At 68.4% G+C, this 49,540-nt stretch carries 82 protein-coding genes (2 of these 82 running past the window's edge); 7 read left to right on the forward strand and 75 right to left on the reverse strand.

Features of this window, described 5'->3' with window-relative positions; all coding sequences use genetic code 11:
- From ABD339_RS25015 to ABD339_RS25040, 6 genes are all read right to left on the reverse strand, one after another.
- Positions 1 to 51 carry the 5' end (the start) of a hypothetical protein gene (locus ABD339_RS25015; RefSeq protein WP_344568828.1) on the reverse strand. It extends 237 nt beyond the left edge of the window, so the window shows 51 of its 288 coding nt (coding positions 1–51); the start codon lies at positions 49 to 51; its stop codon lies off the left edge, out of view.
- A 2-nt stretch (positions 52 to 53) separates the two neighbouring features.
- Positions 54 to 1,232 (reverse strand): site-specific integrase, encoded by a 1,179-nt coding sequence (locus tag ABD339_RS25020; RefSeq protein WP_344568829.1) that lies wholly within the window; start codon positions 1,230 to 1,232, stop codon positions 54 to 56.
- On the reverse strand, positions 1,229 to 1,717 hold the full coding sequence (locus tag ABD339_RS25025) for a hypothetical protein (protein ID WP_344568831.1): 489 nt from the start codon (positions 1,715 to 1,717) through the stop codon (positions 1,229 to 1,231). The genes ABD339_RS25020 and ABD339_RS25025 overlap by 4 nt, the downstream gene beginning before the upstream one ends.
- Positions 1,714 to 2,082, reverse strand: a complete 369-nt coding sequence (locus ABD339_RS25030) for a hypothetical protein (RefSeq protein WP_344568833.1) — start codon at positions 2,080 to 2,082, stop codon at positions 1,714 to 1,716. Before ABD339_RS25030 ends, ABD339_RS25025 begins: the two co-directional genes overlap by 4 nt.
- 92 nt (positions 2,083 to 2,174) lie before the next feature.
- The gene (locus ABD339_RS25035; protein WP_344568835.1) at positions 2,175 to 2,495 is read right to left on the reverse strand and encodes a hypothetical protein; all 321 of its coding nucleotides are present in this window, start codon (positions 2,493 to 2,495) and stop codon (positions 2,175 to 2,177) included.
- Positions 2,496 to 2,603: 108 nt separating this feature from the next.
- Positions 2,604 to 2,804, reverse strand: coding sequence for a hypothetical protein (locus ABD339_RS25040; protein WP_344568836.1), 201 nt, complete (start codon positions 2,802 to 2,804; stop codon positions 2,604 to 2,606).
- A 93-nt stretch (positions 2,805 to 2,897) separates the two neighbouring features.
- Here ABD339_RS25040 and ABD339_RS25045 point away from each other — a divergent pair, with 93 nt between their 5' ends.
- The 3 genes from ABD339_RS25045 (at position 2,898) to ABD339_RS25055 (ending at position 4,313) form a co-directional block, all read left to right on the forward strand.
- Positions 2,898 to 3,122, forward strand: coding sequence for a prevent-host-death family protein (locus ABD339_RS25045; protein WP_344568837.1), 225 nt, complete (start codon positions 2,898 to 2,900; stop codon positions 3,120 to 3,122).
- Between the two features lie 247 nt (positions 3,123 to 3,369).
- Positions 3,370 to 3,861, forward strand: coding sequence for a hypothetical protein (locus ABD339_RS25050; protein WP_344568838.1), 492 nt, complete (start codon positions 3,370 to 3,372; stop codon positions 3,859 to 3,861).
- Between the two features lie 113 nt (positions 3,862 to 3,974).
- Positions 3,975 to 4,313, forward strand: coding sequence for a hypothetical protein (locus ABD339_RS25055; protein ID WP_344568839.1), 339 nt, complete (start codon positions 3,975 to 3,977; stop codon positions 4,311 to 4,313).
- A 42-nt stretch (positions 4,314 to 4,355) separates the two neighbouring features.
- On the opposite strand, the gene ABD339_RS25060 is transcribed toward ABD339_RS25055, so the two are convergent.
- The 52 genes from ABD339_RS25060 to ABD339_RS25315 all read right to left on the reverse strand — a co-directional run bounded on the left by ABD339_RS25060 (position 4,356) and on the right by ABD339_RS25315 (position 38,355).
- The gene (locus ABD339_RS25060) at positions 4,356 to 4,553 is read right to left on the reverse strand and encodes a hypothetical protein (protein WP_344568840.1); all 198 of its coding nucleotides are present in this window, start codon (positions 4,551 to 4,553) and stop codon (positions 4,356 to 4,358) included.
- Positions 4,554 to 4,561: 8 nt separating this feature from the next.
- Positions 4,562 to 5,239 carry a collagen-like domain-containing protein gene (locus tag ABD339_RS25065; protein ID WP_344568841.1) on the reverse strand — a complete coding sequence of 226 codons (678 nt, stop codon included), beginning with the start codon at positions 5,237 to 5,239 and terminating at the stop codon, positions 4,562 to 4,564.
- Positions 5,236 to 5,532, reverse strand: a complete 297-nt coding sequence (locus ABD339_RS25070) for a hypothetical protein (protein WP_344568842.1) — start codon at positions 5,530 to 5,532, stop codon at positions 5,236 to 5,238. The genes ABD339_RS25065 and ABD339_RS25070 overlap by 4 nt, the downstream gene beginning before the upstream one ends.
- A gap of 15 nt (positions 5,533 to 5,547) precedes the next feature.
- Complete coding sequence (locus tag ABD339_RS25075; protein ID WP_344568844.1) at positions 5,548 to 5,799, reverse strand: hypothetical protein; 252 nt, start codon at positions 5,797 to 5,799, stop codon at positions 5,548 to 5,550.
- Positions 5,800 to 5,845: 46 nt separating this feature from the next.
- Positions 5,846 to 6,685: a GH25 family lysozyme gene (locus ABD339_RS25080; protein WP_344568846.1), complete on the reverse strand. Its 840-nt coding sequence runs from the start codon at positions 6,683 to 6,685 to the stop codon at positions 5,846 to 5,848.
- 61 nt (positions 6,686 to 6,746) lie between these two features.
- The gene (locus tag ABD339_RS25085) at positions 6,747 to 7,379 is read right to left on the reverse strand and encodes a hypothetical protein (protein ID WP_344568847.1); all 633 of its coding nucleotides are present in this window, start codon (positions 7,377 to 7,379) and stop codon (positions 6,747 to 6,749) included.
- 9 nt (positions 7,380 to 7,388) lie between these two features.
- The gene (locus ABD339_RS25090; protein ID WP_344568848.1) at positions 7,389 to 8,138 is read right to left on the reverse strand and encodes a hypothetical protein; all 750 of its coding nucleotides are present in this window, start codon (positions 8,136 to 8,138) and stop codon (positions 7,389 to 7,391) included.
- Positions 8,135 to 9,232: a DUF5047 domain-containing protein gene (locus ABD339_RS25095; protein WP_344568849.1), complete on the reverse strand. Its 1,098-nt coding sequence runs from the start codon at positions 9,230 to 9,232 to the stop codon at positions 8,135 to 8,137. Before ABD339_RS25095 ends, ABD339_RS25090 begins: the two co-directional genes overlap by 4 nt.
- Positions 9,232 to 11,487 carry a hypothetical protein gene (locus tag ABD339_RS25100; protein ID WP_344568851.1) on the reverse strand — a complete coding sequence of 752 codons (2,256 nt, stop codon included), beginning with the start codon at positions 11,485 to 11,487 and terminating at the stop codon, positions 9,232 to 9,234. The genes ABD339_RS25095 and ABD339_RS25100 overlap by 1 nt, the downstream gene beginning before the upstream one ends.
- Before the next feature lie 3 nt (positions 11,488 to 11,490).
- The gene (locus ABD339_RS25105; RefSeq protein WP_344568853.1) at positions 11,491 to 15,684 is read right to left on the reverse strand and encodes an aggregation-promoting factor C-terminal-like domain-containing protein; all 4,194 of its coding nucleotides are present in this window, start codon (positions 15,682 to 15,684) and stop codon (positions 11,491 to 11,493) included.
- Positions 15,685 to 15,852: 168 nt separating this feature from the next.
- Positions 15,853 to 16,326 (reverse strand): hypothetical protein, encoded by a 474-nt coding sequence (locus ABD339_RS25110; RefSeq protein WP_344568855.1) that lies wholly within the window; start codon positions 16,324 to 16,326, stop codon positions 15,853 to 15,855.
- Entirely contained in the window at positions 16,269 to 16,607 is a 339-nt protein-coding gene (locus ABD339_RS25115; protein WP_344568857.1) for a hypothetical protein, read from the reverse strand. The genes ABD339_RS25110 and ABD339_RS25115 overlap by 58 nt, the downstream gene beginning before the upstream one ends.
- Before the next feature lie 74 nt (positions 16,608 to 16,681).
- Positions 16,682 to 17,242, reverse strand: a complete 561-nt coding sequence (locus ABD339_RS25120; RefSeq protein ID WP_344568859.1) for a phage tail tube protein — start codon at positions 17,240 to 17,242, stop codon at positions 16,682 to 16,684.
- An 82-nt stretch (positions 17,243 to 17,324) separates the two neighbouring features.
- Positions 17,325 to 17,726, reverse strand: coding sequence for a hypothetical protein (locus ABD339_RS25125; protein ID WP_344568861.1), 402 nt, complete (start codon positions 17,724 to 17,726; stop codon positions 17,325 to 17,327).
- Positions 17,723 to 17,947: a hypothetical protein gene (locus ABD339_RS25130; RefSeq protein WP_344568863.1), complete on the reverse strand. Its 225-nt coding sequence runs from the start codon at positions 17,945 to 17,947 to the stop codon at positions 17,723 to 17,725. The genes ABD339_RS25125 and ABD339_RS25130 overlap by 4 nt, the downstream gene beginning before the upstream one ends.
- Before the next feature lie 9 nt (positions 17,948 to 17,956).
- A complete protein-coding gene (locus ABD339_RS25135) occupies positions 17,957 to 18,328 on the reverse strand; it encodes a hypothetical protein (RefSeq protein WP_344568865.1) in 372 nt (123 codons plus the stop codon).
- Entirely contained in the window at positions 18,328 to 18,684 is a 357-nt protein-coding gene (locus tag ABD339_RS25140) for a hypothetical protein (RefSeq protein ID WP_344568867.1), read from the reverse strand. Before ABD339_RS25140 ends, ABD339_RS25135 begins: the two co-directional genes overlap by 1 nt.
- Entirely contained in the window at positions 18,681 to 19,232 is a 552-nt protein-coding gene (locus ABD339_RS25145; RefSeq protein WP_344568869.1) for a mobile element protein, read from the reverse strand. Before ABD339_RS25145 ends, ABD339_RS25140 begins: the two co-directional genes overlap by 4 nt.
- Positions 19,219 to 19,464: a hypothetical protein gene (locus ABD339_RS25150; protein ID WP_344568871.1), complete on the reverse strand. Its 246-nt coding sequence runs from the start codon at positions 19,462 to 19,464 to the stop codon at positions 19,219 to 19,221. The genes ABD339_RS25145 and ABD339_RS25150 overlap by 14 nt, the downstream gene beginning before the upstream one ends.
- Before the next feature lie 86 nt (positions 19,465 to 19,550).
- Complete coding sequence (locus tag ABD339_RS25155; RefSeq protein WP_344568873.1) at positions 19,551 to 19,763, reverse strand: hypothetical protein; 213 nt, start codon at positions 19,761 to 19,763, stop codon at positions 19,551 to 19,553.
- Positions 19,764 to 19,776: 13 nt separating this feature from the next.
- Entirely contained in the window at positions 19,777 to 21,093 is a 1,317-nt protein-coding gene (locus tag ABD339_RS25160; protein ID WP_344568875.1) for a phage major capsid protein, read from the reverse strand.
- A gap of 9 nt (positions 21,094 to 21,102) precedes the next feature.
- Positions 21,103 to 21,924, reverse strand: a complete 822-nt coding sequence (locus tag ABD339_RS25165) for an HK97 family phage prohead protease (RefSeq protein WP_344568877.1) — start codon at positions 21,922 to 21,924, stop codon at positions 21,103 to 21,105.
- Between the two features lie 2 nt (positions 21,925 to 21,926).
- Positions 21,927 to 23,876 carry a phage portal protein gene (locus tag ABD339_RS25170; RefSeq protein ID WP_344568879.1) on the reverse strand — a complete coding sequence of 650 codons (1,950 nt, stop codon included), beginning with the start codon at positions 23,874 to 23,876 and terminating at the stop codon, positions 21,927 to 21,929.
- 1 nt (position 23,877) lies between these two features.
- Entirely contained in the window at positions 23,878 to 24,069 is a 192-nt protein-coding gene (locus ABD339_RS25175; RefSeq protein WP_344568881.1) for a hypothetical protein, read from the reverse strand.
- A gap of 31 nt (positions 24,070 to 24,100) precedes the next feature.
- On the reverse strand, positions 24,101 to 25,786 hold the full coding sequence (locus ABD339_RS25180) for a terminase large subunit (RefSeq protein ID WP_344568883.1): 1,686 nt from the start codon (positions 25,784 to 25,786) through the stop codon (positions 24,101 to 24,103).
- A gap of 10 nt (positions 25,787 to 25,796) precedes the next feature.
- A complete protein-coding gene (locus ABD339_RS25185; protein WP_344568885.1) occupies positions 25,797 to 26,252 on the reverse strand; it encodes a phage terminase small subunit P27 family in 456 nt (151 codons plus the stop codon).
- A gap of 90 nt (positions 26,253 to 26,342) precedes the next feature.
- The gene (locus ABD339_RS25190) at positions 26,343 to 26,579 is read right to left on the reverse strand and encodes an HNH endonuclease (RefSeq protein WP_344568887.1); all 237 of its coding nucleotides are present in this window, start codon (positions 26,577 to 26,579) and stop codon (positions 26,343 to 26,345) included.
- A 128-nt stretch (positions 26,580 to 26,707) separates the two neighbouring features.
- Positions 26,708 to 27,034, reverse strand: a complete 327-nt coding sequence (locus tag ABD339_RS25195; protein WP_344568888.1) for a hypothetical protein — start codon at positions 27,032 to 27,034, stop codon at positions 26,708 to 26,710.
- Between the two features lie 47 nt (positions 27,035 to 27,081).
- Entirely contained in the window at positions 27,082 to 27,339 is a 258-nt protein-coding gene (locus tag ABD339_RS25200; protein WP_344568889.1) for a hypothetical protein, read from the reverse strand.
- A gap of 154 nt (positions 27,340 to 27,493) precedes the next feature.
- Complete coding sequence (locus ABD339_RS25205) at positions 27,494 to 27,724, reverse strand: helix-turn-helix domain-containing protein (protein WP_344568890.1); 231 nt, start codon at positions 27,722 to 27,724, stop codon at positions 27,494 to 27,496.
- A gap of 168 nt (positions 27,725 to 27,892) precedes the next feature.
- Entirely contained in the window at positions 27,893 to 28,504 is a 612-nt protein-coding gene (locus tag ABD339_RS25210; RefSeq protein ID WP_344568892.1) for a hypothetical protein, read from the reverse strand.
- Positions 28,505 to 28,636: 132 nt separating this feature from the next.
- Positions 28,637 to 28,993, reverse strand: a complete 357-nt coding sequence (locus ABD339_RS25215; protein ID WP_344568894.1) for a hypothetical protein — start codon at positions 28,991 to 28,993, stop codon at positions 28,637 to 28,639.
- Positions 28,990 to 29,397, reverse strand: coding sequence for a hypothetical protein (locus tag ABD339_RS25220; RefSeq protein WP_344568896.1), 408 nt, complete (start codon positions 29,395 to 29,397; stop codon positions 28,990 to 28,992). Before ABD339_RS25220 ends, ABD339_RS25215 begins: the two co-directional genes overlap by 4 nt.
- A gap of 9 nt (positions 29,398 to 29,406) precedes the next feature.
- Positions 29,407 to 29,832 (reverse strand): NUDIX domain-containing protein, encoded by a 426-nt coding sequence (locus ABD339_RS25225; RefSeq protein ID WP_344568898.1) that lies wholly within the window; start codon positions 29,830 to 29,832, stop codon positions 29,407 to 29,409.
- Between the two features lie 9 nt (positions 29,833 to 29,841).
- Positions 29,842 to 30,303, reverse strand: coding sequence for a hypothetical protein (locus ABD339_RS25230; protein ID WP_344568899.1), 462 nt, complete (start codon positions 30,301 to 30,303; stop codon positions 29,842 to 29,844).
- Complete coding sequence (locus ABD339_RS25235) at positions 30,300 to 30,500, reverse strand: DUF4236 domain-containing protein (protein WP_344568901.1); 201 nt, start codon at positions 30,498 to 30,500, stop codon at positions 30,300 to 30,302. The genes ABD339_RS25230 and ABD339_RS25235 overlap by 4 nt, the downstream gene beginning before the upstream one ends.
- Complete coding sequence (locus ABD339_RS25240; RefSeq protein WP_344568903.1) at positions 30,500 to 30,763, reverse strand: hypothetical protein; 264 nt, start codon at positions 30,761 to 30,763, stop codon at positions 30,500 to 30,502. The genes ABD339_RS25235 and ABD339_RS25240 overlap by 1 nt, the downstream gene beginning before the upstream one ends.
- Positions 30,764 to 30,962: 199 nt before the next feature.
- Positions 30,963 to 32,966 (reverse strand): plasmid transfer protein TraB, encoded by a 2,004-nt coding sequence (gene traB, locus ABD339_RS25245; RefSeq protein ID WP_344568905.1) that lies wholly within the window; start codon positions 32,964 to 32,966, stop codon positions 30,963 to 30,965.
- A 59-nt stretch (positions 32,967 to 33,025) separates the two neighbouring features.
- Positions 33,026 to 33,172 carry a hypothetical protein gene (locus ABD339_RS25250; protein ID WP_344568906.1) on the reverse strand — a complete coding sequence of 49 codons (147 nt, stop codon included), beginning with the start codon at positions 33,170 to 33,172 and terminating at the stop codon, positions 33,026 to 33,028.
- Between the two features lies 1 nt (position 33,173).
- Positions 33,174 to 33,698, reverse strand: a complete 525-nt coding sequence (gene traA, locus ABD339_RS25255; protein ID WP_344568908.1) for a plasmid transfer protein TraA — start codon at positions 33,696 to 33,698, stop codon at positions 33,174 to 33,176.
- Between the two features lie 26 nt (positions 33,699 to 33,724).
- On the reverse strand, positions 33,725 to 34,735 hold the full coding sequence (locus ABD339_RS25260; RefSeq protein WP_344568910.1) for a hypothetical protein: 1,011 nt from the start codon (positions 34,733 to 34,735) through the stop codon (positions 33,725 to 33,727).
- A gap of 10 nt (positions 34,736 to 34,745) precedes the next feature.
- On the reverse strand, positions 34,746 to 34,928 hold the full coding sequence (locus tag ABD339_RS25265; RefSeq protein WP_344568912.1) for a hypothetical protein: 183 nt from the start codon (positions 34,926 to 34,928) through the stop codon (positions 34,746 to 34,748).
- Positions 34,929 to 34,991: 63 nt separating this feature from the next.
- Entirely contained in the window at positions 34,992 to 35,183 is a 192-nt protein-coding gene (locus ABD339_RS25270; RefSeq protein WP_344568913.1) for a hypothetical protein, read from the reverse strand.
- Positions 35,183 to 35,392 (reverse strand): hypothetical protein, encoded by a 210-nt coding sequence (locus ABD339_RS25275; protein WP_344568914.1) that lies wholly within the window; start codon positions 35,390 to 35,392, stop codon positions 35,183 to 35,185. The genes ABD339_RS25270 and ABD339_RS25275 overlap by 1 nt, the downstream gene beginning before the upstream one ends.
- Positions 35,393 to 35,686: 294 nt before the next feature.
- Positions 35,687 to 36,082, reverse strand: a complete 396-nt coding sequence (locus tag ABD339_RS25280; protein ID WP_344568916.1) for a RapZ C-terminal domain-containing protein — start codon at positions 36,080 to 36,082, stop codon at positions 35,687 to 35,689.
- Entirely contained in the window at positions 36,070 to 36,264 is a 195-nt protein-coding gene (locus tag ABD339_RS25285) for a hypothetical protein (RefSeq protein WP_344568917.1), read from the reverse strand. The genes ABD339_RS25280 and ABD339_RS25285 overlap by 13 nt, the downstream gene beginning before the upstream one ends.
- Positions 36,261 to 36,704 (reverse strand): Pycsar system effector family protein, encoded by a 444-nt coding sequence (locus tag ABD339_RS25290; protein WP_344568921.1) that lies wholly within the window; start codon positions 36,702 to 36,704, stop codon positions 36,261 to 36,263. Before ABD339_RS25290 ends, ABD339_RS25285 begins: the two co-directional genes overlap by 4 nt.
- Entirely contained in the window at positions 36,704 to 36,940 is a 237-nt protein-coding gene (locus ABD339_RS25295) for a hypothetical protein (protein WP_344568923.1), read from the reverse strand. Before ABD339_RS25295 ends, ABD339_RS25290 begins: the two co-directional genes overlap by 1 nt.
- Positions 36,940 to 37,173 (reverse strand): hypothetical protein, encoded by a 234-nt coding sequence (locus tag ABD339_RS25300; RefSeq protein ID WP_344568925.1) that lies wholly within the window; start codon positions 37,171 to 37,173, stop codon positions 36,940 to 36,942. The genes ABD339_RS25295 and ABD339_RS25300 overlap by 1 nt, the downstream gene beginning before the upstream one ends.
- The gene (locus tag ABD339_RS25305) at positions 37,170 to 37,721 is read right to left on the reverse strand and encodes a hypothetical protein (protein WP_344568927.1); all 552 of its coding nucleotides are present in this window, start codon (positions 37,719 to 37,721) and stop codon (positions 37,170 to 37,172) included. The genes ABD339_RS25300 and ABD339_RS25305 overlap by 4 nt, the downstream gene beginning before the upstream one ends.
- A gap of 11 nt (positions 37,722 to 37,732) precedes the next feature.
- Positions 37,733 to 38,044, reverse strand: a complete 312-nt coding sequence (locus tag ABD339_RS25310) for a hypothetical protein (protein WP_344568929.1) — start codon at positions 38,042 to 38,044, stop codon at positions 37,733 to 37,735.
- A gap of 68 nt (positions 38,045 to 38,112) precedes the next feature.
- Positions 38,113 to 38,355 carry a helix-turn-helix domain-containing protein gene (locus tag ABD339_RS25315; RefSeq protein WP_344568931.1) on the reverse strand — a complete coding sequence of 81 codons (243 nt, stop codon included), beginning with the start codon at positions 38,353 to 38,355 and terminating at the stop codon, positions 38,113 to 38,115.
- A 151-nt stretch (positions 38,356 to 38,506) separates the two neighbouring features.
- On the opposite strand from ABD339_RS25315, the gene ABD339_RS25320 reads away from it, so the two are divergent.
- From ABD339_RS25320 to ABD339_RS25335, 4 genes are all read left to right on the forward strand, one after another.
- On the forward strand, positions 38,507 to 39,046 hold the full coding sequence (locus tag ABD339_RS25320) for a GntR family transcriptional regulator (protein WP_344568933.1): 540 nt from the start codon (positions 38,507 to 38,509) through the stop codon (positions 39,044 to 39,046).
- Between the two features lies 1 nt (position 39,047).
- Positions 39,048 to 39,824, forward strand: coding sequence for a GntR family transcriptional regulator (locus ABD339_RS25325; protein WP_425576085.1), 777 nt, complete (start codon positions 39,048 to 39,050; stop codon positions 39,822 to 39,824).
- A 286-nt stretch (positions 39,825 to 40,110) separates the two neighbouring features.
- Positions 40,111 to 40,704 (forward strand): HNH endonuclease signature motif containing protein, encoded by a 594-nt coding sequence (locus ABD339_RS25330; RefSeq protein ID WP_344568935.1) that lies wholly within the window; start codon positions 40,111 to 40,113, stop codon positions 40,702 to 40,704.
- Positions 40,705 to 40,847: 143 nt separating this feature from the next.
- Entirely contained in the window at positions 40,848 to 41,246 is a 399-nt protein-coding gene (locus ABD339_RS25335) for a DUF6907 domain-containing protein (RefSeq protein WP_425576086.1), read from the forward strand.
- A 57-nt stretch (positions 41,247 to 41,303) separates the two neighbouring features.
- Here the strand turns inward: ABD339_RS25335 and ABD339_RS25340 are convergent, their stop codons facing one another.
- The 17 genes from ABD339_RS25340 to dnaB form a co-directional block, all read right to left on the reverse strand.
- Entirely contained in the window at positions 41,304 to 41,558 is a 255-nt protein-coding gene (locus ABD339_RS25340) for a hypothetical protein (protein ID WP_344568939.1), read from the reverse strand.
- Between the two features lie 18 nt (positions 41,559 to 41,576).
- Positions 41,577 to 41,861: a hypothetical protein gene (locus ABD339_RS25345; protein WP_344568941.1), complete on the reverse strand. Its 285-nt coding sequence runs from the start codon at positions 41,859 to 41,861 to the stop codon at positions 41,577 to 41,579.
- A gap of 135 nt (positions 41,862 to 41,996) precedes the next feature.
- Positions 41,997 to 42,176, reverse strand: coding sequence for a hypothetical protein (locus tag ABD339_RS25350; protein WP_344568943.1), 180 nt, complete (start codon positions 42,174 to 42,176; stop codon positions 41,997 to 41,999).
- Between the two features lie 50 nt (positions 42,177 to 42,226).
- A complete protein-coding gene (locus ABD339_RS25355; protein WP_344568945.1) occupies positions 42,227 to 42,415 on the reverse strand; it encodes a hypothetical protein in 189 nt (62 codons plus the stop codon).
- Positions 42,412 to 42,888 (reverse strand): hypothetical protein, encoded by a 477-nt coding sequence (locus ABD339_RS25360; protein ID WP_344568947.1) that lies wholly within the window; start codon positions 42,886 to 42,888, stop codon positions 42,412 to 42,414. The genes ABD339_RS25355 and ABD339_RS25360 overlap by 4 nt, the downstream gene beginning before the upstream one ends.
- On the reverse strand, positions 42,885 to 43,508 hold the full coding sequence (locus tag ABD339_RS25365) for a hypothetical protein (protein WP_344568949.1): 624 nt from the start codon (positions 43,506 to 43,508) through the stop codon (positions 42,885 to 42,887). The genes ABD339_RS25360 and ABD339_RS25365 overlap by 4 nt, the downstream gene beginning before the upstream one ends.
- A 67-nt stretch (positions 43,509 to 43,575) precedes the next feature.
- A complete protein-coding gene (locus ABD339_RS25370; RefSeq protein ID WP_344568951.1) occupies positions 43,576 to 43,773 on the reverse strand; it encodes a hypothetical protein in 198 nt (65 codons plus the stop codon).
- Positions 43,770 to 44,081 carry a hypothetical protein gene (locus ABD339_RS25375; protein ID WP_344568953.1) on the reverse strand — a complete coding sequence of 104 codons (312 nt, stop codon included), beginning with the start codon at positions 44,079 to 44,081 and terminating at the stop codon, positions 43,770 to 43,772. The genes ABD339_RS25370 and ABD339_RS25375 overlap by 4 nt, the downstream gene beginning before the upstream one ends.
- 77 nt (positions 44,082 to 44,158) lie before the next feature.
- Positions 44,159 to 45,304 (reverse strand): DNA-methyltransferase, encoded by a 1,146-nt coding sequence (locus ABD339_RS25380; RefSeq protein ID WP_425576087.1) that lies wholly within the window; start codon positions 45,302 to 45,304, stop codon positions 44,159 to 44,161.
- Positions 45,301 to 45,552, reverse strand: a complete 252-nt coding sequence (locus ABD339_RS25385; RefSeq protein ID WP_344568955.1) for a LuxR C-terminal-related transcriptional regulator — start codon at positions 45,550 to 45,552, stop codon at positions 45,301 to 45,303. The genes ABD339_RS25380 and ABD339_RS25385 overlap by 4 nt, the downstream gene beginning before the upstream one ends.
- Positions 45,552 to 45,812, reverse strand: a complete 261-nt coding sequence (locus ABD339_RS25390; RefSeq protein WP_344568957.1) for a hypothetical protein — start codon at positions 45,810 to 45,812, stop codon at positions 45,552 to 45,554. The genes ABD339_RS25385 and ABD339_RS25390 overlap by 1 nt, the downstream gene beginning before the upstream one ends.
- A gap of 47 nt (positions 45,813 to 45,859) precedes the next feature.
- A complete protein-coding gene (locus tag ABD339_RS25395; RefSeq protein WP_344568959.1) occupies positions 45,860 to 46,681 on the reverse strand; it encodes a deazapurine DNA modification protein DpdA family protein in 822 nt (273 codons plus the stop codon).
- The gene (locus tag ABD339_RS25400; protein WP_344568961.1) at positions 46,678 to 47,187 is read right to left on the reverse strand and encodes a VUT family protein; all 510 of its coding nucleotides are present in this window, start codon (positions 47,185 to 47,187) and stop codon (positions 46,678 to 46,680) included. The genes ABD339_RS25395 and ABD339_RS25400 overlap by 4 nt, the downstream gene beginning before the upstream one ends.
- Positions 47,184 to 47,366, reverse strand: a complete 183-nt coding sequence (locus tag ABD339_RS25405; RefSeq protein ID WP_344568963.1) for a hypothetical protein — start codon at positions 47,364 to 47,366, stop codon at positions 47,184 to 47,186. The genes ABD339_RS25400 and ABD339_RS25405 overlap by 4 nt, the downstream gene beginning before the upstream one ends.
- Positions 47,363 to 48,952: a DNA cytosine methyltransferase gene (locus tag ABD339_RS25410; RefSeq protein ID WP_344568965.1), complete on the reverse strand. Its 1,590-nt coding sequence runs from the start codon at positions 48,950 to 48,952 to the stop codon at positions 47,363 to 47,365. The genes ABD339_RS25405 and ABD339_RS25410 overlap by 4 nt, the downstream gene beginning before the upstream one ends.
- Positions 48,953 to 49,151: 199 nt before the next feature.
- On the reverse strand, positions 49,152 to 49,394 hold the full coding sequence (locus ABD339_RS25415) for a hypothetical protein (RefSeq protein ID WP_344568967.1): 243 nt from the start codon (positions 49,392 to 49,394) through the stop codon (positions 49,152 to 49,154).
- On the reverse strand, positions 49,391 to 49,540 hold the end of the coding sequence (dnaB, locus tag ABD339_RS25420) for a replicative DNA helicase (RefSeq protein ID WP_344568969.1). It continues 1,182 nt past the right edge of the window; only the last 150 of its 1,332 coding nucleotides appear in the window; the start codon falls outside the window, past its right edge — the gene reads right to left on this strand; its stop codon occupies positions 49,391 to 49,393. Before dnaB ends, ABD339_RS25415 begins: the two co-directional genes overlap by 4 nt.

The raw sequence follows: 49,540 nt of genomic DNA on the forward strand, positions 1-49,540 counted from the left end.
GCTCTCGACGTCGATGATCTCTTGGAGGCTGTCAGGTAGCTGTGCCGTCACGGTCACTTCTCCTCTTCTGGGCTGGTTGGCCGTGCGAGCTTGAGCCACGGATTCTCGCCGCGGTTCTGGGCCCGGTCGAGGTACTCCCGCTTCACGACAGCTGAGCCGGGTTTCCATCTTCCTTGCTTGGTGGGGTCTCCTCCAGAGTCGGAGATGGCGCGGGCTCCGCCTCGGCGCAGCCCGTGGGCGGTGATCTTCTCCCAGCCGGGCAGGCCGGCTTGACGGGCACGCCCTCGTACCCAGCTGTTGATGGCGTCGCCGGTGAGGTGGTCGCCACGGTCGGTCGCGCGCACCCGGTTTTGGAGTCGGCCTTCGCGGGTGAGGGCGCGGAAGAACGCCCCGTTGTGGACGTCGAGACGGTGGAGGACGCCGAGCCAGGCCCGCGTCGCGTGTACGGGGTCGATGTCCTCGTCGTCCCAGGCGGGGATGAACGTCTCCTCGCCCTTGGCTTCTTGGTCGGTCTTGGAGGCGGCGAACCAGAGGGCGATGCCGTCGGATTCGACGGTGACGTTGCCGATGGTGAGGTCGGCGAGTTCGATGCGGCGGTTGAGGGCGCCGCGGCCGAGGAGGAGGACGGCGCGGTCGCGCACGCCGATGGGGTGCACAGGGTCGCAGGTGGCGACCATGGCACGCAGCATGTCGTCGGTGATGGCGGGGGCTTTCTTCACGCCGACGCGGCGGCCCCACTCCTTCTTGTACTCGTTGAGCATGCCGCGTGCTTCTTGGGTGCCGGGCTTCTTGTCGTCGGGCATCCAGGTGCGGATCGCGGACATGGCGACGCTGATGGCGTTCGGGGAGCGGCCGGTGTCGATGAGGTGGGCGACGTACTCGACGAATGTGGCGGTGGTGCAGGGTCGGTGGACGCGGCCATGCTCGGCGCACCAGCGCTGGAACATGCCGCGCTGAGACCGGTAGTTCTTGTCGGTGTTCTTCGGCTTGGACTTCTCGGCGAGCCGCTTGGCCGTGGACTCGCTGACGTACAGGTCGCGTTCGGTGTACGTCGGCTGGTCGGTTTCGGTGGGGAGGTCCTGGCCGGGGATGAGGATGGTGTGCTGGTCGACGACGACGCGGGAGTCCGGTGTCCACCGGCCGTGGGTGACTGTCTCGTCGGGGCGTGGGGCGGGGAGGTGGCCGTCGTCTACCAGCTCGGCGTCAACCACCTCCTCGAATTCGTCGCTCACGGCCTGACGAGGGCGTAGCCGGTCCGGCGCTTGGCCCCGGTCTTCGTGGTGTCGGTCGAGTGAAGGTCGCTCACCAGGATCTGCCTCCATCGCAGTCCCGTGTCGGCGTCCACGATGTGCGCACGCCTGTCGCCCGGCATGTAGTCGGTGACCCGGATACGGCGGTCGTCGTCCCGCGGGTCACACGAGCGGTAGATCTGGTCGATCTGGATGGTCACCGGAACCCCCCTCAGGTTGGCTTGTATAAGGGAAATTATACGTGGGTACCCACGGTAATGCCCGTCATCCGGAGGAAGTTGGAGACGCCGTTCCGCAACGACGAAGGGCCCCACTCCGGTGGAGTGGGGCCCGCGATACTGCATGTGGGGGCGGATGGCGTCGAGGTGCTTCTCGGCAGCCTCTTCCATGGCGGCAAGGACGGCGAGCGTCGCAGCGTCGTAGACGGCGGGGGTGACGTCCCGTTGCTGGGGGACGAGGTCGGTCACGTGGTCTCCTGCCCGTCGGGGGCCTCGGCTGCCAGACGGCGCAGGAGCTCGGCGCCGTCCATGACTCCGCCGTTCCAGGCGTCGCGGTACGTGTCGTAGCCGTAGTCGTTGCTGTCCGTGTCGTAGTCCATGCGGCCGAGCTCGTCGGCGGCCTCCAGCAGCGTGGCGGCCCGGGTGGTGGTCGTGTCCTCGGACCCGGCAGGCGCGGCGGCCAGCGCAGCTTGAATCTGGTCACGCAACTCGCAGCCCGCGCAGCCGAGGTTCGCGGAGAGGTTGTCGTGCCGAGCCACGCTGCCGTGCAGGGCGGACAGCAGGGCTTCGGCGCGCTTCAGGAGGTCGAGGGCGGCGGAGGCTGGTTCAGTCATGGTCAACTCCGGGTTCGGCGTGTGAAAGTTGGGATGTCGCCCCCGCTGTCTGCTTCTGCGGGGGCGTGCTGCTGGTCACGGTTCGGATGAGGTCAGTAGCCGGCCCGATAGCAGCCGTTGCGCCGCAACCGCTTCGCCAACTCGGCCCCAGCCGTGGATGCCGAGGCGTCGGCGGCCTGAGTCCAGTCGGTCAGATTCGCGACCGCGGAGGCTCCAGCCAGGGCGTTCTCCTCGCTCATGGCGACAGCGACGGCGAGGCCGGTGTGGTGTCCGATACGCCACCGGTACAGGTCGCCCGGGTTGACGGTGTCAGGGAGTTTGTAGACGTACAGGCCGGGACTCGCCTCGGTGGCCTGAACGGGGATGCGGCCTTCCGATCGCATGATTCGGATGGCGTGCGTGGTGTCTGTCATGGGGTTCCTCCGTGGGAAAGCGCGGTCTGGTCGGTCATGTCAAGTCCTGACGTCGGGGTACGGGCTGGTGGGTGAATGTCTGCAGCGAGGGCCCTCGCGGGCGACAGGTCAACGCGCGGCAGGCGGGGCACTCGGGCCGTACAGGAACCGGAAGAGGGCCTGTTGAAGGTCGACGAGATCCAAGCCGCCGGTGATCTTCGGGTAGCCGTGGGATTCGAGGACATCGGCCACGTCCTTCGCGAAGCCAAAGGTGAACCGCGGGTCGTCGTCGGGAGCGGGGCTGATGGGGTACTGACGCTCGGCGGTCATTGAGGTCTCCGTTCAGGCGTCGAGGGCGTCTCCTTCACCAGAATGTACACGCCGTCTTTATGTACATCAAGACGGGATGGTAATCTCGCCTCTATGGACCCCAACGTTGAGGATCAGCCGATTGCGGTCGCCCGCGCCAACATCTCCAAGCTGCACAATGCCGTGCAGCTACTCCGGCGCGTCTACTTCCTCACCAGTCGTGGCACCCGCGAGGCGGCCGTCGTCCCCGTCGACCTCGGCGAGTTGATCCAGCGAGTCGGCGGGCCAGACAGCGCTGTCGCGATCCTCAAGGCGCACTTGGACGACGTCACCCCGTAGGGTTCGGAGCGTCAGCGAGAGTCGGACAATCACCCCAAATAACGCCCGCGATATTGCATGTTATCGGGGGTGGCCGCCCCCAAGTGGCCGCGCATCACAAGACGTTATGCGCTACCACCCACTGACGGGTGCACGCGCATACCCCTCCCTGGAGAAGGACGAGCCCCATCGGTCAATACCTTGACCAGTCAAAGCGTTGACCACTAGAGTGGGGGTCTCGAAACGGAGCCAACCCAGGAGGATCACCATGCGTTTCCACCACACCATCGAGGTCACAGACAACGCCGAGGACCCGATCTGGCACACCGAAATCGAGGGCGAGGACGTCGAGGAGTACAACGGCACCTCCACTCAGTACGGTCGCGAGGTCCTGGAGAACTGGCTCATCGACCAGGCCAACAACCTCGACGCGGGCTCCCTCACGGTCACCGACGAATACGGCAACCCCTACTACCGGGTGGCCGTCCGCTTCGCCGGCAACCCCGACGAGCAAGACAACCCGATCGCCACCGTGGGGTCCGACGAACCGGACACGGACACGCCCGCCGAACTCGACGCCGTGGACGCTGCGAGGGACGCCAAGCTGTACGCCAAGTACCTTGACCGCTCCGCCGACGACCAGCTCGAAGAGGCGCTAATGACTGCCCGCGAGTCCGGCCATGGCTCCAACGAACTGGCTCGCCGGGTAGCACCGGCAGTATCCCGCCCGATCGCCCTCCGCTTGATGCAAGCGCACTGACCACACACGACGAAATGCCCCCGCCGCCCGTGATGGGCGGCGGGGGCGTTGTCATGCCGTCTCGACTGGCGGCGGCAGGGCTCGTTGATGCGTTTTGTTGGCACACTGGGTCTATGGGCGAAGACCGCTACTTGCTTCTGGTGCTCGCAGCTGACGGCGACGACTACGTGGACTGGTGCCGCCGGACCGGCCGAGTCCCACTCGACGGCACAAACGCATGGGCCATCTCCAGCGACACGGGAGATGGCCTCACGACCCGGCGTACCTTTCAAGTGACCGACCGGTGGCGGGAGAACCGAGCCAATCGACGCATCCTTGAGCGGTTCCGCGCCCCCCTGCCCTTCGACACCACCGTGCGGTACGGCGACGAGAACGGGCCGTGGCCAGAGGAACGGGTGCCAGACCTCTCCTGGCCGTCAACATGGCGACGGCTCCTGCACCGCGCCGCCTGAGAGCGACGAAGCGCCCCGCCGCCCGGAGGCAGCGGGGCGTTGTCATGCCGCCTCGTCCGGCGGCTCGGGGGCGGGTGCCTCGACGGCCGGTTCGAGGAATGGGTTCGCACTCGGCGGTGGTGGCGGCTCGGGGGACGGCTCGGGCGGCGGTTCCACCCAGCCCATATCCACCTGTGAGCCGAGGTCGGCGCCCGCAGGGTCGGGGCGGGGTGTGACGGGGCGCGGCGGCTGGTCGGGCATAGGGCCTCCTACGGGTAGGTGCGGCGGCTCGGGTCGAGCGCGGCTTGGGGTTTTGTGTCGCTGGGTTCGGGCCCGCCACCGGATGGTGCGCAGCTGTAGGCCGTGGACCCATCCGAGCTGGGCGTGCACGTGTAGGTGACGCCGCTGTACGTGAACGTCCACGACGAGGGCGGCGGTCCTGCTGGGCCGCGGTCGCCCTGCGGGCCTTGTTCGCCGCGGGGCCCGGACTCGCCGAGCTCCCCCTTGGGTCCGGGTGGTCCGGCGTCGCCCTGGGCGCCGTCCTTCCCGGCGGCCCCGGTGTCGCCCTTGGGGCCGGACTTCCCCGCAGCGCCGTCTCGGCCGGTGGCCCCCGGTTTCCCGCTCTGGCCGCGGGCGCCGTCCTTCCCGGTGGGTCCCGGGGTGCCCTTGTCGCCGACCGGCCCACGGGGGCCCTGCGGCCCGGTCTTCGTTTCGCCGGGGTCGCCTCGGCTTCCTGGTGGTCCGGCGACGGGTTTCCCTCCCAGGTGCTGGACTTGCCGGGCGAGCGCGTCCCGCGCCTTGTTGGAGTCGTGCAGCTCGGAGTTGAGGCCCTGCACCATCAGCACGATCCACGCGAAGGCGCCACCGAGGGCGACCGCGCAGAGGACTGCCAGAAGGTCGCCGCGCCGCCAGCGCCGTTCTTCTTGCCGGAGGCGGGTGCGTGTCATGACCCGCCCCCTTGTACGAGCAGGACCACGACGGGCAGGAGGATCCCGATGAGCGGCACGATGACGGCGCCGACGAGCCAGCGGCGGGTGGCGACGATCCGTTCGGCGTCCTTCTCCCGCAGGGTCTCCAGCGTCGCCACACGATGCGAGAGGGCTTCATGCCGCAGGTCGTAGACCTCTTGGGACACTTTGGTGTCGATGCGGTCGCCCAGTTGCTTGATGTCGTCGCGGACGTCAGTGAGCCGATCCTCGAACCGGCGGACGATCTCCCCGAGGGTCGGCTCATCGGTCATGGTGGCCCCTCGGGGTTAAACCCGCGGCGCCGTGGAGGCGGACTGGGGGTTGCCGATGCCCTTGGCGAGGAGCCCCTTCACGAGGGACACGGCGGCGGCTATCCCTGCGGCGCCGACGGTCTCCCAGAAGGAGGCGGAGAACATGTCGGCGGGTCCGGCGGCTACTGCGACACCGGCGGCGGTGACGACGAACGTCGCAAGGACCCGTTCGGCGAGGTCGAGGACGTAGGTGCGGGCGGTCTTGAGGAGGCTGGGGGTGTCGGTCATGCGGAGAATCCTTCTGAGAGAAGAAATGGGGTGATCGCGTTCCGGTTCAGGTGTTGGGGACGTGGAGTTTGTCCCATGTGGTCTTGCCGGGCGGCCATTTGGCGTCGCTGCCGGTGTAGCCGCACTTGCGCTGCCAGGCTTCGTAGGACTTGACGTCGGCCTCGCCCAGCTCGGACCCGGGGCCGACCTTGTACAGGCCGCAGCCGACGGCGACGAGCCGCTTACCCATCGCGGTGAAGACCTTGCTGCTCTTGCCGAGGGCCGGCTTGGAGCCCTTCATGAAGAACGCGGCGCCCGGGAAAGGCTCGTACTTCGGCTTGGAAGGCTTCGGCGTCGCCCTTCCGCCGGCCCAGTCCCGCATAGCCTCGCGGGACGCGAACTTGGCGAGGTTCGTGTCGACGGGGGTGGACGTGTACTGGTGGATGAGCCACGGCGCCTGGATGCTCGGTTTGCCGGGACGACCGTTGTACTGGGCGATCCATAGCCCGTCCCCGGCGAACGAGGTCTTATCCCTGTTCAGCCAGTAGTCGACGTTGCAGTACAGCAGCACCTTGTGGCCCTTGGCCTTGCTCTGCACGTGCTTGATCCACGCGTCCTTGTCGGCGCCGGACACGCCGGGGTCTTCCCAGTCGAGGACGAGGAAGTCCCCCGCCACAAGGTTGATCTTCGAGAGGAAGTAGTCGGCCTGCGCCTTCATACTGCCGGGCCGCACGAAGTGGTAGAAGCCGGTGACCAGCCCCGCCTTCCGAGCCGTGGAGCGCTGCGCCACCCAGCGGGGGTTCGTGTACGACGTGCCCTCGGTGATCTTGATGACGACGAAATCCAGGCCGCGCGTGCTGTACGCAGCCGGCTGGTACGAGCTGACGTCGATGCCCTTGATGGTCATAGAGCCTCCGAACATGAGAAAAGCCCCGACACAGCGGGGCGCAAAGCGGGAAGCGTGCGGGTCAGAGGCTGTAGTAACAGCCGTTGAACGAGATCCACGGCGGCTGAATCTTCGGGTTCGCCGTCGATGTGGTGGTGCCGACGATCTCGATGTGGCCGCCCGGCTGCGCGTCGATCTTCACCGAGAGGACATCCGAGTTGGTGGTCGAGCAGGCTCCGGTCACGGTGCGCAGGTCCGTCGGCCTCGCCGAGGTGGGCAGGGCGCTGGCGGTGATGACGCCGCCGTTGGGGATGCTCGACGGGCTGCCCGAGTAGGTGACGCCGATGCCGCCTCGCAGCATCACGGTCGGCTCTCCGAAGAGCGACACCACCCGGTACTGGAGCGTACCGTTCGCGTTGCCGTTGTGACTGAACCCGCTCGCCAGGCTGATGGTCGCCCACGATGAGGTGCCGGCGGCGAGGACGACCCAGGCCGCCCCGTCGTAACCGGTGAACAGCTTGTCGGTAGCGAGGAATGCGACCATCCCGGCCACTGGGCTGGTGATGGTGGCGTTACGTTCAGCGGCAGTCGAGAACCGCATGACGGACCTCGGCGTGAGTGCGTCAGCGAGGCCCTTGGTGCCAGCGCGCAGGTCGGGGGTGTCGCTGTTGTCGAGCCAGGGGATGTCCTGGCCGTAGTCGTCTGTGCCGGGCAAGGGGGCCTCCTACATGATGCGGGTGGCTCGCATCCACGAGCCGAGGCCCACACGGGCCGGGGTCGAATTGCTGGCGTTCTGGGCCCAGGAGAGGGCGCATGTGCCGCCGGTGACCGTGGAGACGGTGCCGGTCTCGACGGCGTACACGAGGTTGGTGTAGACGTTGCGGCGGCCGTACACGACGGCAGTGCCGAAGCCGTGGCTACCGGCCCGCATGGTGATGCCGTCGGCAGACGACTGGGGCGAGGAGTCTCCCGCCACCGTGGACGCGGGTCCCTGCACGCCCTTCAGCCCGGTGGCGTCCGCGGGCACCGTCCACGCGGTCTTGACGAGCCCCGTCGTGGCACCGCCGACGAACAGGTGAAACTCGATGAGGTACGTCGAGCCAGCGTCGAGCTGCATGGTCAGGTCGGGGTCGTCGGCCAGCGTTGTCGTGCTCGCCCGGTCTGTGGCCGCGGCCTTGTACCGAGGTGGGAGTGGAGCGCCGAGAGCCCGTATCGCGGAGGCGGTCTCACCGAGCGCAACCCAGTTCCCCGACGAGTTCTGCGACAACATGACCTTGTCCCCCACCGCGGGGTTGGGGTACGCATCGTCGATCCGACGGGCCCGGATATTGCCCACGTCGACGGTGCCCACCCCGACTGCGGTGACGACGCCGACCTGCCAGTCGGCGCCCCGCACGCTTGGGGCGGTCTGTCCCGCAGACACGGCGGCCCCGCGGATAGCGGCGGCGACCTGACGAGGGCTGGCTTCGCTCACGAGTCCTCCCGTCCACCGATGCATTGCACGGTAAAGTCCCCGCCGACCAGGTCGAGAGAGAAGCTCTCCACCTGGAGCAGGTCGCGGTCCCCACTCCCGTAGGTGACGCGGAGGATGTCGCCGGGCTCCAGGCACGGGTTCGGCACCGACGAGAGGTCGGCGGTCGCGTTGGGCTTGAGCGAGTCCCTCAGCAGTTTGTTCGCCGCCGCTTGCGCCAAGTTCGTGGTGGTGAGCGTCGCCGAGCTGTAGAAGGTGGGCACCCGGCCGAACGCGCCGTAGATGTACGTCGGCGAGGTCGGGTCCTCGTCCGCGGCGTAAGCACTGACAGGGGGCGAATCCTCCTCAGCGTTTTCCCCGCTCGCCAGCACGTAGTTGTACATGCCGTCTCGCGAGTAGCCGCGGGAGGCGGAAACGAGCGCGCCCCGCTCGCCCGCATCGACCGTCCAGGAGATCGGTGCGGTCAGCATGTCCGGCAGCTCGGCGATGACGAATTGCCCGTCGGCGTCGGCGTACAGCTCGGCGCCGATCGCGGTCGCGCACTCCACGGCCGCCGCCCACCGGTCCCCTTCCGCGTCCCAAGTACGCACCCCGATGACCTGGTCCGTCGCGTAGTTGGTGACGACGGCTCCGGGAATGGCGCCCTGGATGAGGCCGGTGATCGCCGTGACCGCCGAGGTGCCGCCCCGCGTGCTGTAGGCCGTCACAAACTTGTCGTCAGCGACGACCGCCTCCAGGCCGGATGCTCTGATTTCGACGGGCCCATAGTCGGGGTCGCCGTCGGCCGAGTCGAGCCGCCCCCAGAAGGCGGGCACCATCTCGACGTGTCCGTCACCGTGCCGGATGCCCCGCTCGATTCGCAGGCGTGCCCCGTAGATGGCCAGCTGCTCGTCGGGGGTCCGGGGGATGAGCGACGTGTCCGGCACGGTGACCGATGCGGTACGGCGCACGGCCTGGGAGCGGTCCACTGTCACCGAGCCGGCCGTGTGCTCCAGCTCGACGACGGTGCCGTCCGCACGGTGCAGCTGCACCACGGTGACCGGGGTGTGTGACTCCACCAGCGTCGCCAGGAACTGGTCGGACGGAGGCGGGTACATCACTGCCTCCTGTTGTCGATGGCCAGGTCGAACACCGACGAGTACCGGTCGAGGACGTCATTCCCGGTGGCGTACTCCAGGACGACGTCGTGCACGGTCCATGTCGCCGAGCCGGCCTGACCGCCGGTCGGCATGTCGACCTCGGTGAGCGGGAGGGTCCACTCGCGCCACTGCTCGCGGGCGTAGGGCACGATGCGCGGGTACTGCACCTCGCCCACGGTCACGTACACGTCCGGCTCGCCCATGCCCGGAGCGCACCGCCACAGCAGCGGATTGCCCGTGGAGAGCAGGAACTGCAACGCGTCGCGCTGGGTGTCGGTCTCGGTCCAGCACACGAGGTCGCCCTCACGGGAGCCCCGCACATCCGACAGGACGATCGGAGCCGCACGGCCCCGCACCCGGTACACCTGCTGCTCGATGGCCTGATGCCACTCCGGAGCGGTCTTGACCAGCACCCGCAGCCCGATCCCCGGCCGGGCCGGGTCCGTGAGCCAGGCGTAGTTCGGGTCGCCGGGGTCGATCGTGACCGTCGCGGTGGTGCGGTAGGAACGCCCAGTGCCGTCGTCCCACACGGTCTCGACCCGGTAGTACACCGGCACACCGAGGGGCGCCTCGTAGTCCTCGACGATGAGGCTGTCGGTGTCCACCACGGTTGTGCCGTCGTACAGTCCGTCAGGGCCGCGCACCAGTGTCCGGGACCCGTCCGGTGTCACCCGCCACACCGTCAGTAGGGTGCCGGGATCCAGCTCGCGCACCACGAGCTGTGTTGATGCCGACTCGTTGACCGCTTCGACGGTCGCCTCGGGCAGCGTCTGCCACAGGGCCGGCCGATCAATCTGAAGGACCGAACTGGACGAGGTGGCGGCCAGGGTCACCTCAAGCTGCGCTGACACGGCGCCGGCGGGTGCGGTCCGGTCCATGGTGCGCTGCCACCAGCCCGGCGTATCCACCGGGTCGGTGACCCCGGTAGAGGTGGATATCAGCGTGTCGGTGTCGTCCAGCCAGCGGATCGCGAGCGTCATCGTCCAGGCGCCCGCCGTCACTTTCGTGTACGTCTCGTGGCGCCAGTTCTGCCCTGCGCCGTCGCCGATCGGGTAGATGCCGGAGCGGATGACGCTGGTCGTGGCGGTGCTGCTGGACACGGTCAGGCTGTAGTAGTCGTACAGAGACTGGGCGCCCCACGGTGTGGAGCGGGCGATGGTCGCGGCGCCGGAGGCCACAGTCCACGAGCCCACACCCGTCTCGAAGTCCCAGTCCTTCATCGGCAGGACGTTGCCGGTGCGGAGAGACGGCGACCGGGACGCGGTGATCGGGCCGACGAACACGCCCTCGATACGCATGACCTGACCGGCGCTGGCGCCCGTGATGCCCACCGCCACGCTCGCCGAGGCCGCGTTCGTGGGCGCCACGCCGGATGTCAGCTGGCGGTACAGGCCGCTGCCGGGCGGGGCCAGCGTCGCCCGATGGGCGGACAGCTGGCTGCCCACCGCGTCATAGAACCGCAGCTCGATCCACACACTGCTGCCACTCGTGGGCGGCCCTAGGTAGGAGAGGGCCACGTACTCCATGCCGGGGGTGATGGGCGGCTGCTCGATACACAGGGCGCTGGCGTTGCCTGCACCGGTCGTGGTCAGCGCGATCTGACAGCCGCCCGCCCCATAGAAATCGGCGGCCCACACGGACACGGGGGCGATCCGCGACACGGTACAGCCCGCCTCCGCAGCCCACCCCGAGGCGTCTATCTCACCCCCCGCCTCGGCGTTGAAGCTGAGGAGGTTGCCGGTGTAGCGGAGCGGCGGGCCGAGGTAGATGTTCTCCCAGTAGTGCAGCACCGCCCCGGCGCCGACCGTCGAGGAGAGCAGGACCTGGGCGCGCACCGTCCCGACCGGGGCATAGCCCGCCACCGAAACCCGATGCCAACTCGACGACGCGGCGGCCGTCGTAGGCGACCACGTCACCGAGATTTCCACGCCAGCCACGTCCAGCCAGCGGATCCCAATCCGCTCCGGCTGGGTAGACGAGGACGCGTCGGCGAACGTCCAGTACAGCTCCCCCGCCGCCACCGGCACGCTGGAGAACGTGCGGGCCTGCATCTCCCCCGCCGCCACCGATTTGACGGCCAGGACAGACGGCCCGACACGACCACCCGAGCCGACAGCGATCGTACAGTTCAGCTTGGCCGCCCACCCAGACGCGTTGGGCTCGATGGTGCTCGTCGTCAGGCCGAGAAGGTTCGACCAAATCGCTTTCGGCACCGGTCACCTCCCCGCCCGCGCGCCCAGCGCCGTCAACAGTTCGCCGTTGCCGCGCCGCACCTCGGCCCGCGCGATATCCGTGATCTCCCGATCTCCGACGAACACCTGAACATGCAGGTCGCCGCCCGTTGCCGGGCTTGCCGCCGCTGTGGAGATGGCCCGCCACTGTGCGGCGGTGAGGATGGCCTCCGGCTGGCCGGTGCCGTTCATGGCCATCGTCGCCCCGGGCTGCAACCAGCCGCCGGCGTCGTACCAGTGCGGCGAGCGGGCATTCCAGCGCGCCCACGCCGAGGCCGGGCTGCCATAGCGGCTCTTGATGTACCGCATGCCCCACTTGATCTGTGTGGCTGGGTTGGTGCGCCAGTCCGCGCCCGCCGACCGCATCTTCGAAGCCGGGAGCGATTGCGGGATGCCGTAGGCGCCTGAGCTGGGGTTTCTAGCCTTGTAGTTCCACCCGGATTCGTGCTGCCACAGCTTCTCCAGCGGCGGCCACTGCTTCTGCGACCAGCCGAATTCGCCGAGCATCTGGCGAGCCGTGCCCTTGGCTCCGCTGCCGCCCCCGCCTCCGCCGATCGCAGGCACGAAGCCGTACCAGTTCGACCCGAACAGGCGGGAGTGGGCGCCACGGGCGCGGGACCCGACGACGACGCCGTCACCGCCGCGGGATTCGACGTTGACGCCCGCCAAAGTGCCCGCCGTGTGGCCCTTACCGGCGTTGGTGATGCCGATCTCGAAGGGGCTCTTCTTGTGCCGCTTCCACCCGGCCGGAGCACGACTCCCCGAGAAGGAGAACGTGCTCCACAAGCGGCCCTTGGGGTTCTTGCCCTGGATGACCTTCTGAATCCCGCTCATGAACCCGGAGCAGTCCCAGCTGGGGTTCCCGGCGCCGCCCCACTGGTACGGCTTGCCGGCCTGCGTGCGGGCCCACTTCAGGGCGCGGGAGACACCCTCGCCGCCGAGCTGGGAAGTCTCCGACCCCTTGATGGTGGACAGGACCTCGTTCAGCAGGCCCGTGGGCACGGCCTTGGCCAGTGACCCCCAGCCCTTAGTTCCGCCGGGGATCTGGTTGATGAGGCTCCGGATGGGCTTGGCCGCCATCGACGCGGCCTTGTACACGCCGCCCGCGAGCGCGGTCCCGGCGCCCTTGAACCAGTCGACGGCGCCACCCAGTGCGAAGCCGGGCGCGCCGCCGGCTGCGGGTGACGGCCCGCTGGGTGCCGCTCCCCCGCGTGCAGCAGCGCGCAGCCCCTCGACAGCCCGGTGCCCGCCCGCGCCCTGCACCTCGCGAGCCGTCCACACGTGCTCCCCGCGGGAGAGCCGCGCGGGGATGGAGTCGCTCGTGCCGCTGCCGGGCCCGTTGACCGCGCCGCCCTTGGCGAACTTGAAGACGGGCAGCTTCTTGATGGGCAGGACCTTCGCGGCCGTGTTCCACAGCCCGCGGACGCCCTTGTTGTAGACGACGTCGATGACCCACTTGATGGGCTTCCGCGTCAGGTCCTTGATCTTCGCCCAGGCTTTGCCTATACCGTCCTTGGCTTTCGAGAAGGCCGTGGCGACCGCGTGTACGCCCGCCTTCAGCGCGTTGAACGCGGGCTTGATGCCCTTGTTCCACACGCTGCGGATCGCGGAGCTGATGCCGTTGAAGACCGGCTTGACGACCTTGTCCCGCAGCCAGCGGAACACCGCGCCGACGTCCCGCAGCCCGGCCTTCGTAGCGTTGAAAATCGGCTTGAGGATCGTGTTCCACAGCCAGGAGAAACTCGACCGGATCCCGGTCGCCACCGGCTTCACGACGCTGTCGAGCAGCCATCTGAAGGCGGGACCTAGCCGCTTGACGACCCAGGACACCAGCCGGGCCACCACACGGATCACAGCCGACAGGGCGCCCACGAACACGGCCATGAAGAACGTCGCCAGCTTGACCAGCGGCGGCAACAGCCACGACAGGACCGTGACACCCAACTGGAGGGACATCGCGGTGAGTTTCACCAGCGCGGGCAGCAGCGGCACGATCGCGACGAACAACTGCATCCACGCCGCGATCAGCTGCCGAAACGACGGCATGAGCGCGACGAGGACCTGAAGGGCCAGCCGCACGAGCAGGTTGACCAGGCGCACGATCACCGGCATGAGCGGCGCCAAGGCAGCCATGGCCTGCCGCACAATGATCACGAAGACCTGAGCGAAAACCCTGCCCAGCATCCCGACGACGGCGACAAGCGGCGCGAACAGCGGAGCCAGGGCGCCGAAGACCTGCCCGAACATTTTCCCGAGCATCGAGATCCACGGCACCAGCGCCCGCACGATCGTCGTCAGCGGCCCGACGAGGACCCGCACCAACTGCACGACGATGTTGATGACGGGCCGGAGGGCCGGCATCAGCGCCGAAATCAGCGTGCCGACGAGCTGCCCGATGGGCCGCAACAGCGGCATCAGCGCCGACACGATCTGCACCAGCGCGTCACCCAGCAGCGACACGACAGGCAGCAGCGCCGTGACGATCGGCATCAGCGCCGCACCCAGCTCCGTCGCCAGCTTGGTCAGCACCGGGCCGAGCGCCGCGGCAAGCTGCCCGATCACGGGAGCGATCGCCGCGAGAAGCGGCATGACCGCCTTGACGAGCGCACCAATCACCGGGCCGATAGCGGCGGCGATCTGCGCCACCGCGCTGAACACCGCCTTCAAGGCGGCCTGTACCTCGGGCATTTCCGAGATCCGCCGCAGCTCGGCAACAATCTGCCCGATGACGCCGAGGACCTGCCCGCCTGCCCCGGCCGCGGTCTTCATCACATTGGAGACGACCGCGAAAGCATCAGCCAAAATCGTGCCGAGCTGGGACAGGATGTCGAACGCGACCCCGATCGCCTGCTCCAGGCCGCCCGATTTGAAGGAGCGGGTGAGGGCCTGCGACATGCGGTCGGCGAACCCGGCCGCCTGCCCCAGGAGCTTCTCGAACGCGGGCTGTGCCGCCACCGACAGCTGGCCGAACGCGATGACCATCTGCCCCGGAATGTTCTTGAGCAGGGCGAGGTTGCGGTTCGCCCCGGCGAGAATGTCGGTGAGCATCCCGGTCTTGGCGAGCTGGGTGACGGCGCCCATAGCGGACTTCGCCATCAGGTTGAGCTGGGTCGCCGCGCCGGTGAGGCCGGTCTTGAGGATCGGGATGGTGGTGCGGCCCAGCGTCGTCATGCGCCGGTCCAGCCCTGCGAACAGGGCGTCCTGCACGCTCAGGCGCAGCCCGTCCCATGCCGGGGCCAGGCTCTTGACCGCGCTCACGAACGAGCGGGCGTTGGGCGCCAGGTTGGCCATGGCCTCGCCGAGGGCAGAGGTCTGCGTGGCGGCGGCGGCCTGCGCCTCGGCCACGGCTCTGGACGCGTCGGCGACTCCGCGCTGGGCGTCGGCGATCTGCCGCTGCCCGTCCGCGCGCGCCCGATCTACCCCGGCCTGCGCCGCTGCGAGGGCCCGCTCCCGGTCGGCGACCGTGCGGGTGGCCTCCGAGATGCGCTGTTTGGCAGCAACGACCTGGTCGGAGCCCTCGACCCCGGCCTTGTTGGCCTTCTTGGTGTCGGCGGCCAAGCGGGTCGTTTCGGTGCGCTGCTCGCTGAGGTTGAGCTTGGCGCGCTCGTAGGCGATGTTGAGGCGGGCCAGTTCGTCCGGGTCCGTGCCCGGCTTCTTCTCGGCAGCCTTCAGTTCGTCCTGGGCCTCCTTGAGGCGCAGGACGGCTTCCTTCTCATCCAGTCTGCTCTCGGCGAGCTGCTGGTTCATGTCCTCCAACGCGCGGGCTGCCTCACGGCGCGCGTCGTTTAGTTCGCCCTGTACAGAGCGGGCCTCGCGCTGGGCGTCGGACAGATCCCGTTCGGAGTCCTGCACCTGCTGCTGGGCGTCGCGGATGCGCTCCGCCGCCTGCACCCGGGCATCCGCCAGCGCCCGCTGCGCGTCGGCGAGGGACCGCTGCGCCGACTCCACCTGCCGTGTGGCGGTCGCCGCGGCCTTCGCGTCGGAGGCGATGGTCTTCTGGTCGAAGGCGGCCTTGAACGCCTCCCCGACACCGGACAACCCGATTTTGAGCGCGGCGGCAGCGGTACCGACCGTCGCCAGCGCAGGAGCCGCTGCTGCCGCAGCCGCTGTGGCCCCCGAAAGGTTGGAGGCAACAGCCACGCCTGCCAGCCCCGCCATACCGCGCAGAGCAGTACCCATGCCGCGGGACAGTGCCCCACCGAACGACTTGGCGAAGGAGTTGCCGCCGCTCCGCCCGGCAGCGCCAGCCCGAGAGCTGACGCTGCGCGACCAGTCCCCTTCGAACTCGGGCCGAATGGAGACGTATCCGCGTCCGACGAGCACACCAGAGGCCACCGCACACCCCCTCTACTGGGCTGCGGCGCCCCCACGGAACGCGGCGGCGAGTTCCTTGCTGCTGGACGGGTTGCGCCCGCCGAGGCGGATCACCTTGCCCGCCTTCGGCTGCTCCACCCCGGGCCGCGGGATGGGCTTAGGAGGTTTCAGCCGGCGGGTCTTCTTCGGATCACCCTGCAACTTGACGAGGGCGTAGGTGTTCTCCCGGACCGCATCCGCCACCGTCGCCAGCAGGTGCCGGTCCAGAGTCCATGTGTCGTCCTCCGGTGTGGCGCTACGTACTGCCCGTGCCGTGGCCGAGTCGGGCGGCAGGAACTTCAGGAACACCTTCAGTTCCCGCCACGACAGCGTCCCGCGCCACAGCTCCAGGAGGGACCGGCCCGGCCAGTAGCGGGCCATGTCCCATTCGACGGCCTCTCCGTACTCCCTCAGGAAGTCGGCGAGGCCACCGATTCCCCCGGCTCCACACCGGAGCGCTTCTGCCACTCCTCGCCGATCAGCTCCAGGTCCCCGAAGGTGTACCCGGCCGCGTACATTTCGCGGATCTTCTCGCGTCCGAGGAGCGCCTGGAGGACCCCCACGACGTCGTCGAGGGTGCCGCCGGCCTTCTCTTGAAGCTCGAAGGGGAGGCCCTTCATCGGCGGGAGGGTGAACTCCACACCGGAGAGTTCGAAGGTGGTCGGCTCGGGCAGCGCATCGCGGCGCTGCTTCGCCAGGGAATCCAGGGAGACGACTTCGACTCCGGGGTTCTTCGCGGTTGTGGCCATGTGTTGCTCCTTCGCGGGTCTGCGGGTTGGACCCGGTGGGCGCGACCCGCTGGCGCGCCCGCCGGGAGCTTCGGTCAGGCCGCCCAGGACGGGTCGTTGGACAGCCAGGTGGCCAGCTCGGGTGACGAGGACGCGTAGGCGGACACGGTCATGCCGAGGCCCACAGGCTCGCCCCGCTGGAAGTTGACGGACTCGCGGTCGGTTACCTCACCCCGGGGGATGACGACCCGATTGACGATGTCGCCGTCGATCCATTCGAAACCGAACGCCATCTCCGCCGAGCCAGGCGCCGAGGGGATGTCGAGCTTGTAGATGGTGTCCGCCGTCACCTCGGTGATCGCCGAGTCGGGGAAGTACAGCGTGACCGCGCTGGCCTTCAGCTCGATCGCGGTGAACGCCAGCGTCAGCTCCACCGAGGTGAGGACACGTCGCACCGGGGAGAGGGACTGCCACGCCATGATGTCCTCAACGTCGGTGCCGTACTCCATCTCGACACCGTCATCGTTCAGATAGCCCAGGTCCTTCCAGGCCGGGTCCCATGCGGACGTCAGATCGGCCGGCGCAGTGGACCCCTTCGGGGCGACGTACACGTTGCCGTTCAAGCCCACCCTGACGTTGTCGGCGTTGAGCGCCATAGCTGCCTCCAGGCATGCCAAGAGCCCGCACGGCAGCACCGGCGGGAAAAGCGGAAATGGATGCGGGAGGGTGTTGTGCTACTCAGGCGCGGCGCACGCGCAAGGACATGACCAGCACGTACCGCGGCAAGGCCGTGGTCGGGTCCGGCAGCCAGATCAGGCTGGTGTCCTCCACCCGCGCGACCCGCGCATCGCCCAGGGCCAGGCCCTCGGCGGCGAAGATGAGCCCACGCACCTGCTGCACCAGATCGTGGGCGGTCGCCTTGTCGGCCGCGAGGACGTCAATGTCGAGGGTCGGCTGATCCAGCACGAGCCGCGTGTAGGTGCCACCACCACCGCGAGACACCGCCACCACAGGCAGATGCTGGGCAAGGTCCTCGGGCCACTCCGTGCCCACTGTCACGCCGGGGTCGAGCTGCCCGCGCAGGTAGCCGGTGACGGCCGCCTCCACATCGGGGAAGGCGACCAGCGGCGTCGTGCTCATCCGCTCTTACCGCGGCGGCGCGGTAGCGGCGCCTCCACAGGTGGCGCCGGTTCGGTGGGCGGCCCGTCCACGGGCGTGACGGCCACGGCCTCCGGCTCATCCGCCACCACCTCCCCAACCCGGCCATCCCTCCGCAGTCCCGGCACATCGCCGTCCGGAACCTCCACCACCTCGCCCGGCGCCCGGCCGGCATGCCAGGCGGCCAGCTTGATGCGTGCCATACGTGCTCCTCAGATTCGGAGGGCATCCAGTGCCCGGCCGAGTACGCGGGTCTTCGGAGAGCGGCCCTCCTGGGGACGCTCCTGTGATGTCGCGGGACGGCCCGACCCGAACTCGACCTGCAAGGCGTAGGCAACATCGGCGCCGAACTCTCCCTGCCACGCGAACCCGTTGTGTACGAGCGACGCATTCAGGGACTTCCGGTAGTCGCCCGCGCGAGCCACATTGGACCAGGTAGGGCCCGTATAGGTCGGCGCCAGGGCCTCGGCGATGGCCTTCCCGCGCTCCGCAACCGACAGGAGATAGGCGGCCATCTCGTCGCTCGACGCGAACTCGCGAAATGCCGACCGGTCTATGCGAATACGGGCATGTGAACGGGCCATCAGTCGACCTCCGTCAGCTCCGCCTCAACGTGATGAACGCCCGGGCCGAAAGGGTCGGGCCAGCGGCCGACCTTGCCGTCGACCTCCAGCGTCACGCCATCCCACTCGACACGGTCTGTCTCCAGCAGATCCAGATCCACACCGGGCGCTGTCTGAAGAAGCCACCGTGTGACCGTCGTCTGACGGTCGACGGACTGCTCCTCGCTGGCCGGCACCCGGACGGCAGCAGGCTGAATGTTCACGCCAGGCACCGAGGTCCGCTCAGCGCTGGCCCAGTCCCGTTTCTGGTTGCCATACCGGTCGGTGGCCAGCGGCGCCCGCACCCGTATAAGGGTCTGGTGAAAGAGGAGACTCATGGCTGGTCCCCCGCATTGAGGCGGTAGCGCTCCACCACCGACGTCCACTGGGCCGTAACACCGATCGACGCCTGCGCCCCGAACGCGAGCGTCTGCCCGCCCACCGTCATCGATGTCAGCCCCGGCACCACAGTGAACTGGGCCCGAGCCTGGTCGAGAACCACCTCGGCGATGTCCTCGGGCACCGGCTCGTAGCCGTGGGTGTAGACGACGCGGATACACCGCAGTCGGTCCGGCCAGCAGCCGCACATGCGGCGTAGGAACCCATCGGCGGACCATTCGTAGTCGTCCTCCGTGAGCGGCTCCCCGTCGAGGGCGACGGAGGCCACCGCAGTAACCGGCGCCGCCCGCAGAAGGACAGCCCTGCGGCCGTTGCCGTCCAGAACAGCGATGTCGTCGACCACTGGCGTGACGTGGTGCCGTACAGCGCCGCGGAAGCGGCTGGACGCCGCGTTGAGGGCCTGCATCAGCTTGGGGTCGTCGGCGGGGACGCCGAGCCATGCCGCGAGGTCGTCGGGCGATGCCAGGAGCGGGCTAGTCGTCGGCACCGTCCGTACCGCCGTCCTTGTTTGCCGCGGTCCGGCTCTTGTTGGCGGCGGCCCGCTTCTTCGGCTCCGACTTTTCTTGCTCGGCGGGCTGCTCCGGCTCACCCGGTGCGACACCGTAGCGTGATGCGTCGGCCTCGTTGAGCTTCATCACTGTCTCGACCCCACTGGCCGTGACGACCTTGTACTTCTTCAGCGCGCCGCCCACGACGGCCACCTCCAGATTCTCGTCCACGGGTGTACAGGTGGAGGGCGGGCCGCACGACGCATTCTCGGCGCCGCACGGGCACCGCCCTCGCACCATTCGTGAGTTGACCAGCGTCACGGCGCGAGCTGGCCGGACGTGCGCATCGCCGTCAGCAGCGCGTTCAGCTTCGTGCGCAGCGCATTGGTGTCAGCGAGGAGCGCGTCGTACTCGGCTTTCGTCGGCGTCGAACCGGCCGCCGCCGACGCGGTCGCTGCGGCAGCGTTTGTGACAGCCGGAGTCTGCTTGCCCTCGCGGGCCTTCCCTGCGCCATCGTTCAGGTACGCCATGTCGGGCCTCCTATCAGGCAGTGAGGTCGACCTCGACGAACGCGGACGGCTGGATGACACCGAACGCGGCACGCATCTCGGCGAGGATCGCTACCAGGTTCCGCACGAAGAAGTCGGCGTGGGAGTCGGTGACAGTGATGGACGCCTGCTCGCGGTCCCACAGGATCGCCTTACGGAAGTCCCCGACATAGCCGGTACCAGCGGGCACCGCTTCGGTCTCGATGACCGGGATACCCCACAGCACGGACGCTGAGCCCACCCCGGCCGGCCCACCGAAGTAGAAGCGGCCTTCGTTGTCCTGGAGCAGATCCACCGTCTCCAGGTCGGCCGGATTGAGCAGGTAGGCGTTGGCCATCGACCGGCCCACAGTGCGGACCTTCGTCTTGGCCTTGCGGAGCGTGGTGAGCGCGTTGGTGTCCCACGCCTGCGCCTGGACGCCGGAAACGTTGGCGAGGCCCTCGAAGTTCTCGCCGGTGCCGTCACCCGACACCATCTGGTCTTCGAGTTCCTCCTCCAGGCCGTAGCGCAGGAAGGAGTCGATCAGGGTGCGGATCTGCGACGCGTCCGAGAGGGACCGCTTGGTGATGGGGATCCAGTGCGCGATCGTGCGCACCGGCGTGGTCACCTTCGCCGCGGCCAGCGCCGACTCCGGCTTGTAGCCGCCACCGGCGTTGTTGACCAGGGCCCCCGGCACCGAAGCCGGGGCAGTCGGTGCAGCCGAGGAAGTGGCCTCAGCCACAGGTGCGGCGTTGTTGGTCGCCGAGGTCATGCGCACGTACTCGATCGTGTCCGAGCTGGTGGTGCCGCTGGTGACGACGTCCCGAAGTGTCAGAGGCCGCTGGAACAGGTCCAGGCCCACCCGCTGCCCAAGGTAGTCGTTCGTCACCCACGCGCCCGCGGACGTGTCCGAGGCACCCGTGACCAGCGACTTGTAGCCGACCGGCATGGACTGGACACGCTGCTTCTGCCCGAACTTGCCGTTCGGCGCGGACGCCATCAGACCCGCGTACTCGGGGGACTTGGTGAACGTCTCACCCAGCGACGTCTTCGCGTCGGGAACTATCAGACCACTGGGGTTGCGCTTCTCCCCGGCCTTCTCGTTGATCTCGACGCCTTCGCCGAGGTCGGCCAGGGCCTGCCGCATGGTGGAGGTGGCCTTCGCCTTCTCCAGGCCGTCCTTGGCTTCCTTGGCCTTGCCCATGTGCTCGGTGACCTGGCCGCGCTCCTCGTCGGAGAAGTCGCGGCCCTCATCGTCGGCCTTCGCCGAGATGGCCTGGGCCTGCATCAGGTGGTGCTTGAGCTGTTCCTTCAGCTCTTCGATCTTGTCCATAAGGGGTCCTCAGTCCGTGAGCGTGGAGACCTCAGCGGCGAATGCGGCCAGGTCTGAGTGCAGACGGAGCGAGGCGGGGCTCGGCCCGGCGGGCTGCTCGGCCTTGACCTCAGGCACTTCCTGAGGCGGGGCGTCAGCGGGCGGGGCAGGCGTGGCCTTCTCGGCGTCCTGCGGTTCATCGTCGCTGGAAGGAAGGGAGCCCAGCAGCTCCTGCGACAGGCGCGCGATGTCGCGCACCCGCTGCTCGTTCTTCGCCGACAGCGTCCTGCCGGCCTTCAGCCCTTCAAGGGCCTCCGCGACCTTCGCCAGGTCGGGGAACGTCTCAGGCTGGCCGCTGCTCTTCACGTCGAGCAGCTGAGTGGCCTGGTTGGCGCCGATCAGGGTCGGGCCGACCTCGTACAGTTTGAGTTTCCGCAGCTCGTAGAAGCCCTCCCCGTCCTTCTGGTCCACCCACGAGCCCTCATCGACGTCGTAGGCAAAGCTGAACTGGGTGACCCGGCGGCCCTTCAGCAGCTTGTACACCTGCGCGGCCTTACTACCCGGCTCGGTGTCAATACGGGCCTTCACCCACAAGCCCTCGGGCCTCTCCTCGGCCTCAATGACCTCGCCGACGTGATAGTCGGGGTCGGCGGACATGTGGGACCACAGCACCGGGATCGGATCACCGCGACCCTTCCACTCGGCGAGGGTCTCCGCGAACGCGCCAGGGGCGATCTTGTCGCCGACACTGTCCAAGTTGTAGGCGGCGACGATCGCCTCGAACACGCCGTCGTCTGTGCCTTCGTGGGTGCCCGCGGCCTTGATCCGCACCGGGCAGGATTTGATCCGCATGGTCACTCCGGTCTCGAATACGTCAACTCGCAACGGCAGTTCGCCGTCTGGTTCGCATCACCAAAGCCGTCGCCCGGCCAGCGCAGCCCGTTGGAAAACAGGCCGTCGAGCGGCACCGTCTGCCCGTTCATCGCCGCATGCTGAGAGCGGGGATGCCCGCTCGTGGTCCGCCACGTCTTCCGCGTCAGCCCGGATGCGCGGGCGGCGTCGTGGCCGCCGAACGACACTGCCTCGGTGCCGGCCGTCTCGCCCCGCATGAGAGCTGCCGCCACCCACACGCCAGCCGCCACGACCAGAGCCCCGCTCAGGCCGCCCTCATCCGGTGGTGCCGCGGCGGCCTCCACCGCGGTGGCCTCGCCCGCCCCGTCGTGCAGCTCAGCATGGTGCAGGGCCGCAGCCATCAGCCAGGCGTCCATCACGGGCGCCGACCAGCCCTCGGCCTGCGGATTGAACTGCTCCAGCACGTCCCAGGCGCCCATCTGCGCCAGCCGCATCATGTGCCGGGACATCAACTGCTGCACCTGCGCGACCCGCACATCCCGGTCCCGCGCCCACCAGCGGGGAACACCACCCGCGTCCCGGGGTGGCGCCTCCAGCAGTACATCGGCATGGCGCCGCGTCATGGCCTCCAGAGCAGCAGCGAATGCTTCCCGCTCTGTCTCGACGTCACCCAGTTCCTCGGGCCGTCCCGCCTTGAACAAGACGAGTCGGCCCCCCGCTTTTGGGACGGCCTCCAGGTCCTGCGGCTCAGGCGCCGTATCCCTCGGGGAGGCGAGACCACCTGCCGTCACATTCAACGGCGTGATCAGATCGTCGCCGCCCGGGAGCTGCGGCAGGTTGAACCTCGCCCGCTGCTCGTTGACCGTCATCCACGGCCGGCCCGTCGCCGTAGAAGCCGCCGCAGCCTGCTCCTCAAAGCTGCCGCGCATCTTCTCCGCCATGTTGAACTCGACATACACGTCGCCGGAATCCGGCAAGTCCGGCACGAGCTGGAGGCCGATGTCCTCCTGGATGGACACCAGCCACGGGCCGAGCGTGTCCTGGTACAGCTGCTGATGCTGCTCCTTGATGTTGGAAAACGTCGCATGGTCAAGGATCCCCACCATGGGCAGCGGAATGTGATACGCCGCCGCGACCTCCTCCCGCGTCAACTTGCGGGCCTCGATGTACTGGGCCTTCGCCGGGTCCAGCGCCAGCTGCTCGTACTCCATGCCGTCCTCAAGGATCGGCGTGCCACCCTGCTCCGTGAAACCGCGCCAGCCCTCCCTGAAGCGGGCCTTCGCCGTCGGATCCCACTTCGGGGCATCAGCCGGCCGCTTCAACACACCGGACAACCGGCCCCCGTTACGCCACATCTGCTCACGGGACCGAGTCGCCTCGAACTCCTCCGCCAGCATCGACCTGAGCGCCTCAATCGGCGACGACCCAGTCCGCAGATCCGTCGGCGAATAGCCGTGAAAATGCACCACCTGCTCCGGCTCCAGCACCAAGTCCCCCCGAGAGCCATGCACCCGGAAGCGGCCGGGCTCCAACCAGCTGTCGCCCTCGATCTCCACCCGGTACGGCGGCACCGGAATCACCCCGAGCAACTCGCCCGAGTCGAGGCGGACCTTCACCCACAGCGCCATGTCGTACAAAGCCAGATCCGACACCAGCCGCTCGACCAGCCGGTACCTCGTAAGCTTCGCCCCCGGCGCCGCCAGAATCCGCGAAAGAGGATGATCAGTCAGCCGCTCCCGGTCCGTGTCCGACACACGGCGGAACACATGCAGCCCGAGCTGAGCGATATTCCGGGCCAGGAAGGACACCACGGTGCGGATCTGCGGCTGCTCCCGGTACAGGTGCGCATAGTCGGCATACACCCCGTCCGACAGGCGCGTGTACATCGGCATCCGCACATCCGACGCGATCGACACCGCCGACAGTTGCCCCTGGGAGACGACGAACGACACGTCAGCCTCCCGTCACCTGAATGAACTCCACCCGGGACCGCTCCACCACGACCTCGCCGTCCATCGGCGTGTCCGCGGCACCGTGCTGCATCAGCGTGGCGTCCCGCAGCACCAGCAGCGGGCCCCGCTTCGCCCACAGCACCCCCGCGAACGCCCGGTCCGCCAGGTTCACCACCACACGCCTACGCAGCACGGTACGACGCCACCAGAACACGGCAACCCCCTCACACGACCTCCAGGCCGCCGTCCTCGTAAGCCGACCGGACAGGCACCTCACGGGACATCGCCTCTGACAGGGCGGTCACCGCAGCCGACACGGCGTCGATCTTCTCCGCGCTGCGGGCCTTGTCCGGCTTCACGTTCCCTGCCGGGTCCATGGCCACAGCCAGGTTGTCGACCTGCCAGGTGACCGCCGCATTCCCGCCGTGCCGGAACAGCGGCACCTCCGGGGTGCCCTTCAATAGCAGCCGCTGGAACTCTTTCAAAGGCGGCGACATGGTGACGAAGCCCTGCCGCACCTTCACCATGGGCGCCTGCGACTCGGCGAGCTTGTTCGTTAGCGGTGTCGCGTTCCATGGGTCGAAGCCGATCGCCCGGACATCGAAGGCATCCATGTCCCGCTCGATCTGGAGCTGGATGTAGTCGTAGTCCGCGACGTTCCCCGGCGTCGCCACGAGCAGGCCCTCACGGACCCACACGCTCGCAGCGCCTGCTGTCCGCTGGTCCAGCGCATCGACGTTGTCCTCCGGAGTCCACAGACGCCACAAGGCGTCGTAGCCCTCTTCTCCGTCAGGGAAGAGCCAGCACAGCGCACACAAGTCGCTGGTACTCGCAAGGTCAAGGCCCCCGTAAGCCTCCCGCCCGGCCAGCTTCACCTCGTCGACCATCGACGCGTTCCGATGCCACGACTCCAGCGTCAGGAACTTCGTCTCCTGCTTCGTCCGACGCCCCAAGTGCAGACGCAGAAACTTCGCCAGGTCGGCAGGCGACTGCTTCGCTTCATCCGAGCGATCCCGCAGGTACGAGCGAGTGGGGCTCACCCCATAACCCGGGTTCGCCTTCCGCCACGTCTCCTCAACATGCGGATCGTCATCGCGCTCCGCAGCCCACACCACGCCGTACACCGAGTGCGCCGTGAACACCCGACGCGCAAGCTTCTCGACCCGCTGCCGCTTCCGGTCGTACACCGACTCACGCTTGCCGGAGTCGGCCGTCGTGATGATGCAGGTCAACGGCTGCCGCCTGGACCCCGTGCCAGTCTCGATCGTCTCCACCAGCTCCGGAGACTTATGCTCGTGCAGCTCATCGATGATCGCGCAGTGGATGTTCGCGCCATGCTGCGCGCCAGCCACCGACGAGATCGATTTGAAGTACGAGCCCGACTTAGGGTGCAGGATCACGCCCTTGAGCGGACGGACGTGCTTCTTCAGCGCCGGGGCTGCCTCGGCGAGTTTCTTCACCGGCTCGAAGACGTACCCGGCCTGCTCCTTCGTCGTCGCCGCCGTGATGACCTGCGCGCCGCCCTCGCCATCCGCGCACGTCATGTAAATGGCCAGGCCGCCAGCCAGCGTGCTCTTCCCGTTCTTGCGAGGCACGTCCACGTACAGCTCACGGACCACTCGCACGTAGCCGCCAGCGTCCTCGTCCCACCGCACCCACCCGAAGACGGGGGCGAGAATGTATGCAACCTGCCACGGGTCAGGCCGTAGTGGCTGCCCCTCCCATTGGCCCTGCGTGTGCCGCAGTAGCCCGAACGCCTTGATGACCCTATCGACCCTGTTCGGATCGAACACCGCGCCAGGCGCATCACCGGGACTCGGCGTCTGAACCAGTGGAGGGCAGTCAGGGAGCGGGATACCCCGCTCCGCCATGTACCAGGCGACCTCTGGGCTGATCTTCAGCCGCTCCAACTCGGCACCATTAGGCGAACGGGTTGTCTTCCTCCCCGCCATCGTCGGCCCCTCTCGCCAGGGCCTGCTCAGTCGACGGCGTCAGACCGAAGTGAGCCGCCCACGAGCGAAGCTCACGGCCCGCAGAACGAGCGATGCCCACCGCCGGATGCGGAAGCGTCCCCTGCTTCGCGTTGATCGTGAGCCCTTCTTCCTGCACCTGCCGCGTAGCCGCCACGAATGTCGCCCACGCCTCGCAGTAGGCAGCCAGCGCCGCGCGGTCCTCCGGCTTCAGCAGATCAAGCCTCGACAACCCCGGAAGAACCCGCTTCCATTCGGCCTTGGCCTCAGAAGACATCCAGGACGGTGGGTTCGGTGGGAGCCGCTTGAACGCCGGGCCCGGATTGACCGGCCGGCCAGCGGTGTCCTTACCCTCGCCCCGTCCCTTGATCAGTTTGAGGGCTGCGGGCTGAGCAGTACGACCCATCACAGACCCCCTATCGCCGATTCTGTGCAGCCGTCATTTTCACTGGCCGCGACGGTCCCCCAGCGATCTTCCGTCGCGATTTTGACTCCCCTACCCCCGCCCGACCCGCGCTCGATCTTGTGCTTCGCGCGCTTCCCGCGCGGTCTTCTCACGGTGGCATTCGACGTGGGCCAGGCCGAGGTTGTCGAGGTCTCGGGGTGAGCCGCCTTGGCTGACGGGCACGATGTGCTCAAGCTCGTCGGCGTCCTCGCCTCCGCACATGTAGCAGCAGCCGTGGTCGCGTTGTGCCACGCGCTTCTTGAGGGCACGCATGCTGCCACTGCTCATGCCGTACCGCTCTTGTGGCCGTGGCCTGCCTGCCCATGGCTGGGGCTGGTGTTCGTCGCATAGCCCGCGCTTGGTGGCGATCTCGTGGCAGTCGGCTCGGGCGCAACGGGTGGGCGGGGCGGTCGGCATCAGATCCGGATGGCTTGCAGTGTCAGTTCGGCGCTGGCCACGTCGAGGGTGAGGGTGTCGCCGTAGTCGGCGGCCGGGAAGGGCCCGAACACCTGCGTCTCGCCGGCGGGGATGGACTCCACGCGGGTGGGTGCGGTGAGCCCGTCGATGGTACGGACAGTGTGGAACGTGATGTCCCTGCTGCTGGCCCCGGTGTTGTCGACGATGAGTACGACGCGTCCGTCGTTCTGGAGGGCGTGGCCGTTGGTGGCGTCGCCTGCTGCGGCTGTGGGCAGGACGGCCCCGGCACGCACGGCCTGGGTAGCGGTGAGCGTGGATCGGGGCATGGTCTCTCCTACGTGATGGTGGCCCGCCCGTGGCGAGCTGGCGGAGGCTAGTCCTGGTCGTGTTCGGCTCGGATGCTGACGCGGCGCGCGAGCAGTGTGAGCGTGACTCGGACGAGATCGCCGGTGTTGATCTCGTGGACGGTGACCGGGTCTTCGTTGGATGCGTACAGCGACTGCCCGTTGATCCGCACATCGTTGGGGACGATGACGCTGCCCCCGCCTGTCTCGTCGGTGGAGCGGCCCTTCTCGACGATCTCGATGACGGCGCCCTGCGGGGCGGCCTCGGCGGGGTGTGTCTCTGTCATGTCGGCTCCTGCCGGTGGGAGGGGTCCTGCTGCCCGGCCCCTCCCAGAATCGGGCAGCAGGAGTGAGGATGGTGGTGGCCGCCCTGAGCCCTCGACGGGGCGGCCACCTTTCGGGGCTCAACAGGCCACAGAGGGAAGGGCCGGAGCACCCGAGCTATGCGGCGCGGGGTGCAGTGTGGGGCATTGGCGGGGGCTCGCCGGGCGTGATCTCGCCGGTCCATTCATCGACGGTCCGGGGTGTCATCTCAAGGACGTCGTACCGCACATGGCGGCCGGTGCCGTATCGGCTGATGCGGCCTTCGGAGGCCCACCGCCAGATGGTGCCGACGGGCCGGCCGGTGTAGTGAGCGGCGTCGGATGCGGTGACGAGAGCAGGCACAGCCACCCCCAAGCATGCGAAAAGGCCGCCCAGTTCGGACGGCCTCTCAGAGCGCAATATGTCTAGCTGAGCAGATCATGCCTTCACCGATCACCGCCTGTCAAATGCAGCCCAAGAGCCACGAAGGTGGCCCCCGTCGAGCTGGGGGCTCGGCGGGGGCCGCAGGGGTGGCGGTTAGCGGATGGTGACGTTGGCTTCGGGGTAGGTGTCGGCCCCGTCGTTGCCGTACTGCAACGACACCACGATCTTGTTGCCGTACTTCTTGTCGAGAACCCAGTCCTCGGTCTTCGTCGCGGTCACCCCGGGGGCGAGCCGGCCACCAATCTCCGCAGCATCGTCGGACGAGTCGAAGACGGTCGTTGCGGCCTCCCCGCCGTTGGTGGCGCCCTCCACGAACAGGGAGAAGTCGTCCAGTTTCACCGGGGCCTTGCCCTTGTTGGTGAACTTGATGTGCAGCCGGAACGGCGTCTCGCCTGGCTCGGCCTCCGACGCCGCGACCTTCTCCGCCCGCACCACGGTCACGGCCAGCTTGTCGGGGAACGTGAACGACTCTCCCGCCCGCAACGGCTTCGACGGGTCCTGCATGCCTGCGTCGTCGCCACACAGCTCGGTCCAGTCGGCCTGGGACAGCTCCGAGCCCTTTCCGCAGTCGGCCGTCTTGTCGCCGGTGGCCGGCTTCGGTTGGCCGTGCTTCGACGGCACGTCGGCCTCGCCGGTGCCGCTATCGGATGTGCAGGCCGCCGCCGCGAACGGCAGCACGCTGGCGGCCACAGCAGCCACAGTCATGGTTCGAAGATTCATGTTTCCCCCCTGTTGAAAAGCCGGACCGTACCGGGACCGCGATCGGCCGGGTAGGGCCGGACGGCCCCGGTACAGTGCGGACACCGCCCCTCCCGCTAACCCCGGGAGGGGCGGACCTCACTTCTTGTCGAGCAGTCCCCAGTCGATGGGCCCGCGTTCCATGGCGGGCCGCCCCAAGGACTTGATCCAGTACCAGTGGAACGGGAACCGCCCCACACCCAGCTCCATGAGCGCGACCGCTCGGTGGTGGCCGTCGCCCACGTACCAGTCCTGCGGGTAGCGGTCGCTGACGCCGATCTGGATCGGCTCCAGCCGCCCGGCGCGGATCTTCTCCATCCACTCCTCGACACCGGCTTGGTGTATTGGCTTCCGCGCGAAGTACCGCTTGGCGTCGGCCCAGTCGCGGTGCTCGATCGGCACCACCCGGCCTTGTGTCAGCAGCCGCGTCTCCATCTGGCCAGTCCACGGGCTCACGCAGCCGCCTCCTCGCGCGGCCACGTGACGACCATCGCGTCGGGTGACGTGGTCAGCGGGTCCGGCTTGTCGAACGGCGCCTCGACGACTTCCTCGTGGTGGCCGTCGCAGTCCAGGAGCCGGGCGCGCATCCGGTCGGGCTGGTGGGCGACGTGGCCGGCCAGGTCCATCTGCCCGACGGGCAGCGTGGCCTCTCGGGCCACTTGGACGGCCACCTGGTGCACGGTGTCGTCCTGACCGCACACCAGCAGGCCCGCCTCGGTGTGCCAGCCGTAGGGGTCGCCGTCGCCGTAGCCGAGGGCGTACTGGACAGCCTCCTCACGGGTCGGCAGGTGCATCGTTGTGTCCTCCTCGTCGTACTCGGCGCCGCACACACTGCACACGGCCACATAGCACTGGCCCATCACGCCTCCTCAGCGGCTGGCGAGGCGTGACGCGGCCTGCACGATCTCGCCGTGGTCGAACGCCAGGCTTCCCGGGGTCTCCAGCGGCAGCCACTGCACAGCCACGGCGTCGGTCCCGGACTGGGCTGTGGTGTCGGCCGGGACGCGGGCCATATAGGCGTAGGTGACGTAGTGCCCGCGAGGGTCCCGACCTGGGGCGTCCCACCGACCGAGGTAGGTCAGGTCAGCCGGGGCCACGCGGACGCCGGTCTCCTCCAGCAGTTCCCGCGCTGCCGCCTGTTCGGGCCCCTCTCCGGGGTCCACGTGTCCGCCTGGCAGGGCCTTGTGCCCCTTGAACGGGTCCCAGCCGCGCTCGATGAACAGGGCGCGCCCATCAGGCCGGACGGCCACCACGTCGGCCGTGTAGTGGACCATCTCGGACGTGTTCTCGGTCATGACGTCTCCTCAGTGGTTGTTGGTGCGGGCCCACACACCGCGGGTGCTGGAGTGGCGCTGGTCCTGGTGGACCGGACCCGTGTAGTGGTGGTGGTGCTCGACGGGCATCGCTTCGGCGGTTTCCTTGGCGTGGCGGAGGACCCGGGTAAGAGCCAGCAGCAAGGCGGGCGGCGCCCCCGCAATCAGGCCGACGACTACCGGATCGGCGTTCCCCGACGCCCACAGGATCCCGGTCGCCGCCCCGCCCACGGCCACGGTCAGCGCACTCCCAGCGAGCATGAGCGCGCTCGCGTCCGTCGCGCGCTGCGACATGGGCGGCCGGCCCGGCTGCGGCACCGGCGGCGTCGGGCCGAACTCGGGCGGCTTCGTCTCGTCCCGGTACCGGGACGGCGTCGCCTCGGCGAGAGCCTCCTCGACCGCGTTGGCGAGACCATGCGCCGCAGCCCGCGCATCTGACGCCGGCGCGGTCACGAGTCCCTCCGGCGGCTGCTGGTGTGCCGCCAGCCGAAAGGGCCCGGCAGATCCATCGACGTGGTACGGCGCCCAGTCGAGTTGTAGGTGCGCTTGGGGCCGTTGGCCGGGCCGACCGTTATCGACCACGAGCGGCGGTTCAGGTTCAAGCGGATGCCCGGCAGGATCCGGATGCTGCGGCGAAAGGTGATCGGCATCAGGCACCGTCCCCGAGGCTGGCTTCCAGGCTGTCGAGGGTGCGCTTCGTGTTGATCTGCTCGATCAGGCCGGACAGGTCCATGGAGACCGTGAGGGCCACGGGTGTCGATTCTTTGACCTTGTGGCGCTTCATGCTGTTTCCGGGCACGAGCGTCGCCAGGTGGGCGTCCATCAGGTCGATGGCGGCCATCAGTGTGTTCTTGGCTTCCTCGGCGGTTGAGGCAGTCCAGGTGTAGCGGGGCGGGTTGAATTCCTGCTCCATGGCGAGTCTCCTTCGGTAGGTTTTGTGATGGTTTGTGCCGACTGACAGGGCTGGGGGTGTCAGGGCGGGGTGTCAGAGGGGTGTCAGCTCGCGCGCACACACGCGTTGACCTAAAGAAACGGCGGCCCAGAGGGGGTCTGACACCCCGGCTGACATGTCAGAAGGTGTCAGCCGGGTGTCACCGCAGGTCAGGCAGGTGTCAGGCAGCGGCGAGCGCGGGGTACAGCAGCTTGTACGTGCCGGCCGTGTCGGTCTCCTCCAGGTGGAGGCCATCGTCCGCGAGGGCGGTGAGCTTCTCGGAGATCCAGGGCCTGCTCTTGCCGATGCGCCCTTCCCTGCCGTAGGGCTGGAAGTGCTTGGGCCCGACCTCTTCGAGGCCCTGCTCGCGGTACTCGTCGAGCATCTTCATCAGCTCGGCAAGGGCCTCGTCCTGCGATTTCTCCTTGATGGGTTCGGCCCGGGCGAACTGCCACTTCTCCTTCGGCTTCTCGATCTCTTTGTCGGGGTCGATGCCAGTCAGGTCGTCGGCACCTTCGTCGTCGCCGATGCGGGCGTCGATGTCCCGGTTGATCTGCCGCTCCAGCAACTGCTCCTCGTCGGCGGCCTTCTGCGTGTCGTGCTGCTCCTTGCCCATCACGATCCTTTCGGTGTCAGCGGTGGTCACAGGCGTGTCAGCGTCGTATCGGGTCCGGTTCGCATACGCCTCACCAGCGGCGGTCGCGGTGACCGAGTCGGCCGAGGTCCGGGGCGCGTCGGCGAGGACAGCGGAGATCTCGTCATCGCTGGGCGGGTCGAAGGTGCGGGCCTTCATCGCGTACCGCTCCTCGTCGATCCCGGGCGCCACCAGATAGTTGTAGCCGGGCCGCCGGTTCTCCCACGCCTCCGGCCGGGCGCCCGCATCACGCACGTCGTCGGGCAGGGCCATGTCGGCGGTGGTGCCGTTCTTGACGCCGAAGCAGAAGGCGCCGCCGAGCTGTTCCCGCACGTCAGTGGGCATACTCTTCGCGCTCGGCCGCTGGAGGCTGATGATGACCGAGATCCCAGCGGAACGGGCCTCCATGACGAGACCTTCCAGTTCGGCGCCCTCGCGGAAGAACTTGGCCGCCTCCTCGATCCACACGACCATGTAGGGCATGCCGAGCTGAGCGAAGGCATCCGGTGACCAGTTCTTGAATCCTGCGTCTCCGAGTGCGTCGGCGCGGGCGGTGATGACCTGAGACAGGGCGTCGATCATCGCTTCGCCTCCGGCAATGGTCATCTCTGCCCAGTCCAGGTAGGGCAGGAAGGGCGCGAACGTCTGCTTTCCCTTTGATGGGTCAACAGCCCACACGATGCCGTCGGTCCTGGTCAGGGCTTCTAGGATGCCGATACCGATACCGACGGACTTACCGGAGCCGTTCATGCCAGCGGCGAGGAAGTGCGTCGCGTTACGGCCGGTCTTACTGTCGTGGGGGAACCAGAACTGTTCCGGATCGCCGTCCTCGTAGCGGCCCACAACGATCGGCTCGGTGATGGAGCCGCCCATCGAGGACGGGCCCGGCCACGGCGCCTTCTCGGTGAGCATGTCCTTGGGGACGAAGATGAACTCGCCTTCGCTAGCGTTCTCAGGGTCGCCTTTGATGCGGATCGAGTTCGGGGAGATGCCCAGCTCAGAGGCGATTTGAGTGATTCGGTTCCCGAGGTCGGGGTTGGCCATCTCGCCGGGTGTCAGCTTGTACGGGGCGGTGACCTTGTTCGGCTCGACTGTCGGCGCGCCCCGCAGCTTGGCCTTGGCCTTGCCGAGGGACTTCTCCAGCAGCCCCGTCTCCCCCGCCACCTGTTCGCCCTTGGCTTCGGGGTTGACGCGAAGTGTTTTGCGAACGTTCCAGCTTGCGGCGAGCGTCGCACCGCCGATGGCCAGCCACGACAGCTGGGTGCCACCGAGCGGGTCGGTGAACGTTGCGACGGTCAGGTAGCAGGTGGCCGCCGCTGTCGTCGCGGTGGCGTGGAGCCGGCGGGCCTCCTTCGTGTCCTTCCCGGCCCACCAGGTGGCGGCGGTCAGGGCACCGGAAGCGATGGTCATGCCCATGGCGGCGATGGGCTGGTCGGCCCATGCAAGGTGGGCGGCGAATGTTGCGGGCACCTCGCCAACGAGGGCCAGCCACGGCCGAGCATGGGGGCTCTTCAGAGCCTTCCATGCGTCGTGCTTCGGGGTGTCAGCCACGGAACTCTCCAGGTGTCAGAACAGGTGTCAGCGAGGTGTCACCGCAGATCAGAGGGGTGTCAGCCCAGTTGGGCTTGGACCAGCAGGTAGAGGACGAACAGAACCCCGGCGATCATGAGCCCGTCGCCGACCAGGACGTAGAACTGGAACCGGAGCCACACCGCGAACACGAGCGCGGCCCCGGCAGCCACGTAGAGGTCGAGCACGTCACCGCCAGCCGAAACGGGCCTGTGGCTTCTGCTGCGACCGCCCCTTGCCGATCTTCATCAGCTCGGCCTCGTACTCACGCTCAAACGCCGAGTACAAGGCGCTGTACCACTTCGCGATCAGCTTCTCGGCCTGCGCGATCCGGTTCAGCCACCGCACCACCCGACGGGCGCGGGCACGGGCACCCGACATCGACCCGGTGACGTCCGGGATGTTCCGCAGCCTGCCCTCCAGCATCTCCGCGTCCAGCGACCGCTCCACCGCACGCTGCCGGGCCTTCTTCCGCCCGTCCTCACAGAACTTCTGGATGTCCTCGTTCGACATGAAGTCCCCTCCGGGCGGACCCTTCGGCCCCTGCTGGGCCTGACCACCCCCCTTCACGATGTTGATGGTGAGCGCGCCATTCAGCGACGGAGTCAGGTTGCGGGTCTTGTTCACGTGCTTCGGCTGGGCCGCTTTCGTCGGCTTCGGCACGAACGCCGGCGGCGACACCGGACGGGGCGGGGCAGTTCCATTCACAGCCACGAGGGCTCCTCTCACAGATGGGATTGTCAGGCGGTCTTGGTCTCGTTGGTGAGCGCCCGCACGTTGTCCGTGCCGAGCGCGGCAAGCGCCGGCTCATCGCGCTCAATGGCGTCTCGGACGCGCTGTATCGTCGGCCGCGACACGTCCTTCTCGGCGAGCTTCTCGGCGACAAGGACGTCGCGGATCTCGGTCCACTCCGGGCGGCGCCCAAGCTCGTCGTACAGGCGGCGGGCACGCTCACGGCGACGGGCCGACAGGTTCTTCGACGCGCTCGCCGTGGCGCTCTTCTTCGGCTTCTTCTGAGCGCGCTCACGACGCTCAGAAGAAGGCTTCCGAGCGCGCTCACTTTGGGGACGCTCAGGGCGCTCATCCTGGCGCTCATCGGGCTCCCCTGATGAGCGCTCATCAGGGCGCTCATACTTGCTGTCGTGAGCGCGCTCGCGTGGCTCCTCGATGAGCGCCTTCGGCTGCACCAACGGACGCTCACCGGCGGCCTCCGGAGTGCGCTCGACCGGCGACTCTCGACGCTCACAGCGAGGGGCACTCATGCGGTGGATACGCCACATCACGAACGGCGCGATCGCAGCCACACCGACGATGAGCCACCACTCAGGACGCCCCCCGCCGCTCACCCCGAACAAGCCAGCAGCAGCCAGGTGATAGACGGCGTTCGCGAACACCATCAGCCCGAGAGCCGGAGCCACATCGCGGTGACGGCGGAACGCCTGCACCACATACACGTCGATCGACACCGGCAGCAGCCACGCCAGCTCCCGCGCCCACCCGGCCAGCTCGGCGAGCGCGAACTCGCCCGACGCGGTCAGGCCGATCGTCGCCGCCAGAGCAACACGCAGAGACCAACCGTCAAAGCCGGGCTTCTCCTTCGCCAGCGCCGACCCGGCTTGGAGGTCGCGCACCTGCTGCTCCAGGTCCGCGATCCGCCGCACATCCTCCGGACGCGACTCAGGCCCGACCGGAGCCGACGGCACCGGAGCCTCTATCGGCTGCCACTCACCGAGAGTCGGCAGGCTGGTCATGGACGTCCTCTCAGTGGTTGAGGTTCTTCTTCGCCTTGCTGACCCGGTCCTGGGCCTTGAGGTTCTGCTGGCCGGCGGGCGAGTCGATATCGACGTAGCCCAGCTCGCCCCGGTTGACCGGGTCGCTCGCGAGGGCCTTCTTCGCGGCCTGGTACTCGCGCTCCTCCGGGCTGTCGCCCTTGCGTCCGAACATGGATGCCTCCTCCTTGGTTGGTGGTCCGGTCTGTCCGGCACGGCCGGGCGGATCGGGCAACCGTCAGCGACGGCTGATTCGGTCGATCTCAAGCGCCTCCGCGAGCAGTCGCCCGGCGGTCGGTCGCGAATGCTGGTCCTCACAGTTCTCCGCCCACGACTGGTGGGGGTGGCAGGTCACACGGTCGTCCGGATGCATTCCGGACTCTTCTCGGGCGTCATCCCGAGCCAGTGCGGCGGCCAGCTTCTTATTCATCAGTCCTCCTCAGTGACGAACGGCAGCTCGGTGAGCACCCCGCTCGGATCGGTGTGGATCTCGCAGTCGTCCCCGAAGCAGTCGAGGCGGTGGCCGTAAGGCGTGTCAGCCACCTTCATCGGGGTGCCGCAGTGCTTCGGGGGGTCGGTGAGGTCGACTCGGTCGCCCTTGTCGAGGTCGCTACCGCGGTGCGGGATGGTCGTGTACATCGGCTCTCCTCTCCGGCGCCGGACCCGTTGTCCGGCCCCACCACGCCCGCCGGTACCTTCTTCGGCGATTACCGAAAAAGCCTGGTCAGGTGCCGGTTGGCGCAGAAGGGTCGGATCAGCTGGCCTTCACGCCGAGGCGACGCCGGACACGAGTGCCTTCGAGGTCATCGCGGGCCCGCTCATTCCGCGGGCCCGTACCGACACGGCACTCCCCCGGACTGGTCGAACCCAGGGGCTTCTCAGGCGGAGACAAGATCTCCTCACCCCGTGACGTGCGCTCAGGCCACCAGCCCATCAGCGGCCTCCCCGCTCAATGACGGGCAGTCGGACATCGCGGTGCCTCACGCGAACATCGACGCCGCGCAACTTCCGCACCCGGGCAGCGACCTCGATCGCCACCACCACTGACCTGTGCCGGCCGCCCGCACAACCCACGGCGATACGAGTCGGCAGCTCAGGGGCACCAACCAGGTAGCCCGAGGCCACCCCGGCCAGAGCGTCGATCAGCGGCGGGACACCGGGAGTGCGGATCACCGTGGCCCGCACCTCCTCATCCAGGCCCGTCAGCTCCCGCAGCGCGGGAGACACGTGCGGATCGCGGAAGTGCTTCCGCAGATCCACCACCAACTCCGCACGCGGCACACGGGCGTGCAGGAAACCGAACGACACAACCTCGATCACCGCGACCACCCCCGCACCGGAGCAGGAGCAAACACCAGACGGACCAGCGTGACGGCCAAACCAGCACCCACCATGACGGGCGACTGCACCGACCACACCACGGCCGACACGACCGCCTGGGCCAGACCCGGAACCAGCACCAGCAGCAGGCCAGCCAGGAACAGCGCAGCCCTCGCAGCAGGACGCATCACGCCATCACCCCCGCGACCAGCGCGGCCACAGCCAGCGGACCGCCAGTACCGAGAGTGAGATTCACCGCGACCTGAAGGCCACGCATCTTCGCCACAACGATCCCCGACAGGGCCACCGTGTGAGCGGCCGTGCAGTCCACCGCCAACTCGTCGGCCAACTGCTCAGGGGTCAACGTGGCCCAGTGCGGGAATCCCACCCGGTTCGCAGTCGGGGAGATCCGGGGCCGCACCACCAGCAGAAGCAGCACAACCGACGCCAGCAGCATCAGCACCGCCACCCCACCGGCGAAGCGGGCCGCCGTCGGCACCCACGGCTGGGCACCTACCGACCACAGGCCGGCCAGCGCCACACCGTTGAACGCCAGCAGCAGTGACGCCTTCGTGTCCGTGCGGGCAATCTCCGCCTTCACCTCAGCCTTCGCTGCCTGGAGCGCGCCCATCACCGACCACCCGCCTTCCGGATGGCGTCGAGCACGGTCTCCGTCAGCTCGGCGGGCAGCAGGCCCTTATCGATCGCCGCCAGAACGGCGAACTGCCGCGCGATCCGCTCACGGCCCTCCATGAGGCGGCGGTCATCACCCGCCAGGCGCCCGCGATCGGCACCCCAGTAACACTTCTCGTTCGTCTCGGCCGACTTCCGCAGCAGCGCAGCAGCGTCTTCTAGGTAGTGGGACATCACCGACCACCCGCCTGGGGGCGCGGCATCGCCCGGCACGACTCGGCATGCGACTGCGCCCGGTCGCGCACCTCGTACTCGTTGGAGTCGTCGAAGGTCTCAGGGCAGCTGCGGCACACCAGCTCGTACCGCCAATAGGTGTCCTCTCCCTTGTCGATCACATCGACGGTCGCCCCGGCGACGGTCAAATAGCGGGCGATCACACCCTCCGGCCAGGTGCTGATGTCGCTCACGCCGCCACCCCCTCGGGCCCGCTCCGGCGGGCAACCTCGGCAGCCACAGCAGCCAGCTCACGCAGGTCACCCCACGTTCGGCCACGCCGCTCAGCCCACGACGCCGCGTTCGCGTAGTCCGCGCCCGTGCGGGACTTCAGCACCATCTCCAGCACCTTGCTGGTGGCGCTCCACGAATCCGTGTCACCCACCCGGTGCAGGGCGTAGCCGAACGTCATCGGACCGTGGCCCGACCCGGCGAAGTCCTTCAGCGCCCAGACGGCCGCGCGCAGGATCTGCCGCACCGACGATGCCTCCGACAGGTCATCCACCGGATTCGAAGCGCCCCCGGTCTGGGCCTCACGCCAGGTGCGGACCCAGCCGGCCCGCTCCAGCAGGGCGAACGTGGCTGCCAGATGCTCGATCACCTGCTCCCCGGTGATCTGCTCGCCCGAGAGGCCACGCCACACGATGTCAGACCGCCACGACGACTCGATCAACTCCACCGTCGCGCTGACCTCAGCCTCCAGCCGAGACGACAACGGCAACAGAGACTCGACCTTCTTCACCACCGCCCCACTCACGCCGCCACCCCCCAGTCCTCGACCTGGGCGCCGAACAGTTCAACCGCGTGCAGTTCATCGAACAGCGGCGCCTCATCCGGGTGGGCGTCGTCATAGCGCTTCGCCTCAGCCAGCAGCCGAAGCTCATCCGACCAAACACCCGTCCGGCGAACCGCGATGTAGTCCGTGATCAGGTCGGCGCGGTAGGCGGCATCCGCATCCGCCACCGACGTAGTGGCGCGACGGCGAGAGGCAAGATCCGACACCGACGCGGCATCCGCATCAGACAGAGGAGAAGTGGGGGTGAGGTTGGTGACTGTACTGTTCATGTTGGTCCCTCCTAGGGGGATCAAGGCCCCGGCCAGCGGTTGCGTCGCTCGGTCGGGGCCGCCTTGTTTTAGGCGGCAGCGTTGAGGGCGGGTTCGATGACTGGTCCTCGGCGGAGTCGGTCGGCGATGACGTACTCCGGGATGCGGATCTCGCTGCCGCGCTTCCGGCTGCCTTCTACGGGCTCGCGGCCGTACCGGACGACGGTGATCTCTCCGGCTTCGATCCACCGATAGAGCGTCGAGACGTGCACGCCGAGCGCCGTTGCTGCCTCCTTCGCGGAGAGCGTCGGCAGTCTCTGAGGAAGCGCCACGGTGATCCTCCAATCCCTTCGTCGAGCTTTCGCAACTTGATTGCCTTTCGTGAAAGCTAGCACGGTTCTCGCTCCGGGAGGAAGGGGGCACCTAATCGCTAATCTGGAAGAGCAGCCAGATTCGATCGCCAGTAGTAGCGAGGAGACCCGTGTGAGCAGCGGAAACTGGGTCAGCGTCTCGGCCCTATACGTCACCCCAACTGACCGAAATTCGCCGGACGCGTGGACCGCCGAGGCGGCGACGCGGGGGCGGCGCGGCACGAACCGGATCATCCACGCGGGCACCGTCGCGGCACCGCAGTTCGTTGCCCGATCCTTCGGCCTGCCCGACGACGCCGAGGTGATCGCGCGGCGGCGCTTGGTACTCCTGGATGACGAACCCATCGAGGTCGCGACCTCGTACTACCCGATAGAGATCGCAGCGGATACCGCGCTGGCCGACCTCGGCAAGATTCGAGGCGGAGCGATCCGCCTCCTGGCTGACCTCGGGCACACCGCGCATCGCGTCGTTGAGGAGGTCACATCCCGCACCCCCTCCCCAGTGGAGGGCGACGCCCTTCTACTCGCCAGCGACGAGCCAGTGCTGGTGATCGAACGCGTCAGCTTCAACGCCGACGGAGCACCCTTCCAAGCCGAGGTCATGGCAGCCCCCGCCAAGATCCGGCGCCTCCGCTACGAAATGGACGTGTGACGTGCCAAGAATTCCGGGCCGTTCCCCGGGCGAAGCCCTCGACCCTCGCCCTCTACACGAGCGCATCGCAACAGACCTGCGCCGCGAAATCCTCGCCGGCGACCTCCCCGCCGGAGGGAAACTGCCGTCTACCGAGCAGCTGAAGAAGCGGTTCGACGCCGCCAGCGCCAGCGTGCAGAAGGCCGTCCGCCTCCTGAAGGACGAGGGGCTCGTGCACGGCCGACCAGGCGCACAGGTCACAGTGCTCGAATCCCGTCGCGACACGATGCGCCCAGCCGCGTACTCCCAGCCCGCCGAGGCGGGACACGCCTACCGGTGGCTGACCGAAGCCAAACGGCAGGGGAAGCAGGCGAGCATCCAACTGCTCGATGTCGAGGAAGTTCGGCCACCGCGCGATGTTGCCGACGCGATGGGGCTCAGCGAGGGCGAGCGAGCCCTGCTGCGCATGCAGTTGCTCAGTTTCGACCCCGACCCGTGCGAGCTGGTGAAGTCGTACTACCCGCTGGAACTGGCGCAGGGCACGGCGATGATGCAGAAGCGGAAGATCAAGGGCGGCACCCCAACACTCCTTGCGGACCTCGGGTATCCGCCTCGGCGGACCGTTGACACGGTGTCGGCGGAGGAACCCACGAACGAGGAGTACGAGTCGCTGCTCCTGCCCCGCCAGGTGCCCGTACTCCGAACTTTGCGCGTCGTCTTCAGCGACGAGGACCGCGTGATCGAGGCGACCGTCATGGCGAAGGCCGGCCATCTCTACTCGCTGCAATACGAGTTCTGACCTGCCGCAATGCCGCACCCCGTCTCGTCGAGGCGGGGTGCTTTCGCATCTGTCGCGGCATCCGCACTTCCCACCATTCACAAATAGCGATATGGTTACCCCGCCTGCCGCGCCACTCCAGGGTGGCGCCGCAGGCGCACGCCATAAGGAGGTTCGCTTGACTGGTGGAACCTGTTCGGATTGCGCCTCTGCGGTAAGCAAGCTGAGCCGAGGGCGGTGTCGCAACTGCTACGCCCGCTGGCGGAAAGCGCAGAAGCGAGCAGGCATTGAAGTACGCCGCCCTTCCGTGATCGAGCGGCTGGAAGCACGGATGTCGCAGCAAGAGGACGGCTGCGTTCGTTGGACGGGGTACGTGAGCCAACTCGGGTACGGCGCGTTCTCGGTGAACGGTCAGAGGGTCCTGGCGCACCGGTTCGTCTACGAGCTGATCGTCGGTCCCATCCCGGATGGCTACCACATAGATCACCTGTGCCACAACAGGGACGAGTCGTGTGAGGGAGGGAACGAGTGCCTGCACAGGAGGTGCGTCAATCCAGATCACCTGGAGCCGGTCACCGTCCTGGAGAACCTTCGACGCTCCCCGCATACCCCTTACGGCAAGCCGCCCAAGACGGCATGCATCCATGGGCACGCACTCACCGACGACAACGTGTACGTGTTCCGAAGTGGTGTCCGCAAGTGCAAGCGATGCACTGAGGAGCAACAGAAGGAGAGATACCGCAAGGCCCATCCGCCGAAGCCCGAACGACGGTTCTGCGGAAAGGGGCACGAGATGACTGAGGAGAACACCTACCGGTACGGCAACCGGAGGATCTGTCGTCAGTGCCGCCGGGACGCAGACAAGGCCGCATATTGGCGCACCCGACAGGTCAGCGAGTGAGCTGCATGACCGAGTCGGGGCGGCTTCTCGGGCCTGCACAGCACAACGGCCGGGCGTGTGGCAACACGAACCCGGCCGCTGGAAACCAGCAGGTTGCCCCCTGCTGATCAAGAAGTCCCAACTCTCACGAAAGGACTGCTCCCATGAGGGTAGCGCCTGCAAGTCTTAAGAGTCACCCTGAGACCCCTGACCAGCATGTTCGTCTCCGTCCGGCCCTGGTGAACGGTGCCCCCCTGCGCCTGGAATGTCCCGACTGGTGTTCGGTGGATCATGTGGCGGCGGATCCGTTCCATCTCGCGGATGTCTTCCACGCGTCGGACCAGATCGCCCTGCCCGCTCCGGCGGGCCGGAGCACGGAGGATGTGCTGGTGGCTTGGCTGACCGAGTACCCATTCGTCGATGGCGGGGGTCCGGTGCTCGCGTTGGATGCGGCTGGGGATGAGACGGCCGAGCTGTCCGCCGGGGCGGCTCTGGCGTTCGCGGATCAACTGGTGGCGCACGCGGGGGCTCTGCGGCAGCTGGCGGCGAGGGTGTCCGCCTGATCCTGCACATGACGAAACCCCCGGCCGCTTCTGCGGTCGGGGGTTTCGTGTTGCGGGTTAGTCGAGGTGTTCGATGCTGCGGATGTAGACGCGTTGGATGGGTGGCGCATCGATGATCAGCAGGGTGATGGCGGTGTGCTGGAGTGTGAGCGTGCGCTCTACGTCGTGGTCCTGGCCGTTGATGGGCCGGGTGTGCCGGTGCGGGTCTTCGATGATTTCGAAGAGGGCGAGGGTGAGTTCCTCGCGGGCGGCGGCGGGGAGACTGTCCCAGATGGCGGTGACGGTCTCGTCGTAGTGACGGAGCTTGTACACCCTGTAGAGGGTGTCAGGTCAGGCGGCGCCGCGTGTCCGGATTCGGGCGGCTTCTTCGATGATCTGGTCGGTGATGTCGAGGGAGCGTTCAGCGGGGCCTTCGCCGGCGTGTTCGCGGGCGATGATCTGGCCGTTGCCTTGGAGGGATACGAGCCGGTTTTTGGCGATGCGTTCCCATTTGGCGAAGACGTGAAGAAGTTCATGGGCTGGGGCTTTGTTGATTTCGCTGAGGAAGCGTTGCGCCAGGTCAGGGTCATGGAGGGCGTCGCGGATGCTTTCGATGGTCCACGGCTGGTCTGTCATTGCCGCGCCTCCCGCCTTGATCAATTCACGTTTGGTGATTCCACAACGAGACACGAGGTTAGCGCGGGGGTGGGGTGTGGCGCATGGGTGTGGGCACATGCAGGGAGGCCCCCACCGGGATGGCGGGGGCATGTGTCATTCCTCCGGCCGCGCGTAGATCCACACGCTGTACGTTCCGTCCGCGGTGGGTTGGGGTTCGCTGGGTCCGCTGCCGCCGGTGAGTATGGCGATCGTGTAGGCGGTGCGCTGGGCGAGCTGGGGGTCGGTGGCTTCGATGGTGATGCGGACATGGCCGTCGCGGTCGAGTGGCTGCATGGGTCGCGAGACGAGTGGGGCCCCCGCCGGGTTGCTGGCAGGGGCCGGGTTCACTCGCAGGTGTGGATGCGGACGGTGAGGGTGCGGCCCCAGGTGTGGAGTTCGTCGGTGTCGCCGCCGCAGTTTTTGGTGAGGCAGACGGTGTGGATCTCACGCATGGCACGGCGGGGCGGTTTGGGGTCGCCGATGCCGAGTTCCCGCTCGAGGCGTTCGATCTTCGCGTAGTCGGGACGGCTCACGGCGTGTCCTCCTTGTGCCGTTCAAAGGCGTCGCGGATGGCGGTGTCGTGGGCGAGGCAGCGGACGCAGTCGGTGTGCCAGTCGTCGTGACCGTGTTCGTGTTCGTCGGCGAGCTGGTCGAGGACGGCCTCGAGCGGGTGGGGGACGCGCCAGCCCCTGCCGGCTCGGCTGCACGCGGGGCAGATGCCGATGGCCCGCTGCCCGGGGCCGGTGTGGGTGGGATCGGGGATGCTGTCGCCCCACTGGTGCCCGCCCGAGTAGCGGCCGCAGAGGATGCACGGCAGCCAGTACAGCCTGTGGCGCTGGGCGTGCCGTCGGTGGATCCACGTCCAGGCTTGGGGCAGGTGCCGTATCCACTGCCCGGTGGTGGGGCCACTAGTGGACAGGGGCGGGGTCATGCGCAGCCGCCGGTACCAGAGGCGTTCGAGGAGGGTGAGGGGCCGCTGCGTCAAGGTGACGGTGAAGCGCGTCATGCCACGGCCCTTTCCGCGAGGGGGAGCTGTCGCAACTCGGTCCACCCGTATTGGGTGCCGCATTTGCAGCGCCGTCCGGGGGTGTCGAGGGTGATGCGCATGGTGGCGTCGCACAGGGTGCAGACGACGGTGACGCGGCGGGCCGGGGGCTCGCCGGACACCTGGGCCTTGCACGCGCCTACCACGTCCCGTACTTCGGCGAACAGTTCGCGGAACGCCTCATGGTTCTCGGCGGCCCAGGGGAGGAGGATGCGGAGTCGGCTGACGGCCTGGTCGAGCTGGCCCTGCAGACCGCCCTCCCAGCGCGGGTGTTGCCAGCCCAGGTACTCGTGGAAGTCCACCAGCCAGGTCTGGAGGATGGTCACCACTCCCCCGCGGCTCGCAAGGCTGAGCGGCTCCAGCCGTATCGGGAGGGGTGCGGTGCGGCTGCCGGAGACGCGGGCCCCTCCGCCGGTGGTGCCGGGGTGGAGGACGGTGGCGAGCTGGGCGTACAGCCCGCCAGGGCCGGCGAGTTCGCGCAGCAGCTGGTCGAGGCGGCGAACGCAGGCTCCGCATGCCTGGTGTCCGAGTTCGTCCTGCCACAGGGGCTGTTGGCAGACGGTGCAGGTGGTGGTGTCCATCGGGTGCTCCTGTCGCGCGGGTGGTACGGCGGGTGCGGGGCCCGGCCGGTGGGGCGGCCGGACGGGGTTACAGCTGGCTCCTGTTGAGGTGTTGTGCGAGGTGTTCGCTGTACATTGCGAGGGCTGCGCCGATCTGTCGGCCCCAGCCGTGGGGGTCGTTGGGGCGGCCTGCGGCGTCCCATTCCTCGCCGAGGTCTTGGAGGGTGTTCCAGTAGGCGCGGCAGGAGTCGCAGCTCGTGGTGATCTCCTGCCGGGCCCACGTCATGTCGTCTCCTGGTTGATGTGGCGGGCGATGGTGAGGGCGTGCCCGTAGTGGTGTTCGACGAGGTCGCGGACGGCCTCGGGGCGCTGGTATCCGACGGGGGCTGGGTCCGACCATGTGCGGGTTGCGAGCCAGCGAGTGCCGTCCCATGCGGGCAGGTGCTCGGCGAGTTGCTCGGCTTCGGCGTCGAGCCAGGCGGCGAGCGGCATGGCGAGGTCTGGGTCGATGGCGATCTCCAGTCCGGGGTGACGGTGCGGATTGCGCAGTTGGAACGCGGCGGCCCGGATTTCGTCGGCGGGGTTGTCGGTCATGCAGATGTCTCCTCGGCGTGGTGTGTGAGGCTGGGGCTGGGCCCGCCCCGGTAGCGTCGGGGCGGGCTGCTTGCTGGTCATGCGGGCTCGGCGAAGAGGCCCAGCTCGCGGGGCTTGGCGAGGCGTGTACGGCACAGTTCGGCGTATGGTTCGTCCCGCTCGATGCCGATGGCCCGCAGGTCTTCGAGCACGGCGGCTTCCAACGTCGCGCCGCTCCCGGCGAAGGGGTCGAGCGCCTTCCCGCCGGGTGGAGTGACGAGGCGCACCAGCCACCGCATGAGCCCCAGGGGCTTCACCGTGGGGTGGGTGGTGCCGTCCGGCAGCCGAGGCCGCTCAGAAGAGGGGGCCTTCGGCGCGTACCGGAACACGGGAAAGAACCGGGAAGCGCCGCCGTGGTCGGAGTACTCAGCTCCGGTGGCGGTCATGCCCCAGCCGTCACCAGCCGCCGCTCCGCGGGGCTTCCCGATACGGCTGACGGTGACACCGCTCTGCCCGTCCATATCAGCCACGGGGCAGCCAGGCACGCATCCGTCAGCGCACGCATCCCCGATCGGGGCGCCGTGCTCGTCGAGCAGCGGCGGATGCGTCAGGACGACGTTCGTCGGCCAACGGCCCGCCGAGTGGGCTGAGTCTTCGCGGACGCCGGTCCATTCGCCGTAGGCGTCACCGTTGCGGTTGGAGTCCAGGTTGACGACTGAAGCGCACTTGTCGCGGTAGTCCTGGCCGGCCTCGGTTCGGCAAGCATCAATGTTGAGTGCGCCGGTGCCATGTCTGGCGACGTTCGCCCCAACAGTTCCGGCGAGCGGCTTCCGGGCGAGGACGACCGGTTCGTGAGCCGGTTTGAGAGCCGTGCCCCACCCGGCATGGTCGCCGTCGAGGTTCAACGACTTGGGGAAACCACTGCCGTAGATCCAGTGCAGCGAGTCGCGGATCTCGAATCCGGCGTCCTCGATGGCGACGGCCATGCGGTGGTAGGTGCGGGTGCCGCCGAATGCGGCGAGGTGTCCGCCGGGCTTGAGGACGCGGAGGCAGTCGCGCCAGAGGTCGACGTTGTAGGCGATGCCTGTGCGGTCCCAGGTGCGGCCCATCAGGCCGAGTTCGTAGGGCGGGTCGGTGACGATCGCATCGACCGAGGCGTCGGGGAGCGTGGGGAGGATGTCCAGGCTGTCGCCGTGGTGCAGCGTGATCTGGTCGTCGCTGTAGTAGGGCCCGGTCATGGTCATGCTGCGGCCTCCTGTCGGGTTGGGGTGATGTCGGCGGGGGTGATAAGCCCGGTGGCCATGGCGAGGGCGACGAGGTGTGTGCGGGAGTGGGCGCCGACCGATCGGGCGGCCTGGTTCAGGCGGAGGTGGATGCCTTGCTCGCTGGTGCCGAGCCGGGTGGCGATCTGCCGGGCGGTCAGGCCGTTGGCGGCGAGGAGCAGCGCCTCGTACTGCCCGTCGGACAGCCGGCCGTCCAGGACCCGGGGCATCACGCGGCCCCGTCGTTGAGGGCGCGAGTGGTGGGGCAGGGCCAGGTGCCGCATCCGGCGGTGCACCCGCCGAGGGCGTCAGCGCCCGTGTGAGGACCTGAGACGGTCTCGGAGGTCTCCGTGTCCGCCGGAGAGGCTGCGGGGCCGTCAGGCGCCCGCGTGGGCCCCGTGGCGGCGGGGTGCAGGTCGTATCCGGGGCCGCTGTGCGTGACCGCATCCATCAGACGGTCCGTCCAGCGGCGCGGCTCGTGCTCGGTCATTGGCCCTCCTCGGGCTGGTAGTTGGCGATGTCGGGGGCCTACGGCGGTTAGGCGGCGATCTCGTTGCCCACGTCGAGCAGCGACAGTTGGCGGGGCGCGGTCATGCCAGCCTCGATCGCGGCAAGCACCCGCTGGCGCCATGCGAGGGCGAAACGCAAGCAGTTCGCCTCGTTCAGGTGCGGGCCACGCGAGGCCGGGAAGCGGAAAGCGCAGTCGGGGGCCGGGGTTCTGCGTCCTGCAGCTGCCCAGGCCATGGAGTCCGCGGACGGCATGAGGTGCGCTACCCGCCGCAGGCCGTCGATCTTGAAGCCGAAGCCGTGCAGCGCAATGCCGTGCGCAGCGATGCGCTCTACGAGCGACGCGGCGTCTTCGGTGCCTTGCCGACGGCAGACGGACCCGATGCCGACCAGGGGCAGGCTCCGGAGGTCGATTCCGGCCCGGTCGTACATGTCGATGTGCTGCTCGTACTCGGCCGGGGTCCAGCCCTGGAGGACGGGGATGATCGGCAGCGTGTCGTCGATGGCGCGCAGGTCGAGGTAGGAGCCGATGGTGCGGGCCTGGTGCTCAGCCACGCTCAGCCCGGTCTTGGCGATGATCCACGGCTCGCACATCCAGTCCTGCGGCGCCGCCCAGTCGATGCCGATCGCGTCGCGGTAGCGGGCGACCTGCCCCGCGTACTGGCGAGGCGTGGGCCCGTTCTCCCAGGAGCCACGATCGCTTAGCTCGCTGAAGCCGGCGCTATCGACGGCAACCGGGCCTTCAGCGGGATAGAGGTTCTTGATCTTCGATAGGGGCCGGTTGGAGATGAACAGCGGAACGCCGGTGTACTTCATGAACGCTGGCGGCCCGCCGAGGTAGAAGCGGGTCATCCGGCCACCGCCGTCCGCCTGCGCTGGATAGTGCCGATCACTGCGATCGCGAGCAGGGTCATCCAGGCTTTGCCGACCAGCTGGCCCGGCAGGAAGGCCAGCGATCCGAAGGCCAGCCACAGGAACACCAGGCTGTCCGCCAGCAGGCCCACAGCGCTGGATGCGGCCATCGCCACGAGCAGGCCCCGTCGCCTGAGCGGCTCGTACACGGCAAAGTCCAGCGTCTCCGACAGGGCGAACGCTGCGGTGGAGGCGACAGCCAGCGCCGGGGTGGCCAGCAGCCACGACAGCACCGCACCCGCGGCGATGGCGGCGAGGACGGCGGCGCGTCCGGCAGCCTCCCGGGCCAGATCCCTCAGGACCAGGGCGAGGCCGACCATCCACACGCCGGCCGGGGCCAGCAGTCCGGGGCCTACGGGCACGGCCCCGTAGTGGGCGACGGCCCAGTTCGCGGCGGGGATGGTGGCGATGTAGGCGGCGAGCAGAACGACAGCACGCACGTTCATCGGGTCTCCTTGGGCTGGTAGTTGGCGATGTCGGGCAGGTCGTGGATGCGGGGGATGCGGCCGAGACGGATCGCAAGCTGCGCCAGACGAGTACGGCGGCGCCGACGCGGCGGGTTGGCGGGGAGTTCGCCGCAGCCCGGCAGCATCGGCGCCGAACCGGGGGCAGGCCGGGCGGTCACGCGGCCATGCCGATCTCGCTCTGCGGTTCGGCATGCCGCTCGATGTCCTCGCCGGTGATGGCCTCGACGAGGGCGCACAGGAGGACCTCGGCAGCGTTCGGGGTGACGGCGTTTCCGTACTGCCTCACGCGTTCCCGCTTGGAGCCGAGCACCGTGTAGTCGTCGGCGAAGCTCATGGCCCGCCCGATCTCGTGCGGCTCCAGCATCCGGAAGTGGACGTCTTCGATGGCCGGCTGGCCGTGGACCATGGCGTACCGGTCCCGAGTCGTCAGCGCACCTACTGGCTCGGTCACCGGTCGGGGGGTGCCGTTGCCGTAGTACGGGACCAGCATGTGCTCGGCGACGTGTTGCGGGGTGACGAGCCCGTGGTGGTTCCCGGACGCCGTCACCGTGGCGAGGGACTCGGCCACCGAACGAGCGACGGAGCCGCCGCCACGTAGCTCTGCGATGAACGGCAGCCACGCCAGGCCGGTCTCGTTGCGGGCGGTCTGGGCTCGCAGCGGCCGGTGCGCGTCGGTGGCGACCTTCCCGTCGCGGCCCTCGACCGGGACCATCAGCGGCGGGATCGCGAGGGCGTCGTTCTCGCGGGTGGTGCGGGCCGGCATCGGGTCGAGGACGCTGCTGGCCGCGTTCCGCCAGGTGCCCCCGGCGGGGACCATCATCGGCTGCGCGAACCGCTTCAGGCCCTCTTCGATGCGCTTCATCGTCTTGTCGGCGAGGGGCTTGGCGCGGTCTCCGATGCGCTGCCCGGGGATCGACCAGTCGATTGCCGCCAGGGCGGGGAGCGCCTCGGGCTCCACCACACTGTTGCGGCAGCTGGTGTTGGGGCACCGGTACACGTACTGGCTGCGGTAGCGGCCCATGTCCCGGCCCGGGGCCTTCCACGACTGGATCGCCTGCACCGGCCCGCACGTGTCGCACACGGCGCGGGGCCGCAGCCACTTGTCCCAGTCGGGGGTGCGGCCGAGGGACTCGTGCCAGTAGCCGACGTACAGGCGGTCGCGGGACTGCGGCGCGGCGTGCACCGATCGCGGGTTGGCGTGCATCGAGTTGAGGGCGATGACGCGGGTCTTGTAGCCAAGCTTGTGGATCTCGCCGATCCACCGGTCCCAGTCGGTCCAGGCGCGAACGTCGGTGACGTTCTCGACGATGCCGGCCTTGACGAGGCCGCCGCGCTCTATGACGCCGCGCAGGTACAGCGGCACCTCCTCCATGAGGGCGCGGGACTCCTCCTCGGCGGTGGGCTCCTCTTCGTCCTGGGCGGCGAGGAGCGAGAACAGGTCGCCCTGCATGGCGTTGTCGAAGGATCGCTTGCGGCCTTTGGCCACCGACCAGTTGGTGCACTCCGGGGACGCCCAGAAAATGTCGGTGACGGGCCAGTCCCACACCGGGGCCTTGCGGATGTCGCCCTGGTAGTGGTCGGTAGAGGGGAAGTTCGCGGCGTGCGACTCGATCGCCCGGATCCAGTGGTTCGCCGCGCGCTCCACCCGCACCCCGGGCACGGCGTGGGCGCCCTGCGAGCTGCCGCCAGCACCACAAAACCAGTCCATAACGGTCAGCGCGTCGTTGTCGTTGCGGAACATCATGCGGCTTCTCCTTCGGCTCGGATCTGGGGTGCGGGCGGGAGTTGGCGGCCGGGCATGAGCGCCCAAGCGCAGGTCCACAGGTGGCGGCAGACCGGGCACCGATAGGCGGCGGTGAGGGAACCGCCCGTGGCGATACCGGACGTGGGCACGGTCGGACCAGCCAGGCAGCGAGGGCAGCAGTCCGTGTAGAAGCTGCCGCTCATGCGGCTTGCTCCGTCCGGCCGGGTTCGCAGTCGGAACAGCAGGGACTCGGCACGGGGCCGGAGGGCGCAGTGCCGCACGGCCATGCCCCGGGACGCGCTATGTGGTAGTCGGGCGTCTCGGTCTTGGTGGGCTCCGGCTGGTGCGGGGCGGGCTTGCCGAGGAGTGCGGCGAACAGCGACTTGAGGTCGCCCTGCTGTCGGATCTCGGCCATGTCGTCGGGGCTGAAGGCGGTGCTCATGACTGCGCCATGTCGACGAAGCGGGAGTAGTGCAACTGGGCGGCGATGGTGATCGTTGCCGGAGACCCGTCGCGGTGCTTCGCCACGATCATGTCGGCCTCGCCGGCGCGGGGGGAGTCGTGCTCGTAGGCGTCCTCGCGGTGGAT

It is taken from the genome of Streptomyces axinellae, assembly GCF_039532135.1.
Classification (GTDB): domain Bacteria; phylum Actinomycetota; class Actinomycetes; order Streptomycetales; family Streptomycetaceae; genus Streptomyces; species Streptomyces axinellae.

What these genes read in the sequence shown, in the direction of transcription:
- ABD339_RS25030 (WP_344568833.1), bottom strand. Translation starts at nt 2,082, where the DNA reads ATGACTGAACCAGCCTCCGCCGCCCTCGACCTCCTGAAGCGCGCCGAA.
- ABD339_RS25035 (WP_344568835.1), bottom strand. Translation starts at nt 2,495, where the DNA reads ATGACAGACACCACGCACGCCATCCGAATCATGCGATCGGAAGGCCGC.
- ABD339_RS25040 (WP_344568836.1), bottom strand. Translation starts at nt 2,804, where the DNA reads ATGACCGCCGAGCGTCAGTACCCCATCAGCCCCGCTCCCGACGACGAC.
- ABD339_RS25045 (WP_344568837.1), top strand. Translation starts at nt 2,898, where the DNA reads ATGGACCCCAACGTTGAGGATCAGCCGATTGCGGTCGCCCGCGCCAAC.
- ABD339_RS25050 (WP_344568838.1), top strand. Translation starts at nt 3,370, where the DNA reads ATGCGTTTCCACCACACCATCGAGGTCACAGACAACGCCGAGGACCCG.
- ABD339_RS25055 (WP_344568839.1), top strand. Translation starts at nt 3,975, where the DNA reads ATGGGCGAAGACCGCTACTTGCTTCTGGTGCTCGCAGCTGACGGCGAC.
- ABD339_RS25060 (WP_344568840.1), bottom strand. Translation starts at nt 4,553, where the DNA reads ATGCCCGACCAGCCGCCGCGCCCCGTCACACCCCGCCCCGACCCTGCG.
- ABD339_RS25065 (WP_344568841.1), bottom strand. Translation starts at nt 5,239, where the DNA reads ATGACACGCACCCGCCTCCGGCAAGAAGAACGGCGCTGGCGGCGCGGC.
- ABD339_RS25070 (WP_344568842.1), bottom strand. Translation starts at nt 5,532, where the DNA reads ATGACCGATGAGCCGACCCTCGGGGAGATCGTCCGCCGGTTCGAGGAT.
- ABD339_RS25075 (WP_344568844.1), bottom strand. Translation starts at nt 5,799, where the DNA reads ATGACCGACACCCCCAGCCTCCTCAAGACCGCCCGCACCTACGTCCTC.
- ABD339_RS25080 (WP_344568846.1), bottom strand. Translation starts at nt 6,685, where the DNA reads ATGACCATCAAGGGCATCGACGTCAGCTCGTACCAGCCGGCTGCGTAC.
- ABD339_RS25095 (WP_344568849.1), bottom strand. Translation starts at nt 9,232, where the DNA reads ATGTACCCGCCTCCGTCCGACCAGTTCCTGGCGACGCTGGTGGAGTCA.
- ABD339_RS25105 (WP_344568853.1), bottom strand. Translation starts at nt 15,684, where the DNA reads ATGGGTACTGCTCTGCGCGGTATGGCGGGGCTGGCAGGCGTGGCTGTT.
- ABD339_RS25115 (WP_344568857.1), bottom strand. Translation starts at nt 16,607, where the DNA reads ATGGCCACAACCGCGAAGAACCCCGGAGTCGAAGTCGTCTCCCTGGAT.
- ABD339_RS25120 (WP_344568859.1), bottom strand. Translation starts at nt 17,242, where the DNA reads ATGGCGCTCAACGCCGACAACGTCAGGGTGGGCTTGAACGGCAACGTG.
- ABD339_RS25125 (WP_344568861.1), bottom strand. Translation starts at nt 17,726, where the DNA reads ATGAGCACGACGCCGCTGGTCGCCTTCCCCGATGTGGAGGCGGCCGTC.
- ABD339_RS25130 (WP_344568863.1), bottom strand. Translation starts at nt 17,947, where the DNA reads ATGGCACGCATCAAGCTGGCCGCCTGGCATGCCGGCCGGGCGCCGGGC.
- ABD339_RS25135 (WP_344568865.1), bottom strand. Translation starts at nt 18,328, where the DNA reads ATGGCCCGTTCACATGCCCGTATTCGCATAGACCGGTCGGCATTTCGC.
- ABD339_RS25140 (WP_344568867.1), bottom strand. Translation starts at nt 18,684, where the DNA reads ATGAGTCTCCTCTTTCACCAGACCCTTATACGGGTGCGGGCGCCGCTG.
- ABD339_RS25155 (WP_344568873.1), bottom strand. Translation starts at nt 19,763, where the DNA reads ATGGCGTACCTGAACGATGGCGCAGGGAAGGCCCGCGAGGGCAAGCAG.
- ABD339_RS25160 (WP_344568875.1), bottom strand. Translation starts at nt 21,093, where the DNA reads ATGGACAAGATCGAAGAGCTGAAGGAACAGCTCAAGCACCACCTGATG.
- ABD339_RS25165 (WP_344568877.1), bottom strand. Translation starts at nt 21,924, where the DNA reads ATGCGGATCAAATCCTGCCCGGTGCGGATCAAGGCCGCGGGCACCCAC.
- ABD339_RS25185 (WP_344568885.1), bottom strand. Translation starts at nt 26,252, where the DNA reads ATGGGTCGTACTGCTCAGCCCGCAGCCCTCAAACTGATCAAGGGACGG.
- ABD339_RS25190 (WP_344568887.1), bottom strand. Translation starts at nt 26,579, where the DNA reads ATGAGCAGTGGCAGCATGCGTGCCCTCAAGAAGCGCGTGGCACAACGC.
- ABD339_RS25195 (WP_344568888.1), bottom strand. Translation starts at nt 27,034, where the DNA reads ATGCCCCGATCCACGCTCACCGCTACCCAGGCCGTGCGTGCCGGGGCC.
- ABD339_RS25200 (WP_344568889.1), bottom strand. Translation starts at nt 27,339, where the DNA reads ATGACAGAGACACACCCCGCCGAGGCCGCCCCGCAGGGCGCCGTCATC.
- ABD339_RS25210 (WP_344568892.1), bottom strand. Translation starts at nt 28,504, where the DNA reads ATGACTGTGGCTGCTGTGGCCGCCAGCGTGCTGCCGTTCGCGGCGGCG.
- ABD339_RS25220 (WP_344568896.1), bottom strand. Translation starts at nt 29,397, where the DNA reads ATGGGCCAGTGCTATGTGGCCGTGTGCAGTGTGTGCGGCGCCGAGTAC.
- ABD339_RS25225 (WP_344568898.1), bottom strand. Translation starts at nt 29,832, where the DNA reads ATGACCGAGAACACGTCCGAGATGGTCCACTACACGGCCGACGTGGTG.
- ABD339_RS25235 (WP_344568901.1), bottom strand. Translation starts at nt 30,500, where the DNA reads ATGCCGATCACCTTTCGCCGCAGCATCCGGATCCTGCCGGGCATCCGC.
- ABD339_RS25240 (WP_344568903.1), bottom strand. Translation starts at nt 30,763, where the DNA reads ATGGAGCAGGAATTCAACCCGCCCCGCTACACCTGGACTGCCTCAACC.
- ABD339_RS25260 (WP_344568910.1), bottom strand. Translation starts at nt 34,735, where the DNA reads ATGACCAGCCTGCCGACTCTCGGTGAGTGGCAGCCGATAGAGGCTCCG.
- ABD339_RS25265 (WP_344568912.1), bottom strand. Translation starts at nt 34,928, where the DNA reads ATGTTCGGACGCAAGGGCGACAGCCCGGAGGAGCGCGAGTACCAGGCC.
- ABD339_RS25270 (WP_344568913.1), bottom strand. Translation starts at nt 35,183, where the DNA reads ATGAATAAGAAGCTGGCCGCCGCACTGGCTCGGGATGACGCCCGAGAA.
- ABD339_RS25275 (WP_344568914.1), bottom strand. Translation starts at nt 35,392, where the DNA reads ATGTACACGACCATCCCGCACCGCGGTAGCGACCTCGACAAGGGCGAC.
- ABD339_RS25290 (WP_344568921.1), bottom strand. Translation starts at nt 36,704, where the DNA reads ATGGGCGCGCTCCAGGCAGCGAAGGCTGAGGTGAAGGCGGAGATTGCC.
- ABD339_RS25295 (WP_344568923.1), bottom strand. Translation starts at nt 36,940, where the DNA reads ATGTCCCACTACCTAGAAGACGCTGCTGCGCTGCTGCGGAAGTCGGCC.
- ABD339_RS25310 (WP_344568929.1), bottom strand. Translation starts at nt 38,044, where the DNA reads ATGAACAGTACAGTCACCAACCTCACCCCCACTTCTCCTCTGTCTGAT.
- ABD339_RS25335 (WP_425576086.1), top strand. Translation starts at nt 40,848, where the DNA reads ATGAGGGTAGCGCCTGCAAGTCTTAAGAGTCACCCTGAGACCCCTGAC.
- ABD339_RS25345 (WP_344568941.1), bottom strand. Translation starts at nt 41,861, where the DNA reads ATGACAGACCAGCCGTGGACCATCGAAAGCATCCGCGACGCCCTCCAT.
- ABD339_RS25350 (WP_344568943.1), bottom strand. Translation starts at nt 42,176, where the DNA reads ATGCAGCCACTCGACCGCGACGGCCATGTCCGCATCACCATCGAAGCC.
- ABD339_RS25360 (WP_344568947.1), bottom strand. Translation starts at nt 42,888, where the DNA reads ATGACGCGCTTCACCGTCACCTTGACGCAGCGGCCCCTCACCCTCCTC.
- ABD339_RS25365 (WP_344568949.1), bottom strand. Translation starts at nt 43,508, where the DNA reads ATGGACACCACCACCTGCACCGTCTGCCAACAGCCCCTGTGGCAGGAC.
- ABD339_RS25370 (WP_344568951.1), bottom strand. Translation starts at nt 43,773, where the DNA reads ATGACGTGGGCCCGGCAGGAGATCACCACGAGCTGCGACTCCTGCCGC.
- ABD339_RS25375 (WP_344568953.1), bottom strand. Translation starts at nt 44,081, where the DNA reads ATGACCGACAACCCCGCCGACGAAATCCGGGCCGCCGCGTTCCAACTG.
- ABD339_RS25380 (WP_425576087.1), bottom strand. Translation starts at nt 45,304, where the DNA reads ATGACCATGACCGGGCCCTACTACAGCGACGACCAGATCACGCTGCAC.
- ABD339_RS25385 (WP_344568955.1), bottom strand. Translation starts at nt 45,552, where the DNA reads ATGCCCCGGGTCCTGGACGGCCGGCTGTCCGACGGGCAGTACGAGGCG.
- ABD339_RS25390 (WP_344568957.1), bottom strand. Translation starts at nt 45,812, where the DNA reads ATGACCGAGCACGAGCCGCGCCGCTGGACGGACCGTCTGATGGATGCG.
- ABD339_RS25395 (WP_344568959.1), bottom strand. Translation starts at nt 46,681, where the DNA reads ATGACCCGCTTCTACCTCGGCGGGCCGCCAGCGTTCATGAAGTACACC.
- ABD339_RS25400 (WP_344568961.1), bottom strand. Translation starts at nt 47,187, where the DNA reads ATGAACGTGCGTGCTGTCGTTCTGCTCGCCGCCTACATCGCCACCATC.
- ABD339_RS25410 (WP_344568965.1), bottom strand. Translation starts at nt 48,952, where the DNA reads ATGATGTTCCGCAACGACAACGACGCGCTGACCGTTATGGACTGGTTT.
- ABD339_RS25415 (WP_344568967.1), bottom strand. Translation starts at nt 49,394, where the DNA reads ATGAGCACCGCCTTCAGCCCCGACGACATGGCCGAGATCCGACAGCAG.